The sequence below is a fragment of the Nocardioides seonyuensis genome (genome assembly GCF_004683965.1).
Lineage (GTDB): Bacteria > Actinomycetota > Actinomycetes > Propionibacteriales > Nocardioidaceae > Nocardioides > Nocardioides seonyuensis.
The window spans coordinates 1,974,920-2,031,666 of record NZ_CP038436.1 but is presented as its reverse complement, the minus strand read 5'-3'; the positions used below and the strand labels follow the sequence as shown (position 1 = coordinate 2,031,666).

Sequence of the window (56,747 nt, the reverse complement as noted above, 5' to 3'; positions counted from 1 at the left end):
CCACTCCTGGAGTGGCTGGCCGGGCTCCCCGCCGAGGTGGTCGTCGTGCTCGATCCGGGTGCCGCCTTCGCGGCGCTTCCCCCTGACGTCCGGGATACCATGCTGGCCCACACCGACGTGTGGACCAGCAACGCCGAGGAGGCCACCGACCTGCTGGCTGTACTGGGCCTGCCGGTGGACCCCGCCGAGGTCGAGCCTCGCGAGATCGTCGCCCAGACCCGTGCACTGGCCCCCCTCGTGCGCGGCGACGCCGTGACGATCGTCCGCGACGGGCCGGAGGGCTGCGCGGTGCACGTGGCGGGCGAGGCGTCGTACGTCCCCGGCTTCCCGCAGACCCCCGTCGACACCAACGGAGCCGGCGACACCCACACCGGTGCCCTGATGGCGGAGGTCGCCGGCGGCACCGCCTGGGTCGAGGGCTGCCGCCGGGCCAACGCAGCCGCGGCGATCAAGGTGACCCGTCGGGGCCCGTCCACGGCGCCGACGGCAGCCGAGGTGGACGCCTTCCTCGAGTCCGAGCGCGGCCCGACCGATGCGTGAGGAAACCCCCGACCGAGCCGAATGATCAGGCGCTGGTCATCGCGGCCGGCGCCAGACCACGACCGACTGGCCGACACTGGTGTGGAGCACCGGGAGCTTGTTGGGCGTGGCGACCTGGACGGTGGCCATCGCCTTGCGGAGGGCGGCGCGAGTCGCCTCGAGCTCGGCGACGAGCTCCTCGTTGCGGGCACGCAGCGCCGCCAGCTGGTTGTCGAGCTCGAGGATCCGGCGGACGCCCTCGATCCCGATCCCGGAGCCGGTGAGCTCGGCGATCTCGCGCAACCGCTCGAGGTCGCGGTGGCTGTAGCGGCGCCCGCCACCGCCGGTGCGACCGGGCGTGATCAGGCCCATGCGCTCATAGGCGCGCAGGGTCTGCGGGTGCAGGCCGGTCAGCTCGGCGGCGACGCTGATGACGTAGACCGCGGCATCGGGCGACGGGGCTCCGAACTGGCTCATCGCGCCTCCTCGAACAGGCTCGCACGCAGCGGCTTGCCGGACATGGCAGCGCGGTAGGCCTCGACGGCCTCGCGCGCCGTGGCATCGAGCGTGGCCGGCACCTGCACCTCGACGGTCGCGAGGAGGTCGCCGCGGGTGCCGTCCTTGCGCGTGACGCCCTTGCCCCGGACCCGGAAGGTGCGACCGGTGGGCGTGCCCGGGGGGATCTTCAAGGTGACGGGCGACCCACCCAGCGTGGGGATCCGCACCTCCGCACCGAGCGCGGCCTCGTCGAAGGACACCGGCACGTCGAGGGTGAGGTTGTCGCCCTTGCGCCCGAAGATCCGGTGGGGGCCGACCTTGACGGTGACGAACAGGTCGCCGGCAGGGCCGCCGCTCTCGCCCGGGGCTCCCTTGCCCTTGAGGCGGATCTTCTGACCGTCCTTGACGCCGGCGGGGATGCGAGCCTGGATGGTGCGGGCGGAGGTGCCGCGTCCGCTGCCGTGGCAGGTCGGGCACGCCTGGTCGTAGACCAGCTGGCGGCCGCCGCACGAGGGGCAGGTCTCGTTCATCGAGAACGCCCCGCCCATCCCTGCGACGACGTAGCCCGCTCCCTCGCACTCGGGGCAGATGTGGGGCTTGGTGCCGGGCTTGCCGCCGGTGCCCTGGCAGGTGGGGCAGGCGGCGTCGGAGGTCAGCCGCAGCGAGATCGTGACGCCCTCGAGGGCGTCGGTGAACCCGATCGTCGCGGTGCTCTCGATGTCGGCACCCTTGCGGGGGCGCGCCTGGCGGGTGCGTCCGCCACCGAACATGTCACCGAAGAGGTCGCCGAAGCCACCACCACCGCCACCCTGCTGGCGCAGCAGGTCGTCGAGGTTGAAGCCCCCGCCGCCCGAGCCGAAGCCACCCCCGCCGAAGCCGCCACCACCCATGCCGGCGCCGAAGCCGCCGTTGGCCTGGAGGGTGCGGAACTCGTCGTACTTCTTGCGCTTGTCGGCGTCGCCGACCACGTCGTAGGCCTCGGCGACCGCCTTGAACCTGTCGTGCTTGGCGGCGTCGTCGGGGTGGGAGTCGGGGTGGTTGTCGCGCGCGAGCTTGCGGTAGGCCTTCTTGATGTCGGCAGCGCTGGCGTCCTTGGCGACGCCGAGCACCTTGTAGAAGTCCTTGGTCGCCCAGTCGTTCCTGAAGCCACTGTCGTTGTCAGCCATCCTCACCCTCCCTTCGCGAAACTCATCCTTGCCGGAGTCGGGACGTCATACGTCCGGGACACACGGTCCTGGCGGACGTATGACGTCCCCGGGTCACTCGCCCTCGACCGGGTCGACGACCAGCACCTGTGCGGCGCGGACCACCCGCTCACCGATGGCGTAGCCGGACTTGGCGACCACCTTGATCGTGGTCACCTCGACCTCGGGGTCCTGGCCCAGGTGGCTCAGGGCGTCGTGGCGCGTGGGGTCGAACGGCTCGCCCGGCTCGGCGAACTTCACCAGCCCGGCCGTCGCGACCGCCCGCTCCAGCTGGTCGGCGACCGACTTGAAGCCGCCCTCCACCTCGCCGGCCTCACGAGCCCGGTCGATGGTGTCGAGCACCTCGATGACCGGGGTGAGCGCCTGGTAGGCGGCGTTCTCGCGGATCAGGTCGCGGTCGCGGTCGACGCGCTTGCGGTAGTTGGCGTACTCGGCCGAGAGCCGCTGGAGGTCGTCGGTGAGCGCGGCGAGGGAGTCCTTCATCGCACCCAGGTCCTCGAGCTCGGTGTCGACGTCGGGGTCACCCGTCCCGCCGGTCTCGTCCGAGGCCCCCTCGACCGCGTCCTGCAGGGCGGCCGAGTCGTCGGCACCCGAGGCGGGGGCCTCCCCGGAGGGAGGAGCCTGGGTCGGCTCCTCCCCCGCGACGGCTCCGGCCGGGTCGACCGGGCGGTTCTCCTCGGTCACTTGGACTCACCCTCGGTGTCACCCGAGTCGGCGGGCTCGTCCACGATCTCGGCGTCGACGACGTCGTCGTCGGCCTCGCCGGTCGCGCCCGTGGTGCCACCGGCCGCTGCCTGGTCGGCCTCGGCGGCGGCGTACATCGCAGCGCCCATCTTCTGGCTGGACTCACCGAGCTTGGTGATCGCGCCGGTGATCTCCTCGGCGGAGGCGTCCTCGCGGGCGAGGGTCTCCTTGAGGGCCTCGACGTCGGCCTTGACCTCGGTCTTGACGTCCTCGGGGAGCTTCTCGTCGTTGTCGGTCAGGAACTTCTCGGTCGTGTAGACGAGCTGGTCGCCCTGGTTGCGCGCCTCGACGGCCTCGCGACGCTTGGCGTCCTCCTCGGCGTACTGCTCGGCCTCCTTGACCATCCGGTCGATCTCGTCCTTCGACAGCGCGCTGCCGCCGGAGATCGTCATCGACTGCTCGCGACCGGACGCCTGGTCCTTGGCGGAGACGTGGACGATGCCGTTGGCGTCGATGTCGAAGGTGACCTCGATCTTGGGCAGGCCGCGCGGGGCCGGCGGGAGGCCGGTCAGCTCGAAGTTGCCGAGCGGCTGGTTCTCCGACCACATCGGACGCTCGCCCTGGGCGACCTTGATCTCGACCGAGGGCTGGTTGTCGTCAGCGGTGGTGAAGATCTCCGAGCGCTTGGTCGGGATCGTGGTGTTGCGCTCGATCAGCGTGGTCATCACGCCGCCCTTGGTCTCGATGCCCAGCGACAGCGGGGTGACGTCGAGGAGCAGCACGTCCTTGACCTCGCCCTTGAGGACGCCGGCCTGCAGGGCCGCACCGAGAGCCACGACCTCGTCGGGGTTGACGCCCTTGTTGGGCTCCTTGCCGCCGAGCAGGTCCTTGACGACGTCGGCCACCGCGGGCATGCGGGTCGAGCCGCCGACCAGGACCACGTGGTCGATGTCCTTGACCGCCACGCCGCCGTCCTTGAGGACGTTCTGGAAGGGGGTCTTGGTGCGGTCGAGGAGGTCGGAGGTCATCTTCTGGAACTCGCTGCGGGTGAGCTTCTCCTCGAAGTGCAGCGGGCCGCCCTCGCCGTGGGTGATGTAGGGCAGGTGGATCGTGGTCTCGCTCGAGGACGAGAGCTCGATCTTGGCCTTCTCGGCCGCCTCCTGGAGGCGCTGCTTGGCGATCTTGTCGGCCGCGAGGTCGACGCCGTGGTTGTCCTTGAACTTCTTGACCATCCACTCCACGACGCGGTTGTCCCAGTCGTCACCACCGAGGTGGTTGTCGCCGGAGGTCGCCTTGACCTCGACGACGCCCTCGCCGATCTCGAGCAGGGAGACGTCGAACGTGCCGCCACCGAGGTCGAAGACGAGGATCGTCTGGTCGTCGCCCTTGTCGAGGCCGTAGGCCAGCGCCGCCGCGGTGGGCTCGTTGACGATGCGGCTGACGTTGAGGCCGGCGATCTCACCGGCCTCCTTGGTGGCCTGGCGCTGGGCGTCGGAGAAGTAGGCAGGCACCGTGATGACCGCGTCGGTCACCGGCTCGCCGAGGTAGGCCTCGGCGTCCCGCTTGAGCTTCTGCAGCACGAAGGCGCTGATCTGCTGGGGCGTGAAGGACTTGTCGTCGATCTCGACCTTCCAGTCCTCGCCCATGTGGCGCTTGACGGACCGGATGGTGCGGTCGACGTTGGTGACGGCCTGGCGCTTGGCGACCTCACCCACGAGGACCTCGCCGGACTTGGTGAACGCCACGACCGAGGGGGTGGTGCGAGCACCCTCGGCGTTGGCGATGACGGTGGGTTCGCCACCTTCGAGGACGGCGACGACGGAGTTCGTCGTACCGAGGTCGATTCCGACCGCACGAGCCATGGGGAGTACCTCCTGTGCTGGCCCCGGCGCCACACCACCGTGTTCGGCGGCAGCCCCTCCGGGGAATGTCCGTGGATGCCAATCCTGCCCGGTTGCGGACCGATTGGCAAAACACTTGAGTCAGGTTGACTCAACTGTGTTCACATGGCACAACGCATGGGGGGCCGGATCATTCCCGCTCGCCGGAGATTTCTCAGCGCGTCCAGACGTACGGCGTCGTGGTCGTCACCGCGACCAGCCCGGAGCGCTCCAGGATCGGGCGCGACATTCGCGGTGCAGTCGGAATGGATGTGGGTCACTCCACGCGTGATGGCCGAGCGGGCGCGGGCAGCCACCAGTGCGCGGTAGACACCCTGACCACGCCAGTCGGGGTGGGTGCCGCCGCCCCAGATCCCCGCGAAGCCGGTGCCCGGCACCGGGGTCAACCGGCCGGCGCACACGACCTCGGAGCCCGACTCGACGAGCCAGAACTCCGAGGTGCCCGCCTCGAGCTCCGTGAGAGCCGACATGACCGACTGCCCGGGCGTACCGAAGATCCGGTCCTGGAACGCGATCAGCCGCTCGAGGTCGTCGCGTGCGTCGGCGCCGGCCGCGATCCTGCGCAGCGAGAGGCCGGGCGGGAGGGGCACGTCGACGGCGAGCGACGTCGCCTCGCCGATCATGACGGTCTCGACCTCCTCCGCGACGAAGCCGCCCGCCACCAGTCGCTCGCCGAGGTCCTCGGGGAGGTCGTGACCGCGCGTCTTCCACTCTGCTCGGGCGACGTCGGTGTGGTCGCGGTAGTGGGTGACGGTCTCGGCGATGAGCCGGTCGAGGTCGTCGCCGGCCACGCCGCCGAGGCTGCGGTAGGTCACGAAGCCGCCGTGGTCGAACTCGGCCCACCACACCGGCCCGTGCTGCTGCACGTCAGTGGCGCTGCGCAGCTCCGCGCCCTCGCGCAGCTGGTCGTCGTACGCCGCCAGCAGGTCCTCGCGGGTCACCGCGCACCCTCGCTGCCGGATTCGCGCGCGGTGCGGGCCACCTTGCGGTCCGTGGTGAAGATCCAGACGGTCAGGGCGAGCCCGGCGAAGACCGCGAAGACGAAGAACAGCAACGCCACCGTGGGGAGGCCCAGGAGGGTGTTGTCGCTCGGCACCCTGGTCAGCAGCGCAGCCCCCAGGATCGTGGCCGCGATCACCATGCCCAGGGTGATCCGGTTTCCGACCCGCTGGAGCACGGTGTAGAAGCGCTCCTCGTCGAGGGCGTGGACCTTCAGGTGGAACTCGCCCTCGGCCAGGGTGTCCATGATGCGATTGGCCCGCTTGGGCAGCATCGCCGTGAACTCCTTGGCCTCCAGCGCGGCGGCGAGCAGGCCCTCGGCGCTGACCTTCAGGCCACCGGCCATCATCTCACCGAGGTTGTCGCGCAGCGCGGCCGCGGGCTCGAAGTCGGGATCCAGGCGCAAGGTGGCCTCGTCGAGGTTGAGGAGCGCCTTGCCGATCATGGACATCTCTGCGGGCGGGCGCAGCCCGTGCAGCCCCGAGAGCCGGCTGAGCTCGACGAGCACGGACCCCGCCTGGAGGTCGCTGCCGGCGTTGATCGCCTCGGAGACCAGGTGGCTCACGTCGTCGCGGAACGCGGCGGAGTCGTAGTCGGAGAGCGGGTGGCCCATCGCCGCGAGGACGCGGGCGGCCTCCTCTCCGTCGCCGTCGCTGATCGCGAGCAGCAGCTTGAGCACCTGGTCCTGCAACCCCGGCGGCACCGAGGCCACCATGCCGAAGTCGATGAGGGCCAGGCGCCCGTCGTCGGTCAGCAGGAGGTTGCCGGGGTGGGGATCGGCGTGGATGACCCCGGCGTCGAGCATCATCGTGAGGTAGAACCCGAAGAGCTGGTCCACGATCGGTCGGCTGTCGAGGTCGACCAGTCCGAGCGGTCCGATGTCGGTGATCTTGCGACCGTCGACCCGGTCCATGGTGAGCACGCGGCCGCTCGTGTGCGAGGGGACCGGCGCCGGGACGACGAGCAGGTCGTAGCCCTCGGTGAGATCGATGAAACGCTTGAGGTTGCGGGCCTCGCGGCGGTAGTCGAGCTCGCCGGCCAGGGAGCGGCCGAACTGGGACACGAGCTTCTCGAGGCCGTAGCGGCCGGCGGCGGTGCGCTTGTCGGCCGTGGCCGCGAGCCTGGTGAGCATCTCGATGTCGGCCTTGGCCGTGTCACGCACGCCCGGGCGCTGGACCTTGACGACCACCCGTCGCCCGCCCGGCAGCGTCGCCGCGTGGACCTGACCGAGGGAGGCGGCCGCGAGCGGTGTCTCGTCGAAGTCGTCGAAGAGGTGGCGCAGCTGGCCACCGAGCTCCTGCTCGACGATCTCTCGCACCTGCTCGAACGGGAACGGCTCCACCTCGTCCTGCAGACGGGCGAGGGCGGTGGTGTAGGCCGCGGGCAGCAGGTCGTAGCGGGTCGAGAGCAGCTGGCCCAGCTTGACGAACGTCGGTCCCATCGCCTCGAGGTCTGCCGTCAGTCGCTCCGCCTGGCCCTCGTCGCCGAGCGGTCCGTCCTCGTCGCCGAAGGTGAAGTCTCCGAGCCCGGAGTCGGCCAGGATGTCGGAGCGACCCAGGCGCCACGCCACGCGCGCCAGGTCGCGGTAGCGGCCCGCGGTCGACTGGCTCGAGCCACCGCTCATGCTCGGATGCCCCGGTCGTCGACGAGCTCGAGCCGCAGGAGGGCGCCGCGGTCACCGAAGCGTCGTACGTCGTGCAGGTGCAGGCCGTGCGCCGAGGCCTCGGCGGCGACGGCGTCCTCCTGGGCGGGACCGACCTGGAGGATCAGCACCCCGCCGTCCTCGAGGTGTGCCGCAGCCACGGCCAGGCAGGTGCGGGTGAGGGCGAGGCCGTCGGGGCCGCCGTCGATCGCGTGGACGGGGTCCTCGGGGAAGCGGGGTACGACGTCGCTGGGCACCCAGGGCGGGTCGGCGACCACCATCGCGAAGCGCTCGTCGTCGCCGACGACCTCGTCGATGCGGCCCTGGCGCACCTCGACCCGGTCGGCCAGCCCGGCACGCTCGGCGTTGCGCCGGGCATGGCCGCACGCGACAGGGTTGTCGTCGACAGCAACCAGCGTGCGGTTGGCGTGGAGGACGGCGTGGAGCCCGATGTGACCGGCTCCGGTGCACAGCTCGAGCACCGGCCCGTCGGGGGCGGTGGGCAGCAGCTCGCTGGCCCAGTCGGACTGCGCGAGGGTCCACTCCCGCGGGGCGATGACGCCGTCCTCGTAGGAGATGTCGAGCTCACCGAACCGGACGCACCTCTCGGTCACGGCAGTGGTGGTCGGGGACGAGGTGGTGGGCAGCACAGGACTCCTTGCAGCGGGTTGGCGCACGAGCTGCCACGACCGTATCGCGTCCACGCTCACGCTCCCCCACGTCACTTCTTGGGGAACTCAGCGCGAAAACACCTGCGCGGCAGGTCGGGCACGACGACAATGGGACCGTGATCCACCGGGGGGGCACGAGGCGTCTCGTTGCCAGCAGCGTCGTCGTACTGCTCTGCGCTGCCCTAATGGCGCTCTACATCGCGGACCGGGCCGGCGCCGACGTGACGCCGTGCCAGGCGGCGCGCGCGGCGTCGGCTGCACGCAGCGACACCATCACAGGTTCGGGCGCGCGCACGGTCGTGATCGGTGACTCGTGGTCGGTGGGCCTCGGCCTCGACGAGCCGGCGGGCTCCTGGCCCGCACAGCTGCCGGGCGAGGTGCACGTCGAGGGCTTCTCCGGCTCAGGCTTCAGCGAGACCGCGTCGCGGTGCGGTGACGTGTCCTTCGCGGCCCGCACCCCACGCGCCACGCTCGGGGGCGCTGACCTCGTCGTGGTCGAGGGAGGGCTCAACGACTTCGACCAGCCGCCCGCCTCGACCACGCGCGGCTTCGAGCGGCTGCTCGACGCGCTCGCCGACCACCGGGTCGTCGTCGTGGGGCCGGCCGACGCCCCCTCGCGCAGCGCGGGGGCCCGACGGGTCGACGCCCTGCTCGAGCGCCTGGCCCGAGAGCACCACGTGCCCTACGTCAGCACCCTCGACCTTGACCTGGACTATCTCGACGACGACCTGCACCTGACGGGCGAGGGCCACGAGGACTTCGGCAGAGTCGTGGCCGAGCGCGTCGGCGAGGCGGCAGCGGGCCTGACCAGGTAGACCGACGACCGAGGCACGAACCGGCTCACACGCCGAGCTCGGTGGCCCAGCGCGTGAGCAGACGGGTGAGTCGCGCGCGCTCGAGCTCGGTGAACCCTGCGAGGAGCCGCTCCTCGTTGGCGACATGCTTCTCGACCAGCCGGTCGACGAGCTCGCGGCCTGCGTCTGTCAGGGCGACCCGGCTGACCCGCCGGTCTCGCTCGTCGGTCGAGCGGGTGACCAACCCCAGCGACGCGAGCCGGTCGACCCGCTTGGTCACCGTTCCCGAGGTGACCATGGTGGTGGCGCCGAGCTCGCCCGGGCTCAGCTCGAACGGGGCCCCTGAACGCCGCAGCGCCGCCAGCACGTCGAAGTCGCCATCTCCGAGACCCTCCTCCGCGAACACCGGGCGCAGCTCCTGGTGCAGGGCAGTAGCGACTCGGTGGAGCCGCCCGATGATCCCCATCGCGGACGTGTCGAGGTCGGGGCGCTCGCGGGCCCACTGGGAGAGGATGCCGGCGACGTGGTCAGACATGGCTCGGAATATATCTTCTTTGGAAGATATTATCTCTTCCATGGAAACCATTCTTCGCCACCGGCTCGGCATCTTCCTCCTCACAGCGGTGGCGCCTGCGGCCTGGGGGACCACCTACATCGTCACCTCAGAGCTCCTGCCGCCCGACCGTCCGCTCTTTGCCGCCCTCGTCAGGGCCCTGCCGGTCGGCCTGCTGATGCTGGCGTGGCGGCGCCAGCTCCCGCCTCCGGGGTGGCGGCTCAAGGCGGTCGTCCTCGGCCTCTGCAACATCGGCCTCTTCTTCCCGCTGATCTTCGTCTCGGCCTACGGCCTGCCCGGCGGCCTGGCAGCCACGATCCAGGCGACCTCGCCGCTCGCGGTCATGGTGCTGGCCCGACTGATGATCTCCGAGCCCGCCACCTCGCGCCGGGTCGCGGGTGGGCTGCTCGGTGTCACAGGGGTGGCACTCCTGGTCCTCGGCACACCGGACGGCGTCACAGGCATGGGCCTGGCCGGGGCGTTCGCGTCCGTGCTGGTCAGCGGCGTGGGCTTCGTGCTGGTCAAGAAGTGGCAGCCTCCCGTGGACATGCTGACGCTCGTGTCGTGGCAGCTCGTGGTCGGAGGCCTCTTCCTGCTGCCACTGTCCCTCGTCGTCGAGGGAGCGCCTCCGCGCATCGACCTCCAGGCTGCGGTCGGCTTCACCTGGCTCGCGGTCGTGGGCACCGGGCTGGCCTACGTGTGCTGGTTCACCGGGCTGCGCGCCATGCCTGCCGGTGGCGCCGCCCTGGTCGGCCTGGTGAACCCCGTCGTCGGCACCGTCCTCGGCGTCGTGCTCGCGCACGAGGTGTTCGGCCCGGGTCAGGCCATCGGGGTCGTGCTGGTGCTCGCCGGGGTCCTCCTCGGCCAGCTCCGCGGCCGCTCGGTGGCCGCGCGAGACGCCGCCGCGCCCGTCGTCGTACGACGTCCACGCTGGACTAGCGTGTCACGGTGACGTCCCCGGCCGGTGCCGACTTCAGGCTCCGCGACATTTGGCTGGCGGCCTACGGGCCCTCGGTCGTCAGCTCGGTGGGACACGGCGCCGTCATGCCGGTCCTGGCGCTGCGGGCGCGCGACCTCGGGGCCGACGTAGGGACCGCCGCAGTCGTCGTCGCGATGCTCGGCATCGGCATGCTGGTCACCAGCCTGCCCGCCGGGGCCCTGGTGGCCCGGATCGGCGAACGACGAGCGCTGGTCGGAGCCGGGCTGCTCGACGCCGTCGCGATGACGCTCGCCGCGACATCGTCCTCGGTCGTCGCCCTCGCCGGGGCCGTGCTCCTCAGCGGCATGGCATGGACCGTGTTCCTCATCGCTCGCCAGGGCTTCCTCATCGATGCCGTGCCGGTGCGGTGGCGGGCGCGGGCGATGTCGCTGCTCGGAGGCTCCTTCCGCATCGGGGTGCTCGTAGGGCCCCTGCTGGGCGCGGCCCTGATCACGCAGTGGGGCATCCCCGGCGTCTTCTGGCTTGCTGCCGCACTCGCACTCGCCTCGGCCGCCTTGGGTGGGATCGTGCCCGACCTCGGCGGTGAGGTCCGGGCGCGCGCCCGGGCCGAGGGGCACCTCTCGGTGCTGTCGGTGGTCCGCACCCATCGCCGCACCCTCGCCACGCTCGGCGTGGCCGTGGTGATCCTGGGCGCGAGCAGGTCGCTGCGGGCCAGCCTCCTCCCCCTCTGGGCCGACCACGTGGGCCTCTCCGCCTCGGTGACCTCGCTGATCTTCGCCTTCGCGGCCGCGCTGGACGTCGCCTTCATGTGGCCGGGCGGCTGGCTGATGGACGTCCGCGGACGGATGGTCGTCGCCGTGCCGGTCGTCGCGTCGATGGGGCTGGGCTGTCTCCTGCTGCCGCTCACCTCCACCGCCGCGGGTGTCACGGCCGTCATGGCGCTGATCGCCGTCGGCAACGGCCTGGGCTCCGGGATCGTGATGACCCTCGGCGCGGACACCGCTCCCGTCGCCGGGCGCGCGCAGTACCTCGGGGCGTGGCGGCTGTGCGGTGACGTGGGGAACTCCGGCGGTCCGCTCCTGGTCAGCGCCGTCGCGGCCGTGGCACCGCTCGCGACCGCGTGCGTGGTGGTCGGCGGGCTCGTGCTCGCCGGGACCGGGTGGGTCGGCGTGTGGACCCGCCGCCTCGACCTCGCCGGACGGTGACCCGGCGTGCCTATCCGACGGTGACCGACACCTCGTTGGAGACCTTCTGGGTGTCGGTGTCGATGACCCGGAACTTGTTGGGGCCCGGGCGGCTGGTCTGGACGTAGGTCGCGAACGTCGACCCGCTGACCGACATCGTCACCGGGAAGTCGGACCACTCGCCGTCCTCGAACCGCTGGACCTGGAGGATCGCACCCTCGCCGGTCGGGTAGGTCCCCGTCAGGTCGATCTGCTGCATGGGCGCCACGGAGACCTGGCTGGCCGACAGGCTGATCTCGGCCGCCGGCGCCTCGGTCTCGGTCTCGGTCGGGCTCTCGCTCGAGGGGCTCGCCGCTGTGGTCGTCGGGGTGTCGGAGGGCTTGGGGAGGTAGAGGCCGCCGTTGCTGGAGCCGCTCGAGGAGGACGAGCCGTCGGAGCCGCCCACACCCAGCGCCTTCACGCCAACGAGCATGGCGAGGCCACCGAGCACGCCGACGACGACCGCGACGGCGGCCAGGGCGACGAGTCCGGCGAGGACCGGCTGCTTCTCGGTGTCGATCACAGGACAGGGCTCCAGGACATGTGGAAGGCGGGCGTCGACCATTCTCCGGGATCAGCACGACGATCACCAAGCGCGGACGGTTCTCCACAGGTCGACGACGGCGCGGTTTCACGGTCCTCGGTCCGGGGCAGATACCAAGTCATGAGACCTCTGGCCCTAGAGCCCCGACTGCTCCGCGGCATCCTGCGCGACCTCGAGTCCGCCAGCGACGAGGTGGCGGCGGCGGCCGCCCGGGTCGTCGCCCCGCAGCACCCCCACCCCTGGCGCGGCCTCGTCGAGCGCGGGGTCACGGCGCTCCTCGACGAAGCAGCCGAGCTGGCCGAGGGCTGCCGTCGGCTGGCGGATCGGCTCGAGGACTCGGTGGTCGACTTCGAGCAGGTCGACGACCACGTCGCGGGCGCGGCGAGCGTGCGCCGGTGACGGCGGCCGTGTGGGGTGACCCCCTCTCCTGCCGCTACTCCTGGATCGCTCCCGCCGACCTCGCCAGCTACGCCGACGTCGTCCGCCACGTCGCCCGCAAGGTCAGGGGGACGGTCACCGGCCTCGAGAGCGTCACCGCAGTCCCCGAGCCCGTCTTCGCAGGAGCCACCGCCGACGCCGTGCGGTCCCACGCCCGTCGGCGATCACACGACGCCACCTCGCTCCACGTCTCGCTCAGGTCGGTGGCCGACGCCATCCACGAGCACGCCGCCATGCTGGGCCGCTACCGCGATGCCCTCGAGGGTCTCCGCGACCTGGCGACCAGCCGCGGCCTCGAGGTCCGCGACCACCGGATCTGGCCCCCGCCGCCGGCTCCTCCCTCCGGCCACACCCCCCAGCAGTACGACACCTGGGTCACCGCGTGGAGGTCCTACCGCACCTGCTTCGACCTCAAGGCCGAGATCGAGGCGGAGCGTCGCGAGCAGTCGCTCGAGCTGACGCGCGCAGTCACCGCCCACACCGGCGCCCTGCCCGAGCCCCGGGTCGACGACCGGCGCGCGGGCGGGCACGGCGTCGTCGGCTTCGGCCAGGACGACGGTGACCACGCGCGTCGCCGGGGCGCCGAGCAGGCACGCCAGACCCTGGAGGTCCACGACGCGCTCGAGTCGGCCCTCGACCAGGTCTCGCGCCTGCGACAGGACCACCGGACGGCCCTCGACGAGCTGCACCGGCTGGGCCGGGCGGGCGCCAGCGACGACGAGCTGACCGCCCAGGCGCGGGAGGTCAGGATCGCCGCCGAGGCGCTCCGCACGGAGCGGGCTCGGGCGGCGGGGCTTCAGTCCGAGCTGGCGGAGCGGATCTCGTAGCGCGTGGTCGCCTTCTCCTGGGGCGACCCGCACGACTGACGACGCAGCGGACCGGGATGGGCCACCACCTCGACGTCAGGGCTGCCGCCCGCGAGGACGTGCAGCTCCTTGACCTGGGCCGTCCCGGGGAGTCCCGCACGACCTCGACAGTGCTCGACCGGGACCTCGCCTCGCTCGAGCGCGTCGCAGACCTCACCGACGTTGTTCGCGTCCAGCCTCCCGAGCGTGAAGCCACTGGGCAGTGCCAGCAGGGTGCCGGAGAACCTGTGCCCTCCCAGATGGGTGGTCTCCCAGGTGCCCTCTGGCCACCGACGGCTGAGCACCTCGGCGATCGGCCGTCCGATCTCGGCACAGCACCGGTCCCGCCGGCCGTTGGTGCAGACCAGCCACAGGGGGTCGTCGTAGGGTCTCAGGGTCGTGAGATCGAGGTCGACGAGGTCGAGCGGGTCCGGCAGGACGGTGGTGGTCACCGCGAACCCGACCCCCTCGCGGCGCGACCGGAACACCCTGGTTCCCGGACCGCTGCTCCCCCCGGGGCGACGCAGCAGGAGCACCTTGACGCCGTCGAGCGCCGCCAGGTGCTCACGCACCGGTGCGGCGAGCCGGTTCTCGCGCACGGCGTCATGGCCCCACGGGCCGGGTGCCTCGACGAGCAGCAGGTCGGTATCGGTGAGTGCCGTGCCGGCGAGGGGCTCGTCGTCCTCCGCACTCGCGGCAGAGCACCGGAAGTCGGGCATGCGGCCAGTCTTCCCGACCCGCGCCGCCGACGTCCTCGCGGGTCGGGACCGGACGAGGTGACCGAGGTGTGGCCGGCTACCCCGCCTCGGGATTCTGCACGAGGCGCAGCAGGTTGCCGTCGAGGTCCACCAGGGCTCCGATCCGCATCCCCGAGTCCTCGACGCGAGGCGCGTGCAGCCGGGGCCAGCCGAGGTGGGTCTCCGCGAGTCCGGTGGCCGCGCAGGCGGCGTACAAGGCATCCACGTCGTCCACCCGCAGGCAGCAGCTCGACGCCGTCGAGGCGGGATCCATGCCGGGGTCGGGGAAGAACTCGAGCATCACGGTGCCTCGCTGCATGATCAGCCAGCCGGGGTCCCCGAAGACCTTCTCGAACCCCAGGGCGGAGTAGAACTCCACCGTCGCGTCGAGGTCGCGCGCGGGGAGGTTCGGGGTGGCGTGGTCGACCATCCGGCCACGCTAGCGGCGCGGACACCCATCCGTCCCCGCCGCTTCCCGAGATGGTCCGCTGCCGCCTCCCGACATGGTCCCGGGGATGGGGGGCGGGGCGGTGGTGCTGGTCAGAGGAGCCCGCGCCTGCGCGCGATCGCCGCCGCCTCGGTGCGGGACGCCGCACCCAGCTTGCCGAGGATGTTGGAGACGTGGACCGAGACGGTCTTGGTGGCGATGAACAGCTGCTTGCCGATCTCGCCGTTGCTGCGCCCCTCGGCGACGAGCGCCAGGATCTCGGACTCGCGGCGGGTCAGGGAGACCGCGTCCACGGAAGGACCGGCGACCGGGGCGGACCCCTGCGTGGTGAGCCTGGCCAGCAGGGGCTCGGCTCCCATCGCGCGCGCCGACTCCCGGGCCAGGTCGGCAACACGGCGCGCTCCCACGGTGTCGCCGGTCGTGCGGAGGACGCCCGCGAGCCGCACCCGTACGGCGGTGAGCTCGGGCACGTCGCCGTAGGAGTCGAAGGCAGCTTCAGTCGCCCGCCACGCCGAGACGAGCTCCTCGTGCGTCGGCGGCTCGACCTGGGCCGCCCAGCGCCACCGGAGGTGCTCGGCGGTCCTGCGCTGCACCCAGGCGTGGTACTCGGGCCCGAGCAGCTCGTCGTACTGGGCGTAGAAGTCGATGACGTGGTCGCCGTCGGCGAGGAGGCGCTCGACCGCGTCGCGGGCTGACTCCCGCTGCTCGGCCGACTGCCCCGACGCGGCGTCGGCGTGGACGCCGACGACGAGCGTGGACAGCCGCAGCCTGGCCTGGAACCACTCACGCCACAGGGGCCTGAGGGTGGCGACGACCTGGTCGTAGACCGCCTCGGCCGCCGCGACGTCGCCTCTCTGCTCGGCCTCGAGCAGCTCGGCGGTGCCGGCTGCGAGCGCGATCATCCCGTCGCGCGACCAGTGGGGCCGCAGCTGCTCGAAGGAGTCGCCGTGCCGGCGGCCACGCAGCACGCAGATTCGGACCTGGAGGGCGAAGTAGAGCCACTCGTAGACCAGGGGCGGGTCCTGGCCGGTCACGTCGAGGAGCTGGTTGGCCTCCTCGAGACGACCCTGGAAGATCAGCACGACGGCCCGCAGCGCACGAGCCTCGGCGACGTACGGCGACCAGCGCAGGCCGGTCTCCTCGCCTCGGGCGATCACCCTCTCGAAGGCGGCGAGCGCGTCGGCGTACTCGCCACGGTCCTGGTGGAGCCGGGCGAGGAAGTAGAGCGCCCTCAGCTCGGGCTCGACGAGTCCCTCGGCGCGGGCCGCCTCCACGGCCGACCACCATGCCGCGTGAAGCTGGGCGGCCTGCGCCTGGTCGTCGGGGTGGGGAGCGCCCAAGTTGGCGAGCGTGGTCGTGATGTCCACGATCACGCCGGTCAGCCCGTGGCGCTCGGCCAGGGCCAGGGCCTCCATCGCCGTCTCACGGGCCTCGTCGGCGTTGAACCGGCCCATCGCCTGGGCGCGCGTGGCCAGCGCGCGGGCCAGCAGGGGTGGGGGTCCGTCGGCCAGCAGCTCCACCGCCTCGGCGGCGATCTTCTCCGGCGACTCGGTGGAGTCGATGAGCAGCAGGGCGGCCGCGATCGCGGTCAGCAGCTGGCCGCGCTCCTCGGCGGACGCGTCCGCGGGCAGGCCGTCGAGATGGCCACGGAGCACCTTGACCGCCTTGGACACCCGACCGGCCGCAACGAAGGCCTCGGCGCAGCGGCGCACGAGGGCGGACTCGTCGACGTCGTCGGGTCGCTCCTCGAGGGTGCCGAGGATCTCCAGCGCGTCCAGGAAGTGGGTGGCGGCCTCGTTGGGACCACCGACCGACATCGCCTCGTTGCCGGCGGAGACCAGGGCCCGCAGGGCGACGCGGTGGTTGCCGGCGCGGCGGGCGTGCTGGGCGAGCTCGGCGTTGGTGCCGACGGCGCGCTCGCAGCACATCGCGTCGACGAAGGCAGCGTGCAGTCGCGCGCGCTCGCCGGGCAGGAGGTCGTCGTAGACCGCCTCGCCGAGCAGGGCATGACGGAAGGCGTAGGCCGACTCGCGGACGGCCACGAGCACGTTGGACTCGACCGCGGACCGGACGCCGCGCTCCAGCGTCGCCTCGTCGAGGGTGGAGACAGCGGCCAGGAGATCGTGGGACACCTGTCGACCGGCGGCGCTCGCGAGGCGGACCACCTGACGCGCGTCGTCGTCGAGCCGGTCGAGCCGCACGAGGAGCACGTCGGCGAGCTCGATCGGGAGCCCGCCCGTGCTGCTCGCGCCCACGAGCTCCTCGACGAAGAAGGGGTTGCCCTCCGCACGCGACTCGATCGCGACCAGCTCAGCCTCGGACATGGTGCCGGGACGCAGCATCTTGACCAGCCGGCGCACGTCGGAGTTCGAGAGGGGGTCGAGCGCGACGCGCTCCACGTCACGCAGCCGGCTCCACTCCGCCACCTGGGGCCGCAGGGGGTGGCGGCGGTGGAGGTCGTCGGCGCGGTAGGAGACCACGAGCGCGACAGGGTGCTCGAAGCCGCGGGAGAAGAGGAAGCTGAGCATGTCGCGGGTCGCCTGGTCGGCCCAGTGCGCGTCCTCCACCACGAGGAGCAGCGGCGCCTCGGCGGCGAGGGTCTCGAGGAGGTCGTGGACGCCGGCGAAGACGTTGCCCGGGTCAAGGGCGAGGTCGGAGGCCTGCTCGTCCGTGCGCCGGACCCGGCGACCGGGCAGGAGACGGGCGAGGGTGGCGTGCCGCTCGGTCACCTGGGTGACGGCGGCTGGCTGGTCCACGGAGAGCCGGCCGAGGATCTCGGAGAAGGGAAGGTAGGGGAGGGCGCTGTCCGCGACGTCGAGGCAGTGGCCGGCGACCACCCGCCACCCCTGGGCCACGGCGACGTCGCGCAGCTCGGTGAGCAGGCGGGTCTTGCCGACGCCGGCGTCCCCGGCGAGCAGCACGGAGCGGGTGCCGCGGGCGGGCGCGCGGATGCCGAGCTGGGAGACCAGTGTCTCCAGCTCGGCATCGCGTCCGATGAGGTCGGGACTGCGCAACGACGGCACGGACGACATTGTGTCGCCTTCGAGCGACGTCGCGCCTCCGACTTCGGTGCTCGTCATCCCTCGGTGGCGTCGTGGCGACGGGTCCAGCGGCGGGCGTTCCTCACGTCCTCGCGGATCCGCTCCTGGCGGTAGGCGACCTCGGCCCGGATGAAGCTGTCGGTGTTGAACATGTCCTTCTCCTCTGTTCCCCGGCCCTCGTGGGCCGATGAGAAGAGACTCCGTCGCTGAGGTAGGCCCAGACATCGGGTGGCTGCCCTATCTGCGCGTGCGCCCTACCTCAGATCGCGGCGGTCCCGCCGCGGCAGCTACCTCAGAGAGTCGGGCGCCCGCCCTGCCAGACGCCGGCTACCAGCGGGACTCCGGGGCGATAGGCGAGGTGGAGGTACGACGGCGCGTCCAGGAGGACGAGGTCGGCGGCCTTTCCCGGGGCGAGGACCCCGACGTCGTCGCGGTCCAGCGCGGCCGCCCCGGCAGCGGTGGCGGCGTGGAGGGCCTCGGCAGGGCTCATCCCCATCTCGCGCACGGCGAGGGCGATGCAGAAGGGCAGCGAGGAGGTGAAGCACGAGCCGGGGTTGCAGTCGCTGGCCAGCGCCACCTGCACGCCGGCCGCGAGGAGACGACGGGCGTCGGGATAGGGCTGCCGGGTCGAGAACTCCACCCCGGGCAGCAGGGTGGCGATGGTGCCGCTGTCGGCGAGGGCGGCGACGTCGTCGTCGGAGAGGAACGTGCAGTGGTCGACGGCCCGGAGGCCGAGCTCTGCCGCGAGCCGGACACCGCCGCCGTAGGTCAGCTGGTTGGCGTGGAGGCGCCCCCGCAGCCCGGCGTCGGCGCCGGCTGCCAGGATCGCCCGTGCCTGGTCGACGTCGAAGGCCCCCTCCTCGCAGAACACGTCGATCCATCGGGCGTGCGGGGCGGCCGCGGCGAGCATCGGCCCGGTGACCAGGTCGACGTACTCCTCGGGGGTCGTGCCGGAGGGCACCACGTGTGCGCCGAGGAAGGTCGTGTCGTCGGTGAACTGCCTCGCGACGGCCAGGCTGCGGGCCTCGTCGGCGACCGAGAGGCCGTAGCCGCTCTTGATCTCCAGCGAGGTCGTGCCCTGGGCGCGCATCTCCGCGACGAGCCTCGCCACGTGTGAGGTCAGCTGCTCATCGCTCGCGGCGCGGGTCGCGGCGACGGTGGTGCGGATACCGCCGGCGGTGTAGGGCTCGCCGGCCATCCGGGCGGCGAACTCCGCGGCCCTGTCTCCGGCGAAGACCAGGTGGCTGTGGCTGTCGACGAAGCCGGGGACCACCGCACGGCCGCCGGCGTCGACCTGCACGTCGGCGGCCGGGGCCTCGGCCGCGGGGCCGACCCAGGCGACGGTGCGTCCCTCCAGCACGACGGCCGCGTCGCGGACGAGACCGAGGACTGCATCGCTGCCCTCACCTCGGCGCGCCGGGTCGTTGGTGGTGAGCTCGCCGATCCCGGTGATCACCGTGCTGGGCCGGGCCGTGGCCGGCCGGGGTGTGCTCATCCGACCCTCCCTCGCGCTCGTGTCAGGGTAGGCGCCGGCCTCGATCACTGCCAGACCGTCCTGACTGCCTCGTCGAGCTCGCGGGCGACCTCGCGGCGGTCACCGGGCTCGATGATCCAGCGACCGTCGGCCATCACTCGTTGCACGTCCTCCGCAGTGGCGGCGAAGACGACGGCGTTCTCGTCCCGGCCGGTGCCGGCGGTGCGCACGCTCGCCGGGTCGAGCACGACGAGGTCGGCCCGCATGCCGACGGCGATCCGGCCTGCGTCGGGCCAGCCCAGCGACTCGTGGCCGTCGACCGTGGCGGCGCCGAGGAGCTCCGCGGCGCTCCAGTGGCCCCGCTGCTGCGTCGCGAGTCGCTCGTGGAGCTCGACAGCGCGCATCTCCTCGAACAGGTCGATGACCGCGTGGCTGTCGGAGCCAAGCGTGAGGCGGGCGCCCGCCTCGTGGAGGCGCCGCGAGGGCCCGATGCCGTCGCCGAGGTCGCGCTCGGTGGTCGGGCAGAAGGACGCGTAGGCACGAGCCTCGCCGACGCGGCGGACGTCGTCGTCGGTCAGGTGGGTGGCGTGGACCACGGTGGTCCCCGGGCCGAGGAGTCCGTGGTCGGCGAGCAGTCGCGTGGGCGTGACGCCGTACCGCTCGAGGCAGGCCTGGTTCTCGGCGACCTGCTCGGACAGGTGCACGTGGAGCACCTCGGGCTTCCACGTGGCGAGCTGCTGGAGGTCCTCGCCGGGGTCCCTGAGGGCGCGGACCGAGTGGAGCGCGCTCGCGAACCTCACGTGGGCGGCCGCGTGCTGTTCCAGCAGGGCGGCCCGCGCTGCCCATCGGGGGGCACTGCCGTCGCTGTAGCGCACCTGCGCCCCGACCGGGTCCTCGCCGAACCCGCTGGAGAGGTAGAGCGTGTCGAGCAGGGTGAGCCGGATCCCGGCGTCCTGCGCCGCCGCCACGAGCGCCAGGCCCATCGCGTTCGGGTCGGCGTAGGCACTGCCGTCCGGCCGGTGGTGCACGTAGTGGAACTCCCCCACGCAGGTGATCCCGGCCGCCGCCATCTCGCGATAGGTCGCCCGGGCCAGGGCCAGGTAGGTGTCGGGCTCGAGCGTCGCGGCGACGTCGTACATCTGGTCGCGCCAGGTCCAGAACGTGCCGCGCCCCCGCTGCGTGCGACCGCGGAGGGCACGGTGGAAGGCATGGCTGTGGGTGTTGGCGAGGCCGGGTACGACGAGCCCGGCGACGCGGTCGGCCGACCCGGCGGGCTCCGGCGCGGTGCTCGTGTCCACCCGGGTGAAGCGGCCGTCGACCACCACGACCAGCACCTCGTCGTGGAACGCGCCGTCGACCCAGGCCCGCTCCAGCAGCAGCGCGGTCACCGGGCCAGGTCCGCGAGGACGTCGGCGAGGGCGGTCACGCCGGCGAGGCAGTCGGCAGTCTCGGCCCTCTCGGCGGGCGAGTGGGACACCCCGGTGGGGTTGCGGACGAACAGCATCGCGGTGGGCACCCCGGCGGCCGAGAGGATGCCGGCGTCGTGCCCGGCCTGGGTGGGGATCACCGGCCAGCCGTCGGTGCCGCCGTCCGGCGACCGGCCCAGCGCGGAGAGGCGCGATGCCAGCTCGGGGTCGAAGGCGACGGACCCTGACACCGACTCGGCGGTGACCGTCACGGTGGTGCCGTCGTGACCGGCTCGGTCGCCCGCCCGGCGGCTGACGTCGTCGACCAGCGACTGCAGAGCTTCCTCGCTCGCCGCGCGGGCGTCGAGCCAGGCGGTGACCCGGGAGGGCACGGCGTTGGTGCCGTTGGGCTCGACCCGGACCCGCCCGAACGTCGCGCGCTCGTGGGTCAGGCGCGCTCCCTCGTCGGCGGCCAGTGTCGTCGCGGCGAAGGTCAGCATCGGGTCGCGGCGGTCCTCCATGCGTGTGGTCCCGGCGTGGTTGGCCTCGCCTGCGAAGTCGAAGCGGAAGCGGCCGTGAGGCCAGATACGGCTGGCCACGCCGACTGCGGCCTCGCGGTCGACCAGGTCGCGCCCCTGCTCGACGTGGAGCTCGACGAAGCACCCGACGTCGTCGAGGCCCAGCAGCCCCGTGTCGGGCTCGAGGCCGGCGTCCGTCACGGCATCGGCCAGGAACACCCCGTCACGGTCGCGCAGCTCCCGCGCGGTCTCCCAGGACGTCGCGCCGGTGACCAGCCGCGAGCCGAGGCAGGCCAGGCCGAATCGCGAGCCCTCCTCCTCGACGAACGTCCCCACCCCGATCGGCCGGGAGGGGGTGAACCCGCGCTCGCGCAGCTCGTCGACCGCCGCGAGGGCCGAGACGACGCCGAGCGGGCCGTCGTACGCCCCGCCGTCGAGCACCGAGTCGAGGTGGGACCCGGTCAGCACGCCGGGTGCGGCCGGCTCGCCGTCTGGTCGCCACCACGCGACCTGGTTGCCGATCCCGTCGGTCTGCACCGTCAGCCCGCGAGCGGCGCACTGCTCGGCGAACCAGGCGCGCAGCTCGGACTCGGCGGCCGTCCACGGCTGGCGGAAGTAACCGCCCGAGGTCGCCGATCGCCCCACGGGCGCGAGGTCGCGCCACATCTGCTCGAAGGTCGATGCGGGCATGGGGACCAGTCCACCGGACGGGACGTCCGGCAGCAACGCGACACGGCGCCGGTCCGTCTCGAATCCGAGACACCTCCTCCCCCTGGTAGTCCGTATCAAGAAGCTCGTCAGACCAGCCCTCGCATGAGCTATTTGATACGGACTATCTCGAGAGGGGGTTCAGGCCGGGCAGGCCGGCACACCGGACGGCCGTCGGGTCGGCGCTGTGTCAGGTGGGCCAGGTTCCCTGGTCCCAGGCCTGCTCGAGCACGTCGAGGTAGGGCGCCAGGTCCCACCCCTGCTCAGCCACCCAGGCCTCGGAGAAGTAGGTGTCGAGGTAGCGCACCCCGTCGTCGCAGAGCAGCGTGACGATCGAGCCCGTCTCGCCGGCAGCGGCCATGTCGCAGGCGAGCTTCACCGCGGCGTAGAGCGCGGTGCCGGTGGAGGGCCCCGCGAGCAGGCCCGTGCGCGCGCGCAGGAAGTGGGCGGCGGCGACCGACGCCGCGTCGGGCACCCTGACGAGCCGGTCGATGACAGCCGGCAGGAACGACGGCTCCTGGCGCGGACGGCCGATCCCCTCGATCCTCGAGCCGCACGTCGTCTCACCGCAGTCGGGATGCCGGAAGGCCGCGAGGAACGCGGAGTCCTCGGGGTCGACGACGCACACGCGCGTCGACAGCCCGCGGTAGCGGACGTAGCGGCCGATCGTGGCGCTCGTCCCTCCGGTCCCGGCCCCGACGACGACCCACTGCGGCTCGGGGTGCCGCTCCATCGACAGCTGCTCGAAGATCGACTCGGCGATGTTGTTGTTGCCCCGCCAGTCGGTCGCGCGCTCGGCGAAGGTGAACTGGTCGAGGTAGTGGCCGCCCTTCTCGGCCGCGAGCCCCCGCGCGACGTCGTACACCGACGCCGGGTCGTCGACGAGCACGCACTGGCCACCCTCGCGCTCGATGAGTGCGATCTTCGACGGCGACGTCGTGCGCGCCATCACCGCCGTGAAAGGAAGCCCGAGGATCATCGCGAAGTGGGCCTCGCTCACCGCCGTGGAGCCGCTGGAGGCCTCGACGACGTGGGTGCCCTCGTGGATGAGACCGCTGCAGAGGCCGTAGAGGAACAGCGAGCGCGCCAACCGGTGCTTGAGGCTGCCGGTGGGATGGGTCGACTCGTCCTTGAGGTAGAGGTCGATGCCGGGCAGGCCGGGCATGGGCACGGCGTGGAGGTGGGTGTCGGCCGAGCGGTTCTGGTCGCGCTGGAGCTTGCGGATGGCGGTCACGACCCAGGCCCGGTCGGCCGGGTCCAGGTGGTCGACCTCGATCAACGGCTCGCTCATCGGGCCAACCTAACGCGTGCCAGAGTCGCCCCATGGAGTTCCAGGAGGTCGTCCGTCGCCGCCGCATGATCCGGAGGTACGACGACCGCCCCGTCGCCGCCGAGGTCGTCGACCGGATGCTGGCCAACGCCCAGCGCGCCCCCAGCGCCGGCTTCAGCCAGGGCTGGGCGTTCCTCGTGCTCGACACCGCCGAGGACGTGGCCCGCTTCTGGGACGCGACGACCCCCGTCACGAAACCCCCCAGCACCTGGCTCGATGGCATGCGCACGGCACCCGTCGTCATCGTCCCGTTGGCGAGCAAGACCGCCTACCTCGACCGCTACGCCGAGGGTGACAAGGGGTGGACCGACCGCGACGAGCATCGTTGGCCGGTCCCCTACTGGTACGTGGACACCGGCATGGCGTCCCTGCTGATCCTGCAGACAGCCGTCGACGAGGGGCTCGGGGCCTGCTTCTTCGGGATCCCGCCGGAGACGATCCAGCCGTTCCGCGAGGCGTTCGGCGTGCCCGGGGAGCACCACCCGATCGGCGCGATCACCGTCGGCCACCGCGTGGCGGACGCCGGCGCAGCGGGGTCGCCGGCGCGGCGGGAGCGTCGTACCGACGTGGTGCACCGCGGCCGCTGGAGCGGCGACACGCCCCCGACCCGCCAGCATCCATAGTCCGAACGGACTAGTTGCCCCCAGAACGCTCGATGCCGCGCGAGCCAGGACCTAGCGTCGCGCGTGAACATCCATGTCTCAGGGGGAAATCCATGCCCACGTCCGTGCCCGCTCGCCAGCTCCGTCGCCTGGTCCACGCGGGAGTCGCCACCGCGGTCGTCGCCGTGGCGTTCCAGGCCGCTCCCGCCCACGCGGTGCCGGCGGCCCCGGAGATCACGGGCCCGGTCGGTGGCACCGGACAGTCGGTCGAGCTGACGTGGCGCCCGGTCGACGGTGCAGTGGAGTACGACGTCAAGGTCGACAACGACTCCTCCTTCGCCACTCCGGAGTGGACGGTCAAGACGCCCAACACGGTGTCCATCCCCACCAGGCTGCTGGCTCGGGGGACGCAGTACCTGCAGGTCAGCGCCAGGGACGCCGCCGGCGCATGGGGGCCGGTGGCGACCAGCAGCTTCGCGGTCGAGACGACGGCCGGGCCGGTGCTGGAGTCCCCCGCGGACGGAATCACGCTGCAGCAGCCCGCGGACCCACCGCTGCTGACGTGGGCCCCGGTTCCCGGCGCTGCCTCCTACACCGTCGAGGTGGACACCGAGCCGGGGTTCGTAGACGCCCGGAGCTACTCCACCGAGGCCACCGCCCTCGTGGTCCCCGACAACCAGGCTCCGCACCAGACCTATCACTGGCGGGTGCGCGCCAGCCTCGCGGACGGCTACGCCTCTGACTACTCCACGCCGCGCTCCTACACGGTCGGAGCGATCGGGCTGCCCGCGATCAACGGCCCGTCGAACGACGCGGAGGTCACCGACGTCGTGCTGGACTGGGACCCCGTCCCCGGAGCCAAGCACTACGAGCTCCAGGTCGATGACGACTTCGCGTTCAGCAGCCCCGAGTCGACCTCGTCGGTCCCCGACAAGATCCTCGGCACCAACTTCTCGCCCAGCACGACCTTCGGCAACGACCAGTACTTCTGGCGGGTGCGGGCACGCGACCTCGACGGCAACCCCACCGACTGGGTCCGTGTCTCGCCGGAGGTCCACTACTCCTTCAACCGGGTCTGGCGCGACGTCCCCACCCCCGTGCACCCCTTCGACCCGGAGGGTGACCTGGTCCCGGTGGGTGACGACCTCTACTTCGAGTGGACTCCCGTCAGCCACGCCTCCCAGTACGAGCTGTGGGTGAGCACGGACCCCAACTTCACGGTCGTGTCGAAGTGCGTCGTCGCCGGCACGACGTACACGCCGGGTGAGATCTTTCCCGTGGACCAGTGCATGCCCAGGTCGGAGGGCATCGTCCACTACTGGAAGGTGCGTCCGATCGATGCACCGTACGCCGCGACCGGGCTGACGGGGCTCTTCTCCCCGACCCAGCAGTTCGTCTACCGCGACCCCGAGGCGATCGTGGTCAACACCCCCGTCCCTAACACCGACGTGGAGGTGCCCATCCTCGACTGGGAGCCGGTCCCCGGCACCGAGGTGTACGAGGTCACCCTCTTCCGCGGCAACGGCATGCAGGTCCTGCAGAAGACGACCCACTCGACGTCGTTCTCGCCCATCGGCGTGTCCATCATCAACACGCTCGACAACCCCTACCGCTACACCCTGAGGGCCCTCGACGCAGCGGGTCGTGTCAGCGAGACCGTCACCATCCCCTTCACGATCTCCCCGCCGACGGACACCAGCACCCCGCTGGTGCCGTTCCCCGAGGGCGCTCCGACGTACGACGCGCCCAGCCTGCGGTGGGGCGCGGTGCTCGGCGCCGACCACTACCGGCTCGAGGTCGGGGACGTTGCCACCGGCGGCTGGTTCGCGACCGGGACCGCCCCGATCGTGACCGACAAGCTGGCGTTCCCGGCGGCGACCGACCTCTCGACCCTGCTGTTGCGCCCCGGCACCTACCGGTGGCGGGCCACCGCCTACGACAAGTTCGGCTACCAGATCGCCGGCCCTGGCCCCATCGGCCAGTTCACCGTCCTGCCCCTGGAGCCCCTCACCGGCCACCGCCTCGCGCTCACCGGCTCCAGCCTCGACGCCGGTGCCGCATGCACCGCGACGCTGGCCGACAACGGGGCCCTGTGCGACAACGTGCCGTCCACGCCCGTGCTCGACTGGGACCCGGTGGTCTACGCCTCGGAGTACCGCGTGCACGTCTCCCGCGACGGCGACTTCACCACCGGCGCCCTGGACTCAACCCCGCCGCGCACCCCGAACACGCGCTGGGCGCCGACCTGGACCTACCCGTTCAAGGCACTGCAGGACAGCCAGGCGCAGACGCCGTACCACTGGGTCATCCAGCCCTGCAAGGCCGCGACCGTGTGCGGCCCGGACCCGACCTCGACGCAGGACACCGCCCAGCACGCCTTCCGCAAGAGCTCCCCCGAGCTGGAGCTGCTGGCTCCGGCGGCCGGCACGGTGATCGACTCGACCGAGGTCGCCTTCTCCTGGAAGGACTACTTCGAGACCAACCGGGCGACGACCTACGAGACCGGCGAGACGAGCTACCAGTCCGCGCGGAGCTACCAGGTGCAGGTGGACAACGAGTCGACCTTCGCCTCCCCGCTGGACGACGTCACGGTCGACCAGACGACCTACACGTCCGCGGGCACGCTGTACCCCGAAGGCCCGCTGTGGTGGCGCGTCCAGCCCATCGACGGCAACGGCAATGCCCTCGGGTGGACCGAACCACGACGCCTCGACAAGAAGACCCCGGCGGTCGCGCTGACGTCACCTCTGGCGAGCCCGACCGGGGACGTGCCCGTCGTCACGGGCGCCGTGCCGTTCAGGTGGGCCGCGCAGCCCTTCGCCAGCGACTACCGCATCCAGGTCGCCGCCAACGGCGACCGGAACTTCTCCACCAACAACCTCAAGGTCAACGCCCTGACGAAGCGGACTGCCTTCGCCACCGGCTCGACGGTCAACTTCATGACCATCGCGACCCTGCAGGCCTCGGACAAGCCCTACGTCTGGCGCGTCCAGCGCGTCGACCCGGCGGGCAACGCCGGTCCGTGGTCCGAGATCGGCGAGTTCAAGGTCGCTCTCATGAACCCCGTGCCCCTCGCTCCGGCGGCGGGCGCGGAGGTGGGCTCACGAGGTCTGGTGCTCCGCTGGGCGCCCGTGGCGGAGGCTGCCAAGTACAAGGTCGACCTGCGGCCGCTGGGTCAGACGTACCCGACCCCGGCCACCACGCCCACCACGCCCGCGACCGGCTGGGCGCCCACGATCCCCATGGTCGTGGGCACCACCTACCAGTGGCGGGTCACCTCCGTGGACGTGGACGGCCGCTCGACCGACCCGACGACCTGGCAGACGTTCACCGTGGGCGGCGTGCCCGAAGCGACCACTCCGGTGGCCATCGACGGCAGCGGGGTCTTCGAGACCGAGCTGACGGCGGTGCCGCCGATCTGGGGCGTGCCCGCGACGACCACCTACCAGTGGCGCCGCAACTCCACGGACATCGCGGGAGCGACCGGATCCACCTACACCGTGCGGGCCCAGGACGTCGGGGCCTCCATCACCGTCGTGGCCACCGGTGTCTCTGACGAGTTCGGCACCGGCACCTCGACCAGCGCCGCCCTCGTGGGCAAGCCCGCTCCCGGCCCCGTCGCGACGACCGATCCGGTGATCACCGGCAGCGGCGCCGTCGGGACGGTGCTGGAGTCGACCATGCCCACCTGGGACCGCGCCGGCACCGAGTCCTCGCGCCAGTGGATGCGCAACGGCTCGCCCATCACCGGCGCCACCGGCCAGACGTACGACGTCGTGGCCGCCGACGTGGGCGCCGCCCTCACCCTGCAGGTCACCGGCACCCTGCCCGGCCACTCGCCCACGGAGGTGCTCAGCAACCAGATCACCGGCACGCAGGGATCCGCCCCTGCCCTGGTGACGCAGCCCACGATCTCCGGGACACCGAAGGTCGGCACGACCCTCACGAGCACCGCGCCGACGTGGGACCTCGACGGTGTCACGCACACGATCCAGTGGCTTCGTGACGGGACCCCGATCGCGAGCCAGAGCACCAGCTCGTACGCAGTCCGCGCAGAGGACGTCGGCCAGGCGATCACCGTGCGCTACACCGCCAGCGTCCCCGGCCGGAACCCGGGCGTCGCGGTCAGCGACCCGGTGACGGGCGTCCAGGGCGACGCTCCGACCGCGACCTCGCTGCCGGTGGTGAGCGGCTCCGGCAAGGTCGGCACGTCCCTCACCGCCACGGCGCCGACCTGGAGCCTCACCGGCGTCACGTCCACGGTCGAGTGGCTGCGCGGCGGTGAGGTGATCGCTGGCGCGACCACGGCGACGTACGTCGTCCAGCCGACCGACGTCGACGAGCCCCTCTCGGTGAGGTACACCGGCCGGGTCCCTGGCCGGGCCGACGGGACCGCGACCAGCAACCCGGTCGTCGGGCTGATCGGTGAAGCACCCTCCACGCCACGACCCGCTGCTCCCTCGGGCACCCGCAAGGTGGGGACCGTCCTCACCAGCGCCTCGCCCGTGTGGACCCCCGCCGAGGTGGAGCAGACCATCCAGTGGCTGCGCAACGGTGAGGAGATCGCCGGTGAGACCGGGACCACGTACGTCGTGCGCCCCGGGGACGTCGGAGCGCCGATCTCGGTCCGCTACACCGCGACGGCACCGGGCAGGGCGACCGGCACAGCGACCAGCAACGCGGTCGTCGCGCTCGAGGGCGACGCCCCCGTCGCCGACCCGCTGCCCGCGCCGACCGGCTCGGGCGTGGTCGGCACCCTGCTGACCGCACCGCCGGCGTCCTGGACTCCCACGGACGTGGAGCAGTCACGCCAGTGGCTGCTCGACGGAACGCCGGTGGCAGGCGAGACGGGTGAGACCTACCAGGTGCGGGCGGGCGACGCAGGTCGCCGCCTGTCCGTCCGCGTGAGCGCCAGCAGGGTCGGCTACCGCACGGGTGTCGTCACCTCGGCAGGGGTCCTCGCCACCGCGGCCCCGGTCGTGACGCCGACTCCCACGCCGACGCCGACACCGACGCCGAGCCCCACCCCGACACCGACACCCACCCCGACGCCGGTGCCGACCCAGCCGCCCGCGCCTCCTGTGGGACCCGTGGCACCCGCGGCCTCGACGACGACCCTCAAGGCTCCGAAGTCGACCTCGGTCGGCAAGCGCGCCCGGGTCACCGTCACGGTCAAGGCAACGGGCCTCGTCTCCCCCACCGGGGTCGTCAAGGTCTTCGCAGGCAAGAAGCTGGTCGCCAAGATCAAGCTCGCAGCCAGCGCGAAGGGTGTGGCGAAGGCGCGTCTCCCCAAGCTGAAGAAGGGCCGCTACAAGCTCCGCGCGGTCTACTCCGGCACGACCGGGATCGTCGCGTCCACGTCGAAGAGGGTGGTCCTGAAGGTCACCGGCTGAGTGGGGTCTGGTCCGGCGCCGTCGTAGGCTGGGGCTGCGGAGGTGAGCACATGACCGACGAGCAACGACAGGCGCCAGACCGTGAGCCTGCCCGCGACACGCGCACCGGAGGCTCAGCCGCGGCGGCACGGATCCAGCACCAGACGCAGTGGGTCGAGCAGCAGCTGCGCGTGGCCTTCGAGCGCGGCGACTTCGACGACCTGCCGGGCTACGGCAAGCCCCTGGAGGGGCTGGGGGCCGAGCACGATCCCGACTGGTGGGTCAAGAAGCTCATCGAGCGCGAGCAGGTCACCGGCGTGCTGCCCCCGGCGCTGGCCCTGCGCAAGGAGGACGCCGAGCTCGACAGCACCCTCGACCGGCTGAACGTCGAGGCCGAGGTCCGTCGGGAGCTCGAGGAGTTCAACCGTCGGGTGGTGGAGGTACGACGCCAGCTCCAGGGCGGACCGCCGGTGATCACGCCCACCCGCGACGTGGACGCCGAGGTCGCTGCGTGGCGGGAGCGTCGTACGGCGCGGGTAGAGGCCCAGCGCGCCGCGCTCGCCCGGCAGCAGGCCGACCAGCCCTCCCGCCGCCGGCGCGGCCTGTTCCGTCGCCGGGACTGATCCCCCCGATCGTTGCCAATGGGCCGCCCGGGGGAGAACACTCGGGAGATGGCGTTCGATGCGAACGTGAGCACACGCGCTCCCGTCGCCGGGCCCGACTGGGGCGCAGTTGTGGCGCGTCTCGGCCCCCGCGAGGGCGAGCTCACCCTTGCCGAGCTCGACGAGCTCGGTCGCGCCCACTGGTGGCTGCGCCATGCCGACGAGAGCACCCGGCTCGACCAGGTGCAGCACGAGAGGCTGCTGGCCGACGGGCGGGTCGTCGAGGCGGCCGAGCGTGCGCTTCGTGTCGGGCTCCAGTGGGCGATCCGTGGCGACCTCACCGTCGCCTCGACCTGGCTCGCCAGGGCGCGGCGGCTGCTGCGCGACCAGCCGCCCTCGGTCGTGCACAGCTACGCGGACTACGTGCTGGCGACGGCCGACCTCGACCTGGACACCGACCCGAGCGAGGCCCTGGAGGTTGCGTCGCGGCTCCGGGACATGGCCGACGCGTACGACGATCGCACCCTCGACTGCTTCGCCCTCGGGCTGACCGGCATGGCGACCGTGCGCAGCGGAGACCTCACCGGCTTCGAGGTGCTGGACGAGGCCCTGCTGCCCATCGTCGACGGCCAAGTCGACCCGTTGTGGGCCGGCGACCTGTTCTGCTCGGTGATCCACCTGTGCGAGGGACTGGGCGACCTGGCCCGCATGCGCGCCTGGACGGACACCCTCGCCGCATGGGCATCGCCCCTGTCAGACACGTTCCTCTACGCCGGGGTGACCCGCGTGCACCAGCTCCAGCTGCTGCGTGCCGAGGGGCGCTGGGACGAGGTGGTGGCAGAGATGGGCGAGCAGAGCGACCAGCTCGCGCCGGCCCACAGTTGGCTGGCCGGCGCCGGCTTCCACGAGCTCGGGGAGGTGCACCGGTTGCGGGGCGACCGCGATGCGGCGCAGGCGGCGTACGACCGGGCGCGCGAGCTCGGCATCGAGCCGGAGCCGGGTCAGGCGCTCCTCCACCACGCAGCCGGGCGGACAGATGAGGCTCTGGCCGGGCTCCGGGTCGCGATGGCCGCCGAGGGGCCGTTGTCTCGCTCCCGCGTCATCGGACCTGCCGTGCGACTCGCCCTCGACGCAGGCGAGCGCCAGTGGGCGGCGTCCCTGGTCGACGAGCTGGAGGCAACGGCCCGCCGGTTCGGCACCCCGGGCCTGGTGGCTGCGGCGTCGCACGCGCGGGCGGTGCTGCTCAGCGACGCCGGCAGGTACGACGACGCCGTGCCGCTGCTGGAGGATGCCGCGCGGATCTACCGCGAGCAGCGGTACCGGCATGCGAGCGCCCAGGTCCACGAGGCCCTCGCGGTGGCGTGCCGAGGTCGCGGCGACGTCGTACGCGCCGACGCGGAAGAGGCCACCGCCCGTGCGATCTACGACCGGCTCGGCGCCCGTGCCGACCTGGCTCGCCTGTCGGTCCTGGCCGCTCCCGGCGGGCTCACGGCACGAGAGGTGCAGGTGCTGGCCCAGGTGGCTGCCGGCCTGACCAACAAGCAGGTGGCCGAGGCGCTCGTGATCAGCGACAAGACCGTCAGCCGCCATCTCGCCAGCATCTTCACGAAGATAGGCGTCTCCTCCCGGACCGCCGCTGCCGCCTGGGCGCGAGAACACGGCGTGGCCTGATACCGGCCGGTGTAGTGGGGCAGACGCCCCACGACGTGGCCGAAGATGGGGCGTCTGCCCGACGCGTCCGTCCCTGTCGCGCTCCTAGCGTCGATGTGTTCGCACACATGACCCTGGAGGACCACATGACCACGCTCGAGCACTCCCCTGCCCACCACGACGCCGTCGCGTCGGAGGAGGTCGCCGACCGCATCATCGGCATCATGAACGACGGCGCGATCTGCGTCCTGATCGGCATCGGCCACGACCTCGGACTCTTCGACACCCTCGCCGAGCTGCCGCCGGCCACCAGCGAGCAGATCGCCGACGCGGCTGGCCTCGATGAGCGCTACACCCGCGAGTGGCTGGGCGGCATCGTCACCGCGGGCCTGGTGGAGTACGACGCCCTCGACCGCACCTACGCCCTGCTTCCCGACCACGCCCCGTTCCTCAGCGGACCGGGACCCGACAACCTCAGCCGGGTGATCCGCTACGTCAACATGATGGGCGAGGTCTCCGCGAAGGTGGCCGAGAAGTTCCGCACGGGTGGCGGGCTCTCCTACGAGGAGTACCCCGGCTTCCACGACATCCAGGCGGCTGAGAGCAGGGCGACGCATGACGCCTCCCTCCTCGACATGGTCGTGCCCGTGACGGGCATGACCGAGCGGCTGCGCTCGGGCATCACGGTGGCCGACATCGGCTGCGGACAGGGCCACGCGGTCAACCTGCTTGCCCGTGCCTTCCCGGCGAGCCGGTTCGTCGGGTTCGACCTCAGCCCCGAGCCGATCGCCGCTGCCCGGGCCGAGGCCGCGGAGTGGGGCCTGACGAACGCCACCTTCCACCAGTGCGACGTGGCGACCCTGCCGCCGGAGAGCGTCGGGGCCTACGACCTGGTCACCGCCTTCGACGCGATCCACGACCAGAAGGACCCGGCGCGCGTCCTCGCCAACGCGCGGGCAGCGCTGCGTCCCGACGGCGCGTTCCTGATGGTCGACTTCAATGCCCACAGCTGCGTGGAGGACAACCTCGGCCTTCCCTGGGCGAGCTTCATCTACGCGATCTCGACCACCCACTGCATGTCGGTCTCGCTGGGCCAGGGCGGCGCCGGGCTCGGCACCGCCTGGGGCGTCGAGACCGCCGAGGAGATGCTGCGCGCGGCCGGCTTCTCCGACGTCGTACGCCACGAGCTCGAGGCCGACCCGTTCAACGCCTACTTCATGGCCCGCCCCTGAGCGCCCGCGGGGGCGATCACCGGCTACCCGGTGACTCTTCGCCTTATCGACCGTTGCAACGGGGCGGAGTCCATCGGTCTAAGCAACACCTGACTCTCCAGGAGTGTTGCGATGCCGAAGTGGATCTCGTTTGAGACTCAGGAGGAGTTCTTCGAGCTTCTCTGTGCGGGTGCTCCGATCGCCCATGCAGCGGCTTGGTCGGGCGTGTCGATCGAGACCGCGACGAAGTGGTGGCGTGAGCGTGGCGTCATGGGACTTCAGATGGCAGTGGGTGCCCGGGGCGGACTTCCCGGGTCCGCGCCGTTGCGGCGGCCTGGTGATGACCGGGAGGTACGTCGACGGCGGCCGTTGACGAGTGAGGACCGGGCGGTGATCGCCGCGCTGGTTCATCAAGGGGTTTCGCTGCGCGAGATCGGTAGGTTGCTGGGACGTGACGTGTCGGTGATCAGCCGGGAGGTCGCGCGCAACAGTGGTCCGGACGGGAGCTATCACGGGCCGGTGGCACACCGCGCGGCCCACGAACGCCGGCGCCGACCCAAGGCGTTCAAGCTGCACGATCCGAGGCTGTGCGGGTCGATCGAGACCTGGATGGATGACGGCTGGTCACCGGGCCTGATCGCGGCCGTGCTGCGCAAGCAGCACCCACACGACACGGCAGCGGCGAAGATGGCTCGTGTGTCGCACGAGACGATCTACCGCGCGTTGTACGTCCAGACCCGCGGCAGCCTGCGCCAGGACCTGGCCGCCCAGCTGTCGACCAAGCGTCGGTCCCGCAAGCCCCACGGGTCGGTGGACGGGCGCGGGAGGAGCCTGTATCGCGAGGCGTTCACCATCAGCCAGCGTCCCGCCGAGGTAGCCGACCGGGCGGTGCCTGGCCACTGGGAGGGCGACCTGATCCTCGGCGTCGGGAACCGGTCTGCGGTGGGGACCCTGGTGGAGCGCTCGACCCGGTTCGTGATCCTGCTGCACCTGCCCGGACGCCACGACGCCGAGTCCGTGGCCGAGGCGATGATCCGCGAGATGAGCAGGCTGCCCGAGCACCTGCGCCGATCGCTGACCTGGGACCGGGGCAGCGAGCTGGCCAACTACCGCGACGTCGAGGCCGCGCTCGAGATGCCGGTCTACTTCTGCGACCCCCACTCGCCCTGGCAGCGCGGGTCGAACGAGAACACCAACCGGCTTCTGCGGTTCTGGCTCGAGAAGGGCACCGACCTCTCGACCCATACCGCCGAGGACCTGGCCCGCATCGCCGCCACCCTCAACAAGCGCCCGCGCCCTACCCTCGACCTACGGACACCAGCCCAAGCGCTGGCCGCGCTGCTCGCCGACCCGGCAGCAGCATGACCGTTGCTTCCACCGATTGACACCGCCCGGGCAGGAACCGTGGCAATCACCGGGTAGCCGGTGATCGCGACAGGCGTCCCACCGAGACGACCGTCATACCGACCGCCCGGCGGGCGCGGGTAAGTTCCGGGCCATGTCACGAACTGCCAAGGACTTCTTCGCCCCGCTCGCCGTCGGTGCCCCCACTCCGCTGCGCGAGATCCCCGCGCGCCCGAGCCGGGCCATCCACTTCTTCGACCCCGGCAACGAGAAGATGGCCGCCAAGGTGCCCGACATGGTCGGCACCGTCGACGTCCTCCTCGGCAACCTCGAGGACGCCGTCAAGGCGGAGAACAAGGAGAAGTCGCGCGAGGGGCTGGTGAGGATCGGGCAGAGCACCGACTTCGGGCCCACGCAGTTCTGGACCCGCATCAACTCCCTCGACTCACCGTGGGTGCTGGACGACCTCACCACCCTGGTGCCGGCTATCGGCGACAAGCTCGACGTCATCATGGTGCCGAAGGTGCAGGGCGCCGAGGACATCCACTACGTCGACCGCCTCCTCGCCCAGCTCGAGGCCAAGGCCGGCATCAAGAAGCCGATCCTCATCCACGCCATCCTCGAGACCGCCCGCGGCGTCGCCAACATCGAGGAGATCTGCGCCGCCTCCCCGCGCATGCAGGGCCTCTCCCTGGGCCCGGCCGACCTGGCGGCCGACCGTCGCATGAAGACCACCCGCGTCGGCGGCGGCCACCCCGGCTACCTCGTGCGGGCCGACGCCCCCAAGGACGCCGAGGGCAACTACCAGTACGACGCCGAGCGTGCGGGCTACCAGCAGGACCTGTGGCACTACACGATCGCGCGCATGGTCGACGCGTGCGCGATGCACGGCATCTACGCCTACTACGGCCCGTTCGGCGACATCAAGGACACGGTCGCGTGCGAGGCCCAGTTCCGCAACGCGTTCCTGCTCGGCTGCGTCGGCGCGTGGAGCCTGCACCCGGTGCAGATCAAGATCGCCAACAAGGTCTTCTCCCCCAGCGTCGAGGACGTCGCGCACGCCCGTCGGGTGATCGCCGCGATGGGCGACGGCACCGGCGCGGTGATGATCGACGGCAAGATGGAGGACGACGCCTCGGTCAAGCAGTGCCAGGTGATGGTCAACCTGGCCGAGGAGCTCGCGGCGATCGACCCGGAGCTCAAGGAGCAGTACGACGCCATCCCCGACCAGGGCCAGGAGGCCTGAGATGAGTGAGTTCACCCCCCTGCGCTCCGTCCTCTACATGCCCAGCTCCAACGAGCGGGCGCTGGAGAAGGCGAAGTCCATCGCGTGCGACGGCCTCATCCTCGACCTCGAGGACGCGGTCGCCCCCGACGCCAAGCCGGCTGCGCGCGAGGCGGCCGCTGCTGCCGCGGCCAGCGGCGACTACGGCCGGCGCACGGTCACGATCCGTGTCAACGGCATCGGCACCGAGTGGCACGACGCCGACATCGTCGCCGCCGCCGAGGCTGGGCCCGCGGCGATCGTGGTGCCCAAGGTCAACAGCGCCGCCGAGGTGCAGCAGCTCGTCGCCGCCATGGAGAAGGCCGGCGCCCCCGACCACACCAGGTTGTGGGCGATGGTCGAGACCCCGATCGCCATCCTCTCTGCGCTGGAGATCGCGCAGGCGTCCGATCGCCTCGGAGCCTTCGTCCTCGGCACCAACGACCTCGTCAAGGAGCTGTACGCCGAGCACGTCCCGGGTCGCGCCCCCCTCCTGCCGAGCCTCCACACGGCGTTGCTCGCCGGTCGCGCTGCGGGTATCGCGGTGATCGACGGCGTCTACAACAACGTCAAGGACTCCGAGGGCTTCCTCGCCGAGTGCGAGCAGGGCCGTCAGATGGGGTTCGACGGCAAGACGCTGATCCACCCCGGCCAGGTCGAGGGCGCCAACGCTGCCTTCGCCCCGAGCGAGGCGGCCGTCGAGGACGCACAGGGTCTGATCCAGGCGTTCGAGGACGGCAAGGGCTCCGGCGTGGTCACCTACAACGGCAAGATGGTCGAGAACCTCCACGTCGAGTCGGCTCGCCGCACGCTCCAGATCCACGAGGCGATCAGCGCACTTCGCGGGTGATCCCCTGCGTCGGGAGCGAGTCCCCGCGCTCCGCAGAAGAACTTCTCCGAAATTTGTGCAGAAACCGCGTATGAACCCCCTCGGGCGGGGAACTGCATGGGGTGACGCCTCACCGAAGAGGCCAGAAATTAGGAGGCAACCTCATGGTCGTCCTTGGACTGATCCTGCTCATCGTCGGACTCGTGGCTGACATCGGAATTCTCACCACGATCGGCGCGATCCTGCTGATCGTCGGCCTGATCCTGAACTTCGTTCCGATCGGCGGTTCGAGCCGCAGGGTCTGGTAGCCCCACCCTCGACCCTCGACTGCGCCCAGCGCTGGGAGTCCCCCCACTGACAGCGCGGGCCTTCGAGTCGCTGTACCCGCCCCGACACGCTCGGGGCGGGTACACGCACATTTGGGGCAGGTCCGGCCCCTCAGTCCTCGAGCATCGGGATGCGCACCCCGCGCGTCTCGGCCACCTCGACCGCGGTGTCGTACCCCGCGTCGACGTGGCGGATGACGCCCATGCCGGGGTCGTTGGTGAGGACGCGCTCGATCTTCTGCGCGGCGAGGTCGGTGCCGTCGGCGACGCAGACCTGGCCGGCGTGGATCGACCGGCCCATCCCGACGCCGCCCCCGTGGTGGATGGAGACCCAGGACGCCCCCGAGGCGGTGTTGACCAGCGCATTGAGCAGTGCCCAGTCGGCGATCGCGTCGGAGCCGTCCAGCATCGCCTCGGTCTCGCGGTACGGCGATGCGACCGAGCCGCAGTCGAGGTGGTCTCGGCCGATGACGACGGGCGCTTTGAGCTCTCCGCTGGCCACCATCTCGTTGAACTTGAGCCCGGCGAGGTGACGCTCGCCGTAGCCCAGCCAGCAGATGCGCGCGGGAAGGCCCTGGAACGACACCCTCTCCCCCGCCATGGTGATCCACTTGCGCAGGCGTTCGTTGTCGGGGAAGAGCTCGAGGATGGCCCGGTCGGTGGCGGCGATGTCGGCCGGATCGCCGGAGAGCGCGGCCCAGCGGAAGGGTCCCTTGCCCTCGCAGAAGAGCGGGCGGATGTAGGCCGGCACGAAGCCCGGGAACTCGAAGGCCCGGTCGTAGCCACCCTTGCGCGCCTCGTCCCGGATCGAGTTGCCGTAGTCGAAGACCTCGGCACCGGCGTCCTGGAACTCGACCATGGCACGCACGTGCGAGGCCATGGCCGCCCGCGCCTCCTTGGTGAAGCCTTCCGGGTCGGCCTCGCGCCGCTGCTTCCACTCCTCGAACGGGACGCCGACCGGGAGGTAGAAGAGCGGGTCGTGCGCCGAGGTCTGGTCGGTCACGATGTCCACGGGCGCCTTCTGCTCCAGCAGCGCCGGCACCATCTCGGCGGCGTTGCCGAGCACGCCGATGGAGAGCGGCTTCCGCGCGTCGCGCGCCTCGACGGCCAGGGCGACGGCGTGCTCGAGGGAGTCGGCCTGGATGTCGAGGTAGCGGTGCTCGATACGGCGGTCGATGCGCGACTGGTCGCACTCGATGCAGATCACGACACCGTCGTTCATCGTCACGGCCAGAGGCTGGGCGCCGCCCATGCCGCCGAGCCCGGCCGTGAGGGTGATGGTGCCGGCCAGCGTGCCCCCGAACCTCTTGTCGGCCACGGCCGCGAACGTCTCGAACGTGCCCTGCAGGATGCCCTGGGTCCCGATGTAGATCCACGAGCCGGCCGTCATCTGGCCGTACATCGTCAACCCGAGATCCTCGAGCCGGCGGAACTCCTCCCAGTTGGCCCAGTCACCCACGAGGTTGGAGTTGGCGATCAGCACGCGCGGGGCCCACTCGTGGGTGCGCATCACACCGACGGGCTTGCCCGACTGCACGAGCATCGTCTCGTCGTCACCGAGCGTGCGCAGTGTGCGGACCAGGGCGTCGTACGCCTCCCAGCTGCGGGCGGCCTTGCCGGTGCCGCCGTAGACGACCAGGTCCTCGGGACGCTCGGCGTTGGCTGGGTCGAGGTTGTTCATCAGCATCCGTAGCGGCGCCTCGGTCTGCCAGCTCTTCGCGGTCAGCTCGGTGCCGGTGGCGGCGTGGATGGGCAGTCGCGGGTTGGTCTCGCTCATGGGTCCATCGAACGCCTGGAGGCACGAGGACGGCTAGACCCCGGGCACGCGTGTTGTCTCGGATTTCAGACTGCTTGATTGAGCAAACGTTTTGAGCATATGCTCAAGTCGTGAGCATCGCCCCGTTCCGGTCCCGCCTCGCGCTCATGCTCGTGGCCGTCGTGCCGGTGGCCATCGCCGCAACGGTCCTCGCCGCGGCCATCGGCCGTCTCGACACGGCCCTCTTCTTCGTCGGCGTCCCCTGTCTCCTCGCCCTGGCGGTGGGTCTGCTGCCGGGCGAGTCCTCGGCCGCTGAGCTGTTCCAGGCCGTGACGGTGTCCCTGCTGCTTGTCGCCGCGTTCCTGCACGAGGGCGCCCTGTGCGTGCTCCTGGTCAGTCCGCTCGTCTACGGCCTGGCCTTCGCCTGCTACGGCGTCATGAAGCTGGCCGAACGGCACTCACAACGTTTCGGCATCGGCGTCCTGCTCGTCCTCGCCGCCCTGGAGGGGACGACGCCCGGGCTGCGGATCAGCCCCCAGCACGAGGTGACGGCCGAGCGCATCGTGGCCGTCGACTGCGCCGACTTCGAGGCGGCGCTGGCCCGCGGCCCTCAGATCGACCAGGATGCCGACCGCGGCTGGCTCCTCCAGCTTGCTCAGTACCCCACCCCCACCGTTGCCACGGGGACCGGCCTGGACCTGGGCGACACCTGGGAGCTCAGCATGCCGGCCGGCTCGATCAGCACCGAGATCGCCCAGAGCGGCCCGGGCCGCCTCGTCTTCGACGTCACGGCAGACGACGCGCGCACCACCCGGTGGGTCACCCTTCACCGCGGCGCGCTGACCTGGCAGCAGACCGATGCTGGATGTGGTGCAGAGATCTCCCTCACCTACGTGCGCGACCTCGACCCTGCCTTCTGGTTCGGCCCCCTGAGCGAGATCTTCATGAGCGCCGGCGCTGACGCCTTCCTCGCCGGACTGGACTGATCCGATGGACGACGCAGCTCTCGCCCGCAACCTCGTCCTGGCCTGGCCGCTGGCGCTCGTGGTCGTGGCGACCGCCGTGCGCCAGGCACGCACCGGTGACGTGCTCACCCGAGCGCCGGCCGCCTTCCTCGCCGCGCTCTGGGTGTGGGTCACCGTCCACGTGGTCGAGGTCACGACCTCGTGGTGGACGTTCGCCCCCTCGTCCACGTCCCTGCTGGGTGTCCCCGCCGAGGTGTCCCTGGGCTGGGCGCTGCTGTGGGGGGCGCTACCCGTCCTCGCGGGCGGTCCGCTGTGGGCCTGGGTCGCAGGGCTGGCCTGGGTCGACCTGCTGACCATGCGGCTGGCCGACGACCTCGTCGCGCTCGCTCCTGGCTGGGTGGCCGGCGAGGCGATCCTGCTGGGGGCAGGCCTCGTGCCAGCGCTCATCCTGGGCAAGGCAACCCGCGAGCGCACCTGGCTGCCCGTGCGGGCGGGACTGCAGGTGGTCTTGTTCCCGGCCGTCTTCGGCTGGCTGGTGCCGACTGTGGCGCTGGCCCGAGATGGGCTGACCTGGATGTCCGTGGTCGACCATCCCTACCCGATGCGCGCGCTGCTGCTGACCGCGGCTGTGGGCCTCGGCGTTCCCGGTCTCGCCGCGGTCGCTGAGCTCGCCCGCGCCGGCGGCACGCCCTTCCCGTGGGACCCGCCCGCGCACCTGGTCACCAGCGGCCCCTACGCCTACGTCTCCAACCCGATGCAGATCTCGATCGCTGGCCTGATGACGCTGCTGACCGCCGCCACCGGATCGCTAGTCCTGGCCGGCCTGACGGCCTTCTCGGTGGCCTTCTCGGTGGTGCTCGCCGAACGTCACGAGCGAGCCACGCTCAGCGCCCGCTGGCCGGCGCACGACGACTACCGCCGTCATGTCCGCTCGTGGGTGCCACGCTGGAGGCCGTGGGTGGCAGCGCCGGCGACCCTCTGGGTCAGCGAGGCCTGTGCCCTGTGCTCGGCCACGGGTGTGGTCCTCGACTCCCTGGCACCCACCGGCCTGGAGCGGCGGCCGGCCGAGGCCGCCCCCGTGGCCCTGGTCCGCATGCGCTGGCAGGCCGGCGACCCACCCGACAGCGACCACAGCGACGGCATCGCCGCCTTCGCCCGCGCCCTGGAGCACACCACCCTCCCGTGGGCCTGGCTGGGCTGGTGCATGCGCCTCCCGGTGGTACGGCCGTGGCTGCAGGTGGTGGCCGACGCGTGTGGGCTCGGGCCTCGTCCGCTGGTCCGAACCGGTGCCGACGATCGGATGAGGCCATGAGCAGCGAGGCGACACGGGTCGCCCTGATGGACGCGGCCGTGAGACTGACCGCCAGGACCGGCACCAAGGGGCTGACCGCGCGCGGCATCGCGACAGAGGCTGGGGTCAACCAGGCGCTCGTCTACTACCACTTCCAGGGCGTGGACGGCCTGCTCCACGAGGCCTACCGGCGGGCGACGCTGGCACTGATCGCCGACTTCACCGCCGACCTCGAGGCCGTCACCACCTTCGAGGAGCTCTACGGCGTAGGCGCCCGGCTCGCAGCCCGATCCACCGACGACGGCAGCGCCGCCCTGCTCAGCCACGTCATCGCCGCTGCTCACAGCGACGATCAGATGGCCGTGATGCTGGGTGAGTGCATGGGCCACTGGCGGGCCGCCATCTCCGCGAGCGTGCACCGGGTCCTCGCCTCACGCGGCCTCGACACCGCGATGGACGTCGAGGCCCTCACCGATTCCCTCGCGGCGGCCACCGTCGGGCTGGTGACGATGGGCGCGGTCCCCGGCCAGCCGCTCGGGGACCCGCTCAAGGCAGTCGGTGGCCTGCCGCCGCTGCTCGACCGGACGCTGCGGCTCGTCCCTCCGGCACTAGCGCGAAGGATCTTCCGATCCCGCGAGCGACCTTCGTCGGGGACTTCGTCAGGCCAACGCGCCGACCACTGACTCGGCTGCGGCGAGCACCGCGCCGGAGGCGACGAGCGAGACGGCTGCCTCGATCTCGGGGGACAGGTGGCGGTCGGGGCCGGGGCCCTCGATGCCGGAGTCGCGGAGCAGGCGTACGACGGCGCCGGTCGCGGGCGACGGTGTCAGCGGCGCCCGCATGTCGAGGGCGCGGGCGGCGGTGAGGACCTCGACGGCCACCACGCGGGTCAGGCCGTCCACCGAGCGCCGCAGCTTGCGAGCAGCCGACCAGCCCATCGAGACGTGGTCCTCCTGCATCGCGCTTGAGGGGATCGAGTCGACCGACGCGGGCACGGCGAGGCGCTTGAGCTCGGAGACGATCGCGGCCTGGGTGTACTGCGCGATCATGTGGCCGCTGTCGACGCCGGGGTCGTCCGCCAGGAACGGCGTGAGCCCGTGGCTGCGGTTCTTGTCGAGGAACCGGTCCGTGCGCCGCTCGCTGATCGACGCGACGTCGGCGGCCACGATGGCGAGGAAGTCGAGCACGTAGCCGACTGGCGCACCGTGGAAGTTGCCGTTGGACTCGACCCGCCCCTCCTCGGCGAGCACGACCGGGTTGTCGACGGCGCTGGCGAGCTCGCGGGCCGCGACCTGCGCGGCGTGCTCGACCGTGTCGCGCGCAGCGCCGTGGACCTGCGGGGAGCAGCGCAGCGAGTAGGCGTCCTGGACCCGGTTGCAGTCGGGACCGCGGTGGGAGGCGACGACGCCGGAGTCCGCGAGGATGCTCGTCAGGTTGGCCGCCGAGGCGGCCTGGCCGGGATGTGGCCGGATCGCCTGCAGCTCCGGGGCGAAGACGCGGTCGGTGCCGAGCTGGCCCTCGACGCTCATCGCGGCGGCGATGTCGGCGGTGCGCAGCAACATGCGCAGGTCGGAGATGGCGAGGACCAGCATGGCGAGCATGCCGTCGGTGCCGTTGATGAGGGCCAGCCCCTCCTTGGCGGCGAGCTCGACCGGCTCGAGTCCGACCGCGGCGAGGGCCTCGGCGGCCGGCATGAGCGTGCCGGCTGCGTCACGCACCTCGCCCTCGCCCATCAGCGCCAGGGCACAGTGGGCCAGCGGCGCCAGGTCGCCTGAGCAGCCCAGCGAGCCGTGCTCGCGCACCACCGGGGTGATGCCGTGCGTGAGCAGCCCGGCCAGCAGCTGGGCCGTCTCGCGGCGGACCCCGGTGTGACCGGTGGCGAGGGTGGAGAGCCGCAGCAGCATCAACCCGCGCGTCACCTCCCGCTCGACCTCGGGACCGGATCCGGCCGCGTGGGAGCGCACCAGCGACCGCTGGAGCTGGGCGCGCATCGGGGTGGGGATGTGCCGGGTGGCGAGGGCGCCGAAGCCGGTGGAGATGCCGTACGCCGGCGTGGGCGCCGCGGCGAGCTCGTCGACGACGGCGCGCGCCCGGTCGATCGCAGCCAGCGCCTCGTCGGTGAGCGTGACTGGGGCGCCGTGGCGCGCGACGGAGAGGAGCTCCCGGGGGCCGACGGGACCGACACCGACCTGGACTGCCTCGGCCCGGGGGCCGGCGGAGACGTGGAGCTGCATGGCCGCCATCAAACTCTCGGCCCGGTCCGTCCACCAGCCCGGCCGGCGCCCCTACGTCTCGGATACGAGACTCCGGCGGCTGTCGCGTCGGGTTCAGGGGTACTTCCCTGCCTACCGCACATCAAGGCCGCCTGACGGCCGGAAGGAGCAAGCCATGAGCACAATGGAGATCATCGTCCTTGCCGCCGTCGTGGTCCTCGGCCTCATCGTCATCGCCGTGATCGCGCGCTCGGTGCAGAAGAGCCGCCACGAGGACGCCATGGCAGAGGCCGATCAGATGCGTCAACGGGCCGACGAGCGCAGCGTCGACCTCCAGGAGGAGGACGCTCGCGCCCGGGAGGCCGAGGCCAGGGCAGAGCAGGCCCGACTGCAGGCCGAGCGCGCAGAGCGCCAGGCTGCCGAGGCCCGCACCGGTGTGGTGCAGGAGGAGGCCAAGAAGGAGGACCAGCTCCGCGCTGCAGACCGGCTCGACCCGCGCGTCGACCACAAGTCCGACGACTACACGCCGCGCACGGACACCACCACGACCGACACCACCACGACCGGCACCACCACGACTGACACCACCGCGACCGACTCCTCGCGCGACCCCGACACCATCCTTGACGACACCACCTCGGGCGAGGACCACCGCCGCGCCTGAGCCTCGCGTCGACCGCTCCTGCCCGTCCCCGAGCCCGGGGTCGGGCAGGATTCGGGCATGAGCCACGTCCCGGCGGCCACCCGCGCGCTCCGGGTCCTGCGGTACCTGGCGAGCCAGTCCGACCCGGTGCCCCTCGACTCGATCATGCGGGCCTGCGACCTCCCGCGGAGCACGGCCTACCACCTGGTCAACGCCATGATCGACGAGGGCTTCGTCGTCCACCTGCCGGATGACCGCCGCTACGGCCTGGGGGTGGCCGCCTTCGAGGTGGGGAGCGGCTTCACGCGGCAGGAGCCGCTGCAGCGGCTCGCGCGGCGCCCACTGGCTGCCCTCGTCGACGTGACGGGCCACGGCGCCCATCTCGCCGTGCTCCACGGTCGCGACGTGCTCTATGTCGTCGAGGAGCGCGCACCAGGACGCCCGCCGCTGGTCACGGACGTGGGGGTGCGCTTGCCTGCCCACCTGACCGCGAGTGGACGCGCCATCCTCTCGGCCCTTCCGGCCAGCCAGGTGCGGGCGCTCTACCCCGACCGGGATGCCTTCGTGACACGCCACGGCAGCGAGGTGCACACCCTGGCCGCCCTGCGGGTGATCCTGTCCGAGACCCGGCAGCGTGGGCACGCGGTCGAGGCGGGAGAGGTGACCCCCGGCCTCAGCAGCGTGGCGGCGCCGGTTCTCGACCACAACCAGTTCCCCGTCGCGGGAGTGGCGGTCACGTTCCCCGACGACGAGCCGGACCCGGGATCCATCGCCAGGGCCGTGGTGAGCACGGCCGGGCTGCTCACCCGCCGGCTGGGAGGCGACGGACCTTCTTCGCGGTGACGATGATGCGGGTGCGGTAGATCCCGGTGGTGTTGTTGCGGTCACCGCAGGTGATCAGCACCAGCCTGGCCCTGCCCCGGTCGGAGAACAGCGCACGCACCGCCGCGGGGCTGAGCCCGGAGACCCGCCTGACCCTGGTGACCTTGAACGCGGCGATCCCGACCGAGATCCGGTTTCCGGGGCGAAGCTGCCCGAGCCGGTCGAAGACACCGGGCCCCTTGGACCAGGTGTGGCCGGCGAGCACGGCACTGCCGGGCTGGCCGGGGCGCACGCCGTGGCGCCAGCTGTAGACGTCGCGGACGCTCCCGCCCACCGCCAGGCGCCCGTTGCGGACCCCCACGCGACGGATCCCGGCGTCCACCCCGATGGCGGGGATGTGCAGCCGGGCGGCCTTCCGTGCCGTCACCGGCGCTTCAGCGGAGGCGGAGTACGACGGCGAGGTCACCAGCACCCCCAGCCCGGCGACCATCGTCACCAGAGCGGTCAGCACCACGGCCAGTCGTCGCACGCGCGACCTCCCCATCCCCACACGCAGCCCCCCACGGGCCGACCTCCCACAGGCTACGTCGGGGGGTCGCGTGAGTCAGGGGTGGACTGGACCAGTCGTGCGGTCTCCTACGCTGCCGACATGGCCCCGCTCACCTGGCTCGACTCCGAGGCCGTCAGCCGCCTGCTGCCGGACACCGACACGCTGCTCGACCTGACGTTATGAAGGAGCCGTGACCGGCCCAATGGTGATGGGCGCCACAAAGACGAGCCATGGTGTGGCGACGGTCACTACGCCCCGGTAGGGGCAGGGACGAAAGCTACCTGCCGGTAGGATTCTCGCCACTCGCACGTCGCTCAACACCAGAGCAGGCAGAGCCTAGGCTCTGTCCAGCCGTCCACCACTGCGACGAGCTGTTCTGCCCCGGCCCCGAGGAGCACTCCCCCATGCAGATGTTCGCCATCGTGATCTCGCTGGCCTTCACGGTCGTCGCCGTGGCCCTCACGGCACGCGCAGTGAGCCAGATGCTGGGGGTGATGCGACAGGGGCAGCCTGCCGTCGGGCGCAGCGACAACCCCGGAGCGCGCACCGTCACGATGCTGAAGGAGACGTTCCTCCACACGCGCATGCTGCAGTGGACCTGGATCGGCATCATGCACTGGTTCGTCTACATGGCGTTCCTGTTCCTCAGCACGGCCGTGCTGGCGGCCTACTTCCAGCTCTTCAAGCCCGACTTCGCCTACCCCGTCGTCGGGCACTGGATCCCGTTCGAGTGGTTCAACGAGCTCATCGGCGCGCTCAGCACCATCGGCATCGTCTTCCTGATCATCTACCGCCAGAAGCACCACCCGCGCAGTGAAGGTCGCAAGAGCCGATTCTTCGGGTCGACCTTCTGGCAGGCCTACTTCGTCGAGGCGCTGGCCCTGCTCGAGGGAGCCGCCATCCTCTTCGTGCGTGCCGCGGAGTGGCGGCTCGACACCGAGTCGGGACGCATCCACTACCCGTTCTCGTCGTGGCTCGGCGACGCGATCTACCCCGTCGACAAGTCCTCGCTCGAGAACCTCATCTACGCCATCGCGGCGTTCAAGATCGTGCTCGCGATGGTGTGGCTGATCGTCATCGCCCGCAACATCACCATGGGCATCGCCTGGCACCGCTTCACCGCGTGGTTCAACATCTGGTTCAAGCGTGAGGCCGACGGCACGACCGCGCTGGGCGCGATGAAGCCGCTCACCTCCGACGGCAAGCCGATCACGCTCGACGACATCGACGACCTCGACGAGGACTCCGCCCTCGGCGCCGGCAGGATCGAGGACTTCTCCTGGAAGGGCATCCTCGACTTCACCACCTGCACCGAGTGCGGTCGCTGCCAGTCGCAGTGCCCGGCGTGGAACACCGAGAAGCCGCTCTCGCCCAAGCTGCTGGTGATGGGGCTGCGCGAGCACGCCTACGCCAAGGCGGCCGGCGACCCCGCCCACACCGACCGGGTGCTCGTCGGCAGCGGCGAGAAGGGTGCCGACCACGGCGCCGGCACCGACGTCCTCGACTACTTCTACAACCCCGCCGACGGCGACTTCGTCATCGACGAGGACGTCCTCTGGAGCTGCACCTCGTGCGGCGCCTGCGTCCAGCAGTGCCCCGTCGACATCGAGCACGTCGACCACATCATGGACATGCGGCGCCACCAGCTGCTGGTGGAGTCCAACTTCCCCGCCGAGCTCAACGGGCTGTTCAAGGGCCTGGAGAACAAGGGCAACCCGTGGAACATGTCGCCGAACGCCCGCATGGACTGGGCCAAGGGGCTCGACTTCGAGGTCCCGGTCGTCGGCGACGACCTCGAGTCGCTGGAGTCGGTGGACTGGCTCTTCTGGGTCGGCTGCGCCGGCGCCTACGAGGACCGCGCGAAGAAGACCACCCGCGCGGTCGCCGAGCTGCTCAACATCGCGGGCATCTCCTTCGGCGTGCTCGGCAACGGCGAGACCTGCACCGGAGACCCTGCGCGTCGAGCCGGCAACGAATTCGTGTTCCAGGGCCTCGCGCAGCAGAACGTCGAGACCTTCAAGGAGTTCAAGGTCAAGAAGGTCGTCTCGACCTGCGCCCACTGCTTCAACACCCTCAAGAACGAGTACAAGGACTTCGGCATCGAGCTCGAGGTCGTGCACCACACCCAGCTGCTTAACCGACTGGTGCGTGAAGGCAAGCTGACCCCGGTCAAGGAGGGCGCTGGCGCCGCGAAGCGGTCCATCACCTACCACGACCCCTGCTTCCTCGGTCGTCACAACCAGGTCTACGAGCCGCCGCGCGAGCTGCTACAGGTCCTCCCCGGCGCCGAGGTCGTCGAGATGGAGCGCAACTCCGAGAAGTCCTTCTGCTGCGGCGCCGGTGGTGCCCGAATGTGGATGGAGGAGACGCTCGGCGAGCGGATCAACATCAACCGCACCAAGGAGGCCGTCGGCACAGGCGCCGACCAGATCGCCGTCGGCTGCCCCTTCTGCCGCGTGATGCTCTCCGACGGCCTCACCGCCCAGCAGGCCAAGGGCGAGGCCCGCGAGGAGGTCGAGGTCCTCGACGTCGCCCAGATGCTGCTCGCCTCGGTGAAGGGCGAGCAGGCCACCAAGGCCGCGCCCGGCTCCGCCAAGAAGGCCGCGGCCGCCGGCGCCAGCGCCGGGGCGGCTGTCTCCACCGGGGACGTCGCGACCAAGGACGAGCCCGAGGTGGGCGACGCCACCCAGACCGAGGACACCGTCACCGAGACTGCAGACGTCGGGCCGAACGCCAAGGCCTCCGGCGGATCCTCCCTGTTCGACACGCCGGCCGCCGAGCCGGCCAAGCCCGCGAAGACCGAGCCCGCGTCCGGCGGGTCGCTCTTCGACACGCCCGCCCCCGAGCCCGCCAAGCCGGCGAAGACGGAGCCCGCGTCCGGCGGGTCGCTGTTCGACACGCCCGCCCCCGAGTCCGCCGAGCCGGTCAAGGCCGAGGAGCCTGCGAAGCCCGCGGCCACGTCGGGAGGATCCCTCTTCGACCTGGAGGCGCCGGCGACCGAGCCCACGCCGAAGACCGAGGAGCAGGCACCCGAGGCGGAAGCCGAGGTGCAGGCAGAGCCTGCGAGCGAGGCCCCGAAGCCTGCAGCCGACGCGCCGACGACCCCGGCGGCCGACCTGGGCTCGGGCGGTTCGCTGTTCGACCTGGAGGCCCCGGCACCCGAGGCGAAGTCCCAGCCGGAGCCCGAGGCGAAGACCGAGCCGGAGCCCGAGGCGAAGACCGAGCCGGAGCCCGAGGCGAAGTCCGAGCCGGCGCCGGCCGCCGAGGCCTCGAGCAGCCCGGAGTCGAGTGCGGCCCCCGCGCCGTCCGCCGGGATCCCCGAGGGTGGCTCGCTCTTCGACATCCCCGCCGCGGAGCCCGCCAAGCCGGCCCCGGCAGCCACGTCGGAGTCGGAGCCTGCACCCGAGGCCGAGCCGACCCCGGAGCCCGAGCCCGAGCCCGAGCCCCAGGGGGAGGTCGAGCCCGAGGCGGAGCCAGAGCCGCAGGCTCCCGCCGCGCCGCCCAGCGGCGCGGAGCTCAGCCAGGCCGCGACCGCAGCCGGGCGCAGCGAGGACGAGGCAGCACCTGAGCCTGCCGAGGCCCCGGCTGCCGACGAGTCCGCGGTCGAGCAGCCTGCCGCTGAGTCGTCCGAGCAGACCCAGACCGAGGAGTCGGCGACCGAGCCGACGCCTGAGTCCGAGTCCAAGCCCGCCAGCGGCGCGACCCACACGCCGAAGACCGATGCCGACATCAACGGATCAGGTTCGCTCTTCGACCTCTGACGGACGCCGACGCTTGACTGCCGCCAGCCCGATGGGCGCCGGCCCGGCCAGGCGTGTCAGTCGTCGTCGGTGCTGTCGCCCACGCCGTGCAGCAGCCGGTGGACCTCGCCGGCCCCCAGCGGTCTGCTCGGGAGGGGACCGTGCGCGGGGTTCGCCCGGAGCCCGTCGAGCAGCAGCTGGAGATGGCGGTGCGCCCTGAGCTCACGGCCCGGCTCGGGGACCCGGGCGATCCCCCAGAACATCTGCGCGCTCGTCACCAGGTCAGATCCCCGGACGTCCGGCCGCAGGACGCCGGCAGCGATCGCTCGCTCCACCAGGGCCCGGATCGGCTCGACCCACGCGTCGCCGGGGGTGTAGGACGGATCGTTCACGGCCTGACGTCGCATGATCTCCGGCACTGCCGGGGAGTCCACGACGATCTCGATGCACCCCCGCAGGAAGACCTCCACGGCGAGCCAGGGGTCCTCAGTCGCGGTCGCCCGGGTCACGACGTGATCGATGCGCTCGACGAGTCGGTCGTAGAGAGCCCGGACCAACGCTTCGTGGGAGGGGAAGTGCCGAAAGAGCGTCGCTTCCCCCAGCCCGGCAGCCTTGGCCAGTCCCTGCAGCGGGGCGTCGAGCGAGCGCTTCCCGAAGTAGACCTCGGCGGTCGCCAGCAGCCGTTCGCGGTTGCGAGCGACGTCTCGACGCTGGGCGCGGTCTGGCATGGGGACACCGTACGTCGCCGTCCGCCGACCTCTGCAGGCCGGTCTGACACCAGCTTGCCCTTGTTCTGACGTCATGATGGTGTCATAGTGGTGCGCATGGACATCACGCCCTACGTCGACCACCTCCGCCGCGACTTCCTCGCCGCCGCCGAGGCCGGCGGCGAGGACCTGCGGGAGGCTGCCGCCCGCTTGGCCTACGCGCTCGACCCCGCTGCTCGGCTCGCCCTGATGGAGGCCATCTCGCATGCTGCCGCGGAGATCACGGCCGAGCTGCCGGGCGGCAACGTCGACGTGCGCCTGGCCGGGCGAGAGCTCGACTTCGTGGTCGAGGCCGCGCCTGTGCCGGCACCACCCGAGCCTCCCGCTCCCCCGACCCCGGTGCCGCCCGAGCCCGACGACGAGGGGGGCCTCGCGCGCATCACGCTGCGGATACCCGAGTCGGTGAAGGCACGAGCCGAGGAGAAGGCCGCGCATGCCGGGCACAGCCTCAACACCTGGCTGGTCAACGTCGTGCGTGCCGCAACCTCCGACCATGCGGTCAGCGTCGACATCGACCTCAGCAGCATCCCGTTCGTCGGCTACGACCCCTTCTCCCCCCGGCCGGGGAGCAAGCACGGGAGCCGCCGGATGACCGGCTGGATCTGACCCCCCTACCACCAGGAGCGACCATGGAACAGACCTTCGAGACGCCGGGACCGGTCGAGCTGTACGTCGAGAACGGCCGCGGCCGTGTCGTCGTCACGACGGCCGACGTCGCCCGCACCGAGGTCCGCGTCTTCGGCCCCCAGGCCGGCGAGTTCGTCGTCGAGCACCGCGACGACAGCGTCGCCGTGGTGGCCCCACGCGGCAGCGGCTTCCTCCGCAAGGACTCCGAGGCCGAGGTCGAGGTCGTCGCACCCCGCTGCAGCAGCCTGACGGCCAAGCTCGGCAGCAGCGACCTCGTCACCCACGGACCACTCGGCACCACCTGGGTCAACAGCGGCTCGGGGGACGTCGCGCTCGAGCGCGTCGACGGCACCCTCGACGTCCAGTCGGGCAGTGGGGGCGTCCGTGTCGGCCACGTCGACCTCGAGGGGCGCATCAAGTCGGGCTCCGGCGATGTCCGCGTCGAGTCCCACCGCGGCACCCTCGCCGTGAAGTCAGGCTCCGGCGACGTCCTGGTCGGCCAGAGCGGCGACGAGCTGGCCTGCACGACCGGCAGCGGCGACGTCGACGTCCGGGTCGCCAGTCGCGGTCGCGTCACCGCCAGGTCGGCCAGCGGCGACATCGGGATCGGCTTCACCCCCGGCACGCCGGTGTGGACCGACGTCAACACCGTCTCCGGCCGCATCTCCTCGACCCTTCCCCCCACCGGCGAGCCGGCAGAGGGTCAGGACTTCGTCGAGCTGCGCGCGACCACGGTCTCCGGCGACGTCACGCTCTCGGTGGGCCAGGCTCAGGACCGCATCGCGACACCGCGCCGCCAGTAGCCCATGAACGCGACCTGCCGACGGTCCACCCCGAGCTCGGAGACGAGGTGCCGCCGCAGGCCGGTGACGACCTTCGACTCCCCCGCGATCCAGGCGTAGAGCCCGTCGAGGTCGTGTCCGTCGACGCGGGTCGCGCCGTCGACCGTCTCGCCGGACGAGGAGTGGGTCGGCGTCTCCCACAGGTCGGGATCGACGTCCTCCGGCGCCACGTCAGGGGCGAGGTCCGGCAGGCCGAGGTGTGCCAGCACCGAGGAGTGGAGGCGCTCGCCGAGAGGCGCTCCGTTGCGGGGCAGCCACGTCACCTCGACCTGGGGCGGACGTCGTACGTCGAGCACGTCGCCGGTCTCGGGCACCTCCATGAACACTGACCCGCGCGCGTCGGCGGGAAGCTGCTCGAGGACCGAGCACACGGCGGGTACGGCGGTCTCGTCCGCGGCCATCAGCAGGTCGCTCCCTGCGGGTGGATCGAACTCGATCCCTCCGAACGGGTGGCCGCGGCGTGGCGCGAGCAGCACGACGCGGTCGCCCACGGCGGCAGTGCTGGCCCAGCGCGAGCCCGGGCCGGAGTCGACCCCGGACCCGTGCACGGCGATGTCGACGACGAGCCTGGTGTCCGTGCCGGTGCCGCGGACCGCGCGGACCGTGTAGGTGCGCATGTGGCCGCGCTCCTCGGCGGGCCGGTCGAGCCAGGTGCTCATCCACGTCTCGTCGGCGTCGGCGACCGAGGAGATGCCACCGGTGACGGGGTCCGGGAGGATCAGCTTGAAGCGCTGGTCGAAGCTCGGCCCCTCGACGCCGTACTCCGCGAGCGCGGGGCTGCCGAGCTCGAAGCGCAGGAAGGTCGGGCTGATCCGCTCGATCGAGACGACCTCGACCTCGGCGAGGAGCATCGGCAAGGTCGAGCGGAGCTGGGCGGTGGTGGTCATCGGTCCTCCATGGCCTTCGGCGCGGGAACGTGCCTCGAGACGGGCACGACGAGCGGGGTGTGTGAGACGGGGTCGTCGATCACGCGGTTCTCGAGCCCGAAGACGGTGCGTACGACGTCCTCGGTGACGACCTCGCGCGGCGGTCCCTCGGCCACGATGCGGCCCTCACGCATGGCCACGAGGTGGTCGGCGTAGCGAGCGGACAGGTTGAGGTCGTGCAGCACCATCACGATCGTCGTGCCGCGCCGGGCGTTGAGCTCGGCCAGCAGGTCGAGCATCTCGACCTGGTGGGCGACGTCGAGGTAGGTGGTCGGCTCGTCCAGGAGGAGCAGGTCGGTCCCCTGCGCCAAGGCCATCGCGATCCAGACGCGCTGGCGCTGCCCTCCGGACAGCTCGTCGACGACCCGGTCGGCGAGGCCCAGCGTGTCGGTGAGTGCAAGGGCCTCGCTGACGGCGGCGTCGTCCTCGCTGGTCCAGCGACGGAACGCACCGTGGTGGGGGTGGCGGCCACGGCTGACCAGGTCCACCACGGTGACGCCCTCCGGCGTGACGGGGTTCTGGGGCAGCAGGCCGAGGGTGCGGGCGACCTGCCTGGTCGGCAGGCGGTGGATCGACCCGCCGTCGAGCAGCACCGTGCCCGCGCGAGGCTTCAGCAGTCGCGCCAGGCCACGGAGCAGCGTGGACTTGCCGCACGCGTTGGCACCGACGATGACGCTGATCCTCCCGTGGGGGACGCGCAGGTCGAGGTCGTGGACCACCGCGGTGTCGGTGTAGCCGAGCGTCAGTGACTGCGCGCCGAGCCTGGACTCCACTGCCGGGGCGTGGGTGACGGTCATGCCGAGGTCCTTCCGGTACGACTTCCGGTACGGCGGCCACCACGGACGAGCAGCCAGAGCAGGAACGGTGCGCCGAAGGCGCCGGTGACGACGCCCACGGGCAGGTTGAGGTCGGCGAAGGCATAGGCGCCCGCGTAGTCCCCCACCAGGACGAGCACCGCGCCGACGAGGCCGGCGGCCGGCAGCGTCGTACGACCCTGGTTGAGGGACCGGGCGATCGGTCCGGCGAGGAACGCGACGAAGGCGACCGGGCCTGCCGCTGCGACCCCGAGGGCGATGAGAAGGACGCCGAGCAGCATGAGCCCGTCGGTGCGGGACCTCCGCACGCCCAGCCCGGCGGCGACGTCCTCACCGAGCTCGGTCACGGGCAGCGCCCTGGCCACGAGCAGTGTCGCGGGAAGCAGCACCGCCAGGCACAGGGCCAGCAGGCCGATGGTCGACCACGCGACGCCGTTGACGCTGCCGGTGAGCCACCTCAGGACGAGCTGGACGTCGTACTCGTCGACGCGGGTGAAGACGTACTGGATCGTCGACTGCATGGCCGCAGCCATGCCGATCCCCGCCAGCACCAGGCGGAAGCCGGAGTGGTCACCGGCCACGGCGCGGACGGTCATCGCGACGGCCAGCGCGCCGGCGACGGCGGCGGCGGAGACCGGCCATCCCGACCAGCCGGCCAGGGCGATCGCGGTCACGGCGGCTGCGCTAGCGCCCAGGCTGACACCGATGACGTCGGGACTGGCCAGGGGGTTGCGCAACGTCGTCTGGAAGATCGCCCCGCCGACGCCGAACGCGAGACCCACCAGCACCGCCAGCACGGCCCGCGGCAGCTTGGACTCCATCACGATGTAGGTGGCCCCGGGGATCTCCTCACCGAACAGGATGCGGAAGAAGTCGACCACGGTGACGGTGTAGTCGCCCAGCAGCACCCGGGCGGCGAAGGCACCCAGCACGAGGAGGGCCAGGCCGGAAACCAGGAGCCGGTGACGGCGGGACGGCGCGCGGCGAGCACGTCGTACGACGTCGACGGCCTCCAGGGTCGGCGGTGCGGCACCTGCCGAGGTCTCCAGGGGCGGGGCGGTGATCGTCACAGGCTCCTCCCGGTCCTGCGGATCAGGAACAGGAAGAACGGCACGCCGACGGCAGCCGCCATGATCCCGACCTGCACCTCGGCCGGCGGGAGCACCACTCGACCGACGGTGTCTGCGAGGACCACCAGGGCGGCGCCGGCGAGCATGGAGAAGGGCAGCACCCTGCCGTAGTCGGGTCCCACGAAGCCCCGGACCACGTGGGGGACGACCAGGCCGACGAAGGCGATCGGGCCGGTCAGCGCGGTGGCGGTGCCCGCCAGCAGGACGATGGCGAGCCCGAGCACGAGCCGGTCGCGGGTCGTACGACGACCCAGGCCGCGGGCGAGGTCGTCGCCGAGCGCCAAGGTGTTGAGCAGGCGTGCCCCCGTCAGCGCGAGGACGGCGCCGGCCACCAGGAACGGCGCGCCCACCAGGAGCACGTCGAGGCCACGGCCACCGACCGTGCCCACCTGCCAGAAGCGGAAGGACTCCATGGTCTTGCGGTCCGCCAGCAGCAGGCCGGTGGTCCAGCTCATCAGTCCGGCCGTCAGGGCGGCGCCGGTGATGGCGAGCTTCATGGGGGTGGCACCGTCGCGACCGAGCGCGGCGATGGCGTGCACGAGCACGGTCGCCAGGGCCGCGCCGGCGAAGGCCAGCGGCAGGAACTGGCTCAGGGCGTTGGCCCCGAAGGCGGTCATCCCGATCACCATGGCGAACGTGGCGCCGGCGTTGACTCCGAGGATGCCGGGGTCCGCCAGCGGGTTGCGGGTGAGCCCCTGCATGAGAGCGCCCGCGAGGCCGAGGGCAGCGCCGACCGCCAGGGCGAGCAGGGTTCGCTCGAGGCGCGCCTCCACCACGGGGTGCAGCGGGTGGGTGTCGGACCACACAGCCGTCAGCGGCACCGCGCGGGCCCCCACCACGACGGAGAGGACGACGGCGACGGCCACCACCGCGACACAGGTCGCGGTGGTGGACGGGAGGCCGGGTCGACGCGTGGCGGCAGCCTCGGGAGACCCCGCGGCGGGTCCTGTCCCGGGGGTGCCTGCGTCGACCAGCGTCCTGGTGGTCACTCGCCCTCGAGCGCCTTCACGACGTTGGGCAGGAAGTCGGAGACGATGACCGGGATCGACAGCGGTGTCGGGTTGGTCGACGCCATCGCCATCTCCTTGTCGGACTCGGCGTACCAGTGGCCCTCGGCGATCGCGGGGATCTGACCGAGCAGCTTGTCCTCGGCGATCGCATCCACGCTCTTCTCCGACTCGACCCAGGTGACGAACACGTCGGAGTCCAGCTCGCTGGCCTGCTCGGCCGAGACCGAGCCGTAGAACTCGCCGGGCTTGATGGCCTCGGCGACGGCGGGGGCGTCCACCATCCCGAAGTCACGCAGGATCGAGACCCGCGGGTCCTCGGGGGCGTACATGCCGATCGTGGACAGGTCGGTGGGGGTGAGGTAGCCGTAGATCAGCTCCGCGCCCTGGAGGGACGGGTTGTCCTCCTTGGCCTCCTCGATCGCAGCCTCGGTGTCGGCCTTCACCTCGTCGGCCTGCCCGGTCCGACCGAGCGCCTGACCGATCATCTCGAGGCTGTCCTGCCACGAGGTCGTCCAGGGCGCCTCGGGGTAGGCCACGACCGGGGCGATCTTGCTGAGCTTCTTGTACTCCGCCTCGGTGATGCCCGAGTTGGTGGCGAGGATCAGGTCGGGGGTCAGCTTGGCGACCTCGTCGACCGGCGCGCCGTCGGCGTCGTCGTACCGCACGGGCGCCTCGGCGCCGATCTCCTCGATGGCGGCGTCGAACCACTCGGTCGACCCCTCCGCGTTGCCTCCCCACGTGATCTTGGTGGCGCCTACCGGTACGACGCCCAGCGCCAGGGCGTGGTCGTGGTCGACCCAACCGAGGGTCGCCACCCGGGTGGGCTCGTCCTCGATGGTCGTCTCGCCGAGGGCGTGCTCGATGGTGACCGGGAACGCGTCCGCCTCGGCGGTCGTCTCGGCCTCGGGCGCCGTGGACTCGGTGGCGGTCGTCGAGCCGGTGCTGCAGGCGGTGAGTGCGGTCAGGGCCAGCGCCGCGCCGATGAGGGCGTGGGAAGTACGGCGTCGCATGGTGTCTCGCTTCAGTTAGGTCGTCCTTACTTAGGACAGGCTAACCGAAGTCACCGGCGTACTCGCAAGTCGGTGTGAGCCAAACCTCAGATCGAGGTGCGGTGGAAGCTCTGGAAGCTCCGGCTCGGAGTGGGACCGCGCTGGCCCTGGTAGCGCGAGCCGTACTTCTCCGAGCCGTAGGGGTGCTCGCTGGGCGAGGAGAGCCGGAAGAAGCAGAACTGCCCGATCTTCATGCCGGGGTAGAGCTTGATCGGCAGCGTCGCCACGTTGGCCAGCTCGAGCGTGACGTGGCCGGAGAAGCCCGGGTCGACGAAGCCCGCGGTGGCGTGGGTGAGCAGCCCGAGGCGACCGAGGCTGGACTTGCCCTCCACCCGCGCTGCGATGTCGTCCGGCAGGCTGACGACCTCGTAGGTCGACCCCAGCACGAACTCGCCGGGGTGCAGGATGAACGGCTCGTCACCCTCGGGCTCGACCTCCCGCGTCAGCTCCGACTGGTCCTCGGCCGGGTCGATGTGGGGATAGCGGTGGTTCTCGAACACCCGGAAGAAGCGGTCCAGTCGCACGTCGATGCTCGAGGGCTGGAGCATCGCGGGGTCCCAGGGCTCGAGGGCGATCCGGCCCTGGTCGATCTCGGCGAGGATGTCGCGGTCGGAGAGCAGCACGGCGACAACCTACCGGCGCAGTGTCCGCACGTGAGGACCGAGCAGGGCGGTCGTGTCCGGCACGAACGACCACTCCGTGTCGTCGAGGTGCTCCACCAGCTCCGACACCGACATCCAGGCTCCCCAGTCGACCTCCTCCGCCTGATGCTGGATCGGGCCGTCCCAGACGCATGTGTAGAGGTAGGCGTGGTAGTCGGTGGAGCCGTCCGCATAGTCGCCCTCGGAGAGCTTCTCCAACGTCACACCTGCGATGCCCAGCTCCTCGGCCAGCTCCCGGACCGCGGCGTCGTACGGATGCTCACCTGCTGCCACGACACCACCCGCGGCGAAGTCGTAGCGGCCCGGGTACACGTCCTTGGTGCTCGTGCGCCTGTGCACGTAGACGTCCCCGGCCGAGTTGCGCACCAGCACCCCCGTCGCCGCGTGGCGCAGGTTGTCGCGGCGCATCACCGACCGCGGCGCGCTGCCGCACACCCGTCCGGCGCTGTCCACCAGGGCCACCAGCTCCTCCATCCAGGAAGTCTCACACGCGTTGGCACAATGACCCGGTGACCTTCCACCGCTACGTCGCCCTGGGCGACTCGTTCACCGAAGGCGTCGGCGACCCCGACCCGACCCGCCCCAACGGCCTGCGTGGCTGGGCCGACCGGGTCGCCGAGG

At 71.7% G+C, this 56,747-nt stretch carries 52 protein-coding genes (2 of these 52 running past the window's edge); 25 read left to right on the top strand and 27 right to left on the bottom strand.

Annotated elements, in window-relative coordinates; genetic code table 11:
- Window positions 1–540: the 3' portion of a PfkB family carbohydrate kinase gene (locus tag EXE58_RS09870; RefSeq protein WP_135267720.1), read on the top strand. 435 nt of this gene lie to the left of the window's left edge; only the last 540 of its 975 coding nucleotides appear in the window; the start codon falls outside the window, past its left edge; it ends in the stop codon at window positions 538–540.
- Between the two features lie 36 nt (window positions 541–576).
- Here the strand turns inward: EXE58_RS09870 and EXE58_RS09865 are convergent, their stop codons facing one another.
- From EXE58_RS09865 to EXE58_RS09835, 7 genes are all read right to left on the bottom strand, one after another.
- Complete coding sequence (locus EXE58_RS09865) at window positions 577–996, bottom strand: heat shock protein transcriptional repressor HspR (RefSeq protein WP_135267719.1); 420 nt, start codon at window positions 994–996, stop codon at window positions 577–579.
- Complete coding sequence (dnaJ, locus tag EXE58_RS09860) at window positions 993–2,183, bottom strand: molecular chaperone DnaJ (RefSeq protein ID WP_135267718.1); 1,191 nt, start codon at window positions 2,181–2,183, stop codon at window positions 993–995. Before dnaJ ends, EXE58_RS09865 begins: the two co-directional genes overlap by 4 nt.
- A gap of 93 nt (window positions 2,184–2,276) precedes the next feature.
- A complete protein-coding gene (grpE, locus tag EXE58_RS09855; RefSeq protein WP_135267717.1) occupies window positions 2,277–2,906 on the bottom strand; it encodes a nucleotide exchange factor GrpE in 630 nt (209 codons plus the stop codon).
- A complete protein-coding gene (gene dnaK, locus EXE58_RS09850; RefSeq protein ID WP_135267716.1) occupies window positions 2,903–4,768 on the bottom strand; it encodes a molecular chaperone DnaK in 1,866 nt (621 codons plus the stop codon). Before dnaK ends, grpE begins: the two co-directional genes overlap by 4 nt.
- A gap of 140 nt (window positions 4,769–4,908) precedes the next feature.
- Window positions 4,909–5,748 (bottom strand): GNAT family N-acetyltransferase, encoded by an 840-nt coding sequence (locus tag EXE58_RS09845; RefSeq protein WP_244242169.1) that lies wholly within the window; start codon window positions 5,746–5,748, stop codon window positions 4,909–4,911.
- A complete protein-coding gene (locus EXE58_RS09840) occupies window positions 5,745–7,430 on the bottom strand; it encodes an ABC1 kinase family protein (RefSeq protein WP_135267715.1) in 1,686 nt (561 codons plus the stop codon). The genes EXE58_RS09845 and EXE58_RS09840 overlap by 4 nt, the downstream gene beginning before the upstream one ends.
- Entirely contained in the window at window positions 7,427–8,098 is a 672-nt protein-coding gene (locus tag EXE58_RS09835; protein WP_208543963.1) for a methyltransferase, read from the bottom strand. The genes EXE58_RS09840 and EXE58_RS09835 overlap by 4 nt, the downstream gene beginning before the upstream one ends.
- Window positions 8,099–8,235: 137 nt before the next feature.
- Between EXE58_RS09835 and EXE58_RS09830 the strand changes: the two genes are divergently transcribed.
- Window positions 8,236–8,934: an SGNH/GDSL hydrolase family protein gene (locus EXE58_RS09830; RefSeq protein WP_135267714.1), complete on the top strand. Its 699-nt coding sequence runs from the start codon at window positions 8,236–8,238 to the stop codon at window positions 8,932–8,934.
- Between the two features lie 25 nt (window positions 8,935–8,959).
- Here the strand turns inward: EXE58_RS09830 and EXE58_RS09825 are convergent, their stop codons facing one another.
- Window positions 8,960–9,448, bottom strand: coding sequence for a MarR family winged helix-turn-helix transcriptional regulator (locus tag EXE58_RS09825; RefSeq protein ID WP_135267713.1), 489 nt, complete (start codon window positions 9,446–9,448; stop codon window positions 8,960–8,962).
- A gap of 40 nt (window positions 9,449–9,488) precedes the next feature.
- Here EXE58_RS09825 and EXE58_RS09820 point away from each other — a divergent pair, with 40 nt between their 5' ends.
- A complete protein-coding gene (locus tag EXE58_RS09820) occupies window positions 9,489–10,418 on the top strand; it encodes an EamA family transporter (protein WP_167288784.1) in 930 nt (309 codons plus the stop codon).
- Window positions 10,415–11,611: an MFS transporter gene (locus tag EXE58_RS09815; RefSeq protein ID WP_244242168.1), complete on the top strand. Its 1,197-nt coding sequence runs from the start codon at window positions 10,415–10,417 to the stop codon at window positions 11,609–11,611. Before EXE58_RS09820 ends, EXE58_RS09815 begins: the two co-directional genes overlap by 4 nt.
- Before the next feature lie 10 nt (window positions 11,612–11,621).
- Here EXE58_RS09815 and EXE58_RS09810 read toward each other — a convergent pair whose 3' ends face one another.
- Window positions 11,622–12,152: a hypothetical protein gene (locus EXE58_RS09810; protein WP_135267711.1), complete on the bottom strand. Its 531-nt coding sequence runs from the start codon at window positions 12,150–12,152 to the stop codon at window positions 11,622–11,624.
- A gap of 141 nt (window positions 12,153–12,293) precedes the next feature.
- On the opposite strand from EXE58_RS09810, the gene EXE58_RS09805 reads away from it, so the two are divergent.
- Window positions 12,294–12,572 (top strand): hypothetical protein, encoded by a 279-nt coding sequence (locus EXE58_RS09805; RefSeq protein ID WP_135267710.1) that lies wholly within the window; start codon window positions 12,294–12,296, stop codon window positions 12,570–12,572.
- Window positions 12,569–13,438: a hypothetical protein gene (locus EXE58_RS09800; protein WP_135267709.1), complete on the top strand. Its 870-nt coding sequence runs from the start codon at window positions 12,569–12,571 to the stop codon at window positions 13,436–13,438. The genes EXE58_RS09805 and EXE58_RS09800 overlap by 4 nt, the downstream gene beginning before the upstream one ends.
- Here the strand turns inward: EXE58_RS09800 and EXE58_RS09795 are convergent.
- From EXE58_RS09795 to EXE58_RS09765, 7 genes are all read right to left on the bottom strand, one after another.
- Window positions 13,408–14,175, bottom strand: coding sequence for a sucrase ferredoxin (locus EXE58_RS09795; protein WP_135267708.1), 768 nt, complete (start codon window positions 14,173–14,175; stop codon window positions 13,408–13,410). The two genes, EXE58_RS09800 and EXE58_RS09795, sit on opposite strands and share 31 nt — an antisense overlap.
- Window positions 14,176–14,251: 76 nt before the next feature.
- Window positions 14,252–14,623 carry a bleomycin resistance protein gene (locus EXE58_RS09790; RefSeq protein WP_135267707.1) on the bottom strand — a complete coding sequence of 124 codons (372 nt, stop codon included), beginning with the start codon at window positions 14,621–14,623 and terminating at the stop codon, window positions 14,252–14,254.
- Window positions 14,624–14,733: 110 nt separating this feature from the next.
- On the bottom strand, window positions 14,734–17,664 hold the full coding sequence (locus EXE58_RS20320; RefSeq protein WP_167288781.1) for a helix-turn-helix transcriptional regulator: 2,931 nt from the start codon (window positions 17,662–17,664) through the stop codon (window positions 14,734–14,736).
- Between the two features lie 310 nt (window positions 17,665–17,974).
- Window positions 17,975–19,177 carry an imidazolonepropionase gene (hutI, locus tag EXE58_RS09780; protein WP_135267705.1) on the bottom strand — a complete coding sequence of 401 codons (1,203 nt, stop codon included), beginning with the start codon at window positions 19,175–19,177 and terminating at the stop codon, window positions 17,975–17,977.
- A 44-nt stretch (window positions 19,178–19,221) separates the two neighbouring features.
- The gene (locus tag EXE58_RS09775) at window positions 19,222–20,544 is read right to left on the bottom strand and encodes a formimidoylglutamate deiminase (protein WP_135267704.1); all 1,323 of its coding nucleotides are present in this window, start codon (window positions 20,542–20,544) and stop codon (window positions 19,222–19,224) included.
- Window positions 20,541–21,770 (bottom strand): allantoate amidohydrolase, encoded by a 1,230-nt coding sequence (locus tag EXE58_RS09770; protein ID WP_244242167.1) that lies wholly within the window; start codon window positions 21,768–21,770, stop codon window positions 20,541–20,543. The genes EXE58_RS09775 and EXE58_RS09770 overlap by 4 nt, the downstream gene beginning before the upstream one ends.
- A gap of 208 nt (window positions 21,771–21,978) precedes the next feature.
- Window positions 21,979–23,079 carry a PLP-dependent cysteine synthase family protein gene (locus tag EXE58_RS09765; protein ID WP_135267703.1) on the bottom strand — a complete coding sequence of 367 codons (1,101 nt, stop codon included), beginning with the start codon at window positions 23,077–23,079 and terminating at the stop codon, window positions 21,979–21,981.
- 32 nt (window positions 23,080–23,111) lie between these two features.
- Between EXE58_RS09765 and EXE58_RS09760 the strand changes: the two genes are divergently transcribed.
- The 9 genes from EXE58_RS09760 to EXE58_RS19505 all read left to right on the top strand — a co-directional run bounded on the left by EXE58_RS09760 (window position 23,112) and on the right by EXE58_RS19505 (window position 36,300).
- Window positions 23,112–23,741, top strand: a complete 630-nt coding sequence (locus EXE58_RS09760; protein WP_135267702.1) for a nitroreductase family protein — start codon at window positions 23,112–23,114, stop codon at window positions 23,739–23,741.
- A 92-nt stretch (window positions 23,742–23,833) separates the two neighbouring features.
- The gene (locus EXE58_RS20315) at window positions 23,834–29,113 is read left to right on the top strand and encodes an Ig-like domain repeat protein (RefSeq protein WP_135267701.1); all 5,280 of its coding nucleotides are present in this window, start codon (window positions 23,834–23,836) and stop codon (window positions 29,111–29,113) included.
- A gap of 50 nt (window positions 29,114–29,163) precedes the next feature.
- Window positions 29,164–29,715 (top strand): DnaJ family domain-containing protein, encoded by a 552-nt coding sequence (locus EXE58_RS09750; RefSeq protein WP_135267700.1) that lies wholly within the window; start codon window positions 29,164–29,166, stop codon window positions 29,713–29,715.
- 66 nt (window positions 29,716–29,781) lie between these two features.
- Complete coding sequence (locus EXE58_RS09745; RefSeq protein ID WP_167288779.1) at window positions 29,782–31,365, top strand: helix-turn-helix transcriptional regulator; 1,584 nt, start codon at window positions 29,782–29,784, stop codon at window positions 31,363–31,365.
- Between the two features lie 107 nt (window positions 31,366–31,472).
- Entirely contained in the window at window positions 31,473–32,576 is a 1,104-nt protein-coding gene (locus tag EXE58_RS09740) for a class I SAM-dependent methyltransferase (protein WP_208543962.1), read from the top strand.
- A gap of 111 nt (window positions 32,577–32,687) precedes the next feature.
- Window positions 32,688–33,920, top strand: coding sequence for an IS30 family transposase (locus tag EXE58_RS09735; protein ID WP_135267697.1), 1,233 nt, complete (start codon window positions 32,688–32,690; stop codon window positions 33,918–33,920).
- 133 nt (window positions 33,921–34,053) lie between these two features.
- The gene (locus EXE58_RS09730; RefSeq protein WP_135267696.1) at window positions 34,054–35,145 is read left to right on the top strand and encodes an HpcH/HpaI aldolase/citrate lyase family protein; all 1,092 of its coding nucleotides are present in this window, start codon (window positions 34,054–34,056) and stop codon (window positions 35,143–35,145) included.
- A gap of 1 nt (window position 35,146) precedes the next feature.
- Window positions 35,147–36,013: an HpcH/HpaI aldolase/citrate lyase family protein gene (locus tag EXE58_RS09725; protein ID WP_135267695.1), complete on the top strand. Its 867-nt coding sequence runs from the start codon at window positions 35,147–35,149 to the stop codon at window positions 36,011–36,013.
- A gap of 143 nt (window positions 36,014–36,156) precedes the next feature.
- Entirely contained in the window at window positions 36,157–36,300 is a 144-nt protein-coding gene (locus EXE58_RS19505) for a hypothetical protein (protein WP_167288777.1), read from the top strand.
- Between the two features lie 130 nt (window positions 36,301–36,430).
- On the opposite strand, the gene hutU is transcribed toward EXE58_RS19505, so the two are convergent.
- Complete coding sequence (gene hutU / locus EXE58_RS09720; RefSeq protein ID WP_135267694.1) at window positions 36,431–38,095, bottom strand: urocanate hydratase; 1,665 nt, start codon at window positions 38,093–38,095, stop codon at window positions 36,431–36,433.
- A gap of 110 nt (window positions 38,096–38,205) precedes the next feature.
- Between hutU and EXE58_RS09715 the strand changes: the two genes are divergently transcribed.
- The 3 genes from EXE58_RS09715 to EXE58_RS09705 are packed head-to-tail and all read left to right on the top strand — an operon-like array spanning window position 38,206 to window position 41,013.
- Window positions 38,206–39,060, top strand: coding sequence for a hypothetical protein (locus EXE58_RS09715; RefSeq protein ID WP_135267693.1), 855 nt, complete (start codon window positions 38,206–38,208; stop codon window positions 39,058–39,060).
- 4 nt (window positions 39,061–39,064) lie between these two features.
- Window positions 39,065–40,351: a methyltransferase gene (locus tag EXE58_RS09710; protein ID WP_135267692.1), complete on the top strand. Its 1,287-nt coding sequence runs from the start codon at window positions 39,065–39,067 to the stop codon at window positions 40,349–40,351.
- Complete coding sequence (locus EXE58_RS09705; RefSeq protein WP_135267691.1) at window positions 40,348–41,013, top strand: TetR/AcrR family transcriptional regulator; 666 nt, start codon at window positions 40,348–40,350, stop codon at window positions 41,011–41,013. The genes EXE58_RS09710 and EXE58_RS09705 overlap by 4 nt, the downstream gene beginning before the upstream one ends.
- Here the strand turns inward: EXE58_RS09705 and hutH are convergent.
- Window positions 40,990–42,564: a histidine ammonia-lyase gene (gene hutH / locus EXE58_RS09700; RefSeq protein ID WP_135267690.1), complete on the bottom strand. Its 1,575-nt coding sequence runs from the start codon at window positions 42,562–42,564 to the stop codon at window positions 40,990–40,992. The two genes, EXE58_RS09705 and hutH, sit on opposite strands and share 24 nt — an antisense overlap.
- Window positions 42,565–42,718: 154 nt before the next feature.
- Between hutH and EXE58_RS19500 the strand changes: the two genes are divergently transcribed.
- A complete protein-coding gene (locus EXE58_RS19500) occupies window positions 42,719–43,207 on the top strand; it encodes a hypothetical protein (RefSeq protein ID WP_167288775.1) in 489 nt (162 codons plus the stop codon).
- Between the two features lie 57 nt (window positions 43,208–43,264).
- Window positions 43,265–44,029: an IclR family transcriptional regulator gene (locus EXE58_RS09690; protein ID WP_135267688.1), complete on the top strand. Its 765-nt coding sequence runs from the start codon at window positions 43,265–43,267 to the stop codon at window positions 44,027–44,029.
- Here EXE58_RS09690 and EXE58_RS09685 read toward each other — a convergent pair.
- The gene (locus tag EXE58_RS09685; RefSeq protein ID WP_167288773.1) at window positions 43,989–44,537 is read right to left on the bottom strand and encodes a class F sortase; all 549 of its coding nucleotides are present in this window, start codon (window positions 44,535–44,537) and stop codon (window positions 43,989–43,991) included. The genes EXE58_RS09690 and EXE58_RS09685 overlap by 41 nt on opposite strands.
- Before the next feature lie 81 nt (window positions 44,538–44,618).
- Between EXE58_RS09685 and EXE58_RS20310 the strand changes: the two genes are divergently transcribed.
- A complete protein-coding gene (locus EXE58_RS20310; protein ID WP_279638269.1) occupies window positions 44,619–44,741 on the top strand; it encodes a hypothetical protein in 123 nt (40 codons plus the stop codon).
- A 221-nt stretch (window positions 44,742–44,962) separates the two neighbouring features.
- Window positions 44,963–48,319, top strand: a complete 3,357-nt coding sequence (locus EXE58_RS09680) for a (Fe-S)-binding protein (RefSeq protein WP_135267686.1) — start codon at window positions 44,963–44,965, stop codon at window positions 48,317–48,319.
- Between the two features lie 56 nt (window positions 48,320–48,375).
- Here EXE58_RS09680 and EXE58_RS09675 read toward each other — a convergent pair whose 3' ends face one another.
- Window positions 48,376–49,026, bottom strand: coding sequence for a TetR/AcrR family transcriptional regulator (locus tag EXE58_RS09675; RefSeq protein ID WP_167288771.1), 651 nt, complete (start codon window positions 49,024–49,026; stop codon window positions 48,376–48,378).
- Window positions 49,027–49,122: 96 nt separating this feature from the next.
- Here EXE58_RS09675 and EXE58_RS09670 point away from each other — a divergent pair, with 96 nt between their 5' ends.
- Together EXE58_RS09670 and EXE58_RS09665 are read left to right on the top strand one after the other, a co-directional pair.
- Window positions 49,123–49,671, top strand: a complete 549-nt coding sequence (locus EXE58_RS09670) for a toxin-antitoxin system HicB family antitoxin (protein ID WP_135267684.1) — start codon at window positions 49,123–49,125, stop codon at window positions 49,669–49,671.
- Between the two features lie 23 nt (window positions 49,672–49,694).
- Window positions 49,695–50,495 (top strand): DUF4097 family beta strand repeat-containing protein, encoded by an 801-nt coding sequence (locus tag EXE58_RS09665; RefSeq protein ID WP_135267683.1) that lies wholly within the window; start codon window positions 49,695–49,697, stop codon window positions 50,493–50,495.
- Here the strand turns inward: EXE58_RS09665 and EXE58_RS09660 are convergent.
- From EXE58_RS09660 to EXE58_RS09630, 7 genes are all read right to left on the bottom strand, one after another.
- Complete coding sequence (locus EXE58_RS09660) at window positions 50,462–51,421, bottom strand: siderophore-interacting protein (RefSeq protein WP_135267682.1); 960 nt, start codon at window positions 51,419–51,421, stop codon at window positions 50,462–50,464. The two genes, EXE58_RS09665 and EXE58_RS09660, sit on opposite strands and share 34 nt — an antisense overlap.
- Complete coding sequence (locus tag EXE58_RS09655) at window positions 51,418–52,257, bottom strand: ABC transporter ATP-binding protein (protein ID WP_135267681.1); 840 nt, start codon at window positions 52,255–52,257, stop codon at window positions 51,418–51,420. Before EXE58_RS09655 ends, EXE58_RS09660 begins: the two co-directional genes overlap by 4 nt.
- The gene (locus EXE58_RS09650) at window positions 52,254–53,345 is read right to left on the bottom strand and encodes a FecCD family ABC transporter permease (protein ID WP_244242509.1); all 1,092 of its coding nucleotides are present in this window, start codon (window positions 53,343–53,345) and stop codon (window positions 52,254–52,256) included. Before EXE58_RS09650 ends, EXE58_RS09655 begins: the two co-directional genes overlap by 4 nt.
- Window positions 53,342–54,394: a FecCD family ABC transporter permease gene (locus EXE58_RS09645; protein ID WP_244242508.1), complete on the bottom strand. Its 1,053-nt coding sequence runs from the start codon at window positions 54,392–54,394 to the stop codon at window positions 53,342–53,344. Before EXE58_RS09645 ends, EXE58_RS09650 begins: the two co-directional genes overlap by 4 nt.
- Window positions 54,391–55,425 (bottom strand): iron-siderophore ABC transporter substrate-binding protein, encoded by a 1,035-nt coding sequence (locus tag EXE58_RS09640; RefSeq protein ID WP_135267680.1) that lies wholly within the window; start codon window positions 55,423–55,425, stop codon window positions 54,391–54,393. The genes EXE58_RS09645 and EXE58_RS09640 overlap by 4 nt, the downstream gene beginning before the upstream one ends.
- Before the next feature lie 86 nt (window positions 55,426–55,511).
- Entirely contained in the window at window positions 55,512–56,087 is a 576-nt protein-coding gene (gene dcd, locus EXE58_RS09635) for a dCTP deaminase (RefSeq protein ID WP_135267679.1), read from the bottom strand.
- Window positions 56,088–56,096: 9 nt separating this feature from the next.
- Entirely contained in the window at window positions 56,097–56,600 is a 504-nt protein-coding gene (locus EXE58_RS09630) for an NUDIX hydrolase (protein ID WP_135267678.1), read from the bottom strand.
- A 35-nt stretch (window positions 56,601–56,635) separates the two neighbouring features.
- Here EXE58_RS09630 and EXE58_RS09625 point away from each other — a divergent pair, with 35 nt between their 5' ends.
- Window positions 56,636–56,747: the beginning of an SGNH/GDSL hydrolase family protein gene (locus EXE58_RS09625; protein ID WP_135267677.1), read on the top strand. Its footprint extends 647 nt past the window's final position; only the first 112 of its 759 coding nucleotides appear in the window; it begins with the start codon at window positions 56,636–56,638; the stop codon falls past the right edge of the window.

What these genes read in the sequence shown, in the direction of transcription:
- EXE58_RS09865 (WP_135267719.1), bottom strand. Translation starts at nt 996, where the DNA reads ATGAGCCAGTTCGGAGCCCCGTCGCCCGATGCCGCGGTCTACGTCATC.
- dnaJ (WP_135267718.1), bottom strand. Translation starts at nt 2,183, where the DNA reads ATGGCTGACAACGACAGTGGCTTCAGGAACGACTGGGCGACCAAGGAC.
- dnaK (WP_135267716.1), bottom strand. Translation starts at nt 4,768, where the DNA reads ATGGCTCGTGCGGTCGGAATCGACCTCGGTACGACGAACTCCGTCGTC.
- EXE58_RS09840 (WP_135267715.1), bottom strand. Translation starts at nt 7,430, where the DNA reads ATGAGCGGTGGCTCGAGCCAGTCGACCGCGGGCCGCTACCGCGACCTG.
- EXE58_RS09825 (WP_135267713.1), bottom strand. Translation starts at nt 9,448, where the DNA reads ATGTCTGACCACGTCGCCGGCATCCTCTCCCAGTGGGCCCGCGAGCGC.
- EXE58_RS09820 (WP_167288784.1), top strand. Translation starts at nt 9,489, where the DNA reads ATGGAAACCATTCTTCGCCACCGGCTCGGCATCTTCCTCCTCACAGCG.
- EXE58_RS09805 (WP_135267710.1), top strand. Translation starts at nt 12,294, where the DNA reads ATGAGACCTCTGGCCCTAGAGCCCCGACTGCTCCGCGGCATCCTGCGC.
- EXE58_RS09795 (WP_135267708.1), bottom strand. Translation starts at nt 14,175, where the DNA reads ATGCCCGACTTCCGGTGCTCTGCCGCGAGTGCGGAGGACGACGAGCCC.
- EXE58_RS09790 (WP_135267707.1), bottom strand. Translation starts at nt 14,623, where the DNA reads ATGGTCGACCACGCCACCCCGAACCTCCCCGCGCGCGACCTCGACGCG.
- hutI (WP_135267705.1), bottom strand. Translation starts at nt 19,177, where the DNA reads ATGAGCACACCCCGGCCGGCCACGGCCCGGCCCAGCACGGTGATCACC.
- EXE58_RS09770 (WP_244242167.1), bottom strand. Translation starts at nt 21,770, where the DNA reads ATGCCCGCATCGACCTTCGAGCAGATGTGGCGCGACCTCGCGCCCGTG.
- EXE58_RS09765 (WP_135267703.1), bottom strand. Translation starts at nt 23,079, where the DNA reads ATGAGCGAGCCGTTGATCGAGGTCGACCACCTGGACCCGGCCGACCGG.
- EXE58_RS09760 (WP_135267702.1), top strand. Translation starts at nt 23,112, where the DNA reads ATGGAGTTCCAGGAGGTCGTCCGTCGCCGCCGCATGATCCGGAGGTAC.
- EXE58_RS20315 (WP_135267701.1), top strand. Translation starts at nt 23,834, where the DNA reads ATGCCCACGTCCGTGCCCGCTCGCCAGCTCCGTCGCCTGGTCCACGCG.
- EXE58_RS09750 (WP_135267700.1), top strand. Translation starts at nt 29,164, where the DNA reads ATGACCGACGAGCAACGACAGGCGCCAGACCGTGAGCCTGCCCGCGAC.
- EXE58_RS09740 (WP_208543962.1), top strand. Translation starts at nt 31,473, where the DNA reads ATGACCCTGGAGGACCACATGACCACGCTCGAGCACTCCCCTGCCCAC.
- EXE58_RS09735 (WP_135267697.1), top strand. Translation starts at nt 32,688, where the DNA reads ATGCCGAAGTGGATCTCGTTTGAGACTCAGGAGGAGTTCTTCGAGCTT.
- EXE58_RS09730 (WP_135267696.1), top strand. Translation starts at nt 34,054, where the DNA reads ATGTCACGAACTGCCAAGGACTTCTTCGCCCCGCTCGCCGTCGGTGCC.
- EXE58_RS09725 (WP_135267695.1), top strand. Translation starts at nt 35,147, where the DNA reads ATGAGTGAGTTCACCCCCCTGCGCTCCGTCCTCTACATGCCCAGCTCC.
- EXE58_RS19505 (WP_167288777.1), top strand. Translation starts at nt 36,157, where the DNA reads ATGGTCGTCCTTGGACTGATCCTGCTCATCGTCGGACTCGTGGCTGAC.
- hutU (WP_135267694.1), bottom strand. Translation starts at nt 38,095, where the DNA reads ATGAGCGAGACCAACCCGCGACTGCCCATCCACGCCGCCACCGGCACC.
- EXE58_RS09710 (WP_135267692.1), top strand. Translation starts at nt 39,065, where the DNA reads ATGGACGACGCAGCTCTCGCCCGCAACCTCGTCCTGGCCTGGCCGCTG.
- EXE58_RS09705 (WP_135267691.1), top strand. Translation starts at nt 40,348, where the DNA reads ATGAGCAGCGAGGCGACACGGGTCGCCCTGATGGACGCGGCCGTGAGA.
- hutH (WP_135267690.1), bottom strand. Translation starts at nt 42,564, where the DNA reads ATGCAGCTCCACGTCTCCGCCGGCCCCCGGGCCGAGGCAGTCCAGGTC.
- EXE58_RS19500 (WP_167288775.1), top strand. Translation starts at nt 42,719, where the DNA reads ATGAGCACAATGGAGATCATCGTCCTTGCCGCCGTCGTGGTCCTCGGC.
- EXE58_RS09690 (WP_135267688.1), top strand. Translation starts at nt 43,265, where the DNA reads ATGAGCCACGTCCCGGCGGCCACCCGCGCGCTCCGGGTCCTGCGGTAC.
- EXE58_RS09680 (WP_135267686.1), top strand. Translation starts at nt 44,963, where the DNA reads ATGCAGATGTTCGCCATCGTGATCTCGCTGGCCTTCACGGTCGTCGCC.
- EXE58_RS09675 (WP_167288771.1), bottom strand. Translation starts at nt 49,026, where the DNA reads ATGCCAGACCGCGCCCAGCGTCGAGACGTCGCTCGCAACCGCGAACGG.
- EXE58_RS09670 (WP_135267684.1), top strand. Translation starts at nt 49,123, where the DNA reads ATGGACATCACGCCCTACGTCGACCACCTCCGCCGCGACTTCCTCGCC.
- EXE58_RS09665 (WP_135267683.1), top strand. Translation starts at nt 49,695, where the DNA reads ATGGAACAGACCTTCGAGACGCCGGGACCGGTCGAGCTGTACGTCGAG.
- EXE58_RS09660 (WP_135267682.1), bottom strand. Translation starts at nt 51,421, where the DNA reads ATGACCACCACCGCCCAGCTCCGCTCGACCTTGCCGATGCTCCTCGCC.
- EXE58_RS09655 (WP_135267681.1), bottom strand. Translation starts at nt 52,257, where the DNA reads ATGACCGTCACCCACGCCCCGGCAGTGGAGTCCAGGCTCGGCGCGCAG.
- EXE58_RS09640 (WP_135267680.1), bottom strand. Translation starts at nt 55,425, where the DNA reads ATGCGACGCCGTACTTCCCACGCCCTCATCGGCGCGGCGCTGGCCCTG.
- EXE58_RS09630 (WP_135267678.1), bottom strand. Translation starts at nt 56,600, where the DNA reads ATGGAGGAGCTGGTGGCCCTGGTGGACAGCGCCGGACGGGTGTGCGGC.